Genomic DNA, 57,671 nt, shown 5'->3' with positions numbered 1-57,671 from the left:
CCGCGAGGAGGCGTCCGTCCGGGCTGAACCGTCGCTCGCCGTCACCGGGACCGAGTGTGACGGGTCTGGTGTGGCGGGCGACGTCGAAGGTGTGCACGGCGCCGAACGCGCCGGTCACCCGGAGCAGCCGTCCGTCGGCCGAGACCCGGGGGGCGGTGATCGACCCCGAGGGGGAGAACGCGGCGCTCTTCAGATGGGTGGCGTCGCCGGCGCGCCACAGGTGGATCGAGCCGGTGGACTCCACGCCGGCCAGGAACCGCCCGTCGGAGCTGAACGTCACCCGCTCGGCGGACGGGGTCAGCGCCGCGGTCCGCTCGTCGCCGCCGTCGACGTCGAACAGCCGGACGCCCGACCTGCCGGAGAGGGCGAGCGACCGCCCGTCGGGGCTGAACGTCCCCGAGCCGGCCGTCGCGGGCAGCCACGGCGCGGGGATCCGCTTCCCCCGGCGCAGATCCCACAGCTCGACGCGCCGCACACCCAGCGGGGCCCGCCACGAGATCGGGACCACGGTGGAGTGCTCCTCGGTGACGAAGAGCTCGCGCGCGGCGCGCGGGATGACCAGCGCCAGCCGGCCGGAGCGGTCGACCGCCACCACCGGTTCGGTGAGCACCACCACGGCGCGGTGGACGTCCCAGGTCTGGACGGCGTGGCCGGCGTCGATGATGAGCAGGTCGCCGCCGGGGCCGAACTCCAGCCGGTCGTAGCCGCCGGAGTCCACCTTGGGGCCGAAGGCCGGGCCGGGGGGCGCGGTCTCGCCGACCCGCCACAGCTGGGTGCCGCCCGTGCTCGCCACCGCCACGGTACGGCCGTCGGGGCTCACGGCAAGGCCGCGGACCGCACGCTCACCCGTCCAGCGGACGCGGGCGGTCTCCCGGTCGGCCTCGACGTCGTGGATCCGCAGCGTGCCGGATTCCCCCTCCGCCGGTCCCGGGGTGAAGACGGCCAGCCGGGTGCCGTCGGCGTTGAGCGCCTGGACCGACCCCTCGGTGTGGTTCGGGTCGGTGAAGACGTCCGTCGCGGGGTCGATCACCGAGTCGATGAGCTGGTCCCTGGCCTCGGGGACGGGGGCGATCCGCCAGGCGGCGACGCTCAGCCGCCGGGCGGTGGCGGGGTCGGCGACGCGCACCGCGGCGACGCGGTGCGCGACCACCCGGGCCATCGCCTCGTCGAGCTTGGCGTTGGCGAAGTCGGTCTGGGAGAGGGCGATCCCCGCGGCCGTGGTGGCGAGGACCACCAGGACCGCCAGGACGCCGGAGACGACGACCCTCCGGCGGGACTCCCGCTTGGCCTGCGCGGTGCTCCGCCGGAGGAAGTCGCGTTCCAGCGGGGTGAGGTCGTCGTGGTGCCCGGGCAGGTCGAGGAGTCTGCCCACGACCTCCAGACGTGCTCCGCGGTACAGCGTCCCGGGGTCGTGACCGTGCCGTTCCCAGGCTTCGGCGGCCTGGGTGAGCTGGCGTTGCGCGGTGAGGCGGTCGCGGTCTTCGTCGACCCAGCGGCGGAGCCGGGGCCAGGAGGCGATGAGGGCTTCGTGGGCGAGTTCCACGGTGTCGTGGTGGAGGGTGAGGAGCCTGGCCCCGGCGAGCAGCTCGATGATGCGGGAAGTGTCGGCGTCCCGCCCGGGGTCGAGCTCCGTGCGGGAGGCGGGTCGGCGGGTGTCGCCGGCCGCTCCGCCGGGGGTGATCAGCCGGAGCAGGATGCGGCGGGCCGCCTTGGCCTGCTCCGGCGTGAGCCGGCCGTACAGGATCTCCGCGGTGTGGCTGATCGCCCCGTGCACCCGCCCGATGTCCCGGTAGGTCTCCAGGGTCAGCAGCCTGCCCCGGCGGCGGCGCCAGGTCTCCCGGAGCGCGTGCGACATGAGCGGGAGCGCCCCCGGCTCGTCGGCGACGTCGGCGATGATCTCGGCGGTGAGGGTCCGCTCCACGGTGAGGCCCTCGGCCATGGCCGGCCGCAGGATCGCGTCCCGGAGCTCCTCCCGGTCCATCGGCCCGACCAGCAGGTTGGCGTCGCGGAGCGCCTCGGCGAGCTTGCGGTGTTCCGCGCACCGCCCGTAGAAATCCGCGCGGACCGCGAGGACCACCCGGATCCCGCTTTCGGGGGTGAGGAGCAGGTCGATGAAACGGGTCCGCTCATCCTGATCCGGGCAGAGGGTGAACACCTCCTCGAACTGGTCGACGATGACCAGAGGGCCTGAGCCGGGCTCCGCGGGGTGGAACAGCTCCGCGTGGCGCATCGGATGTTCCCCAGGGGTGATCACCTCGATCCGTCCGGGGGACCCGCCGGGCCGCGCCTTGCCCAGTGCCGCGGTGAGGCCGGCCCGGAGCAGGGAGGACTTGCCGCTGCCGGACGGGCCGAACACCGCGGCGAACCGCCGGGCCGTCAGCAGCTCCAGCAGCTCGCCGACGAGCCGGTCCCGTCCGAAGAAGAGGTGGGCGTCCTGGACGCCGTAGGAGGACAGGCCCGGGTACGGGCCCGCGGCCCCCTCGTCCTCCGGGAACTCCTGGGCGAGCTCGCGCTTGGCCCGATGCCAGCGCTCCTCCCAGTCGGCGGGGTCGCCTCCGCACACCTGCACGTAGGCGAGGACGACCTCCAGCGAGGCAAGCCGCTCACCGCCGGCGGCCTGGGAGAGGGTGGTGATCGAATACCCCGCGCGCCGGGCCATCGCGCGGTAGGTCAGCCCATCGGCCTCCTGGCGGAGTTTGCGCAGCTCGTAGGCGAGACGCTGTACAGGTCCCTCGGCCGGATCCACCGGGCTCTCACGACGACCCACCGCTATGGTGCTCCACTCGCGACGACGAGATAGCGCTCTTAGAGGCCCACAACCTACTTAGGTCAAGAAATTTCCGCAATTCATGTTAGAAGACTGTCCAATCGCGATTTGTCCCACCCGACAGGGCCGGATCACCTAGCCGTCCCGTCGGGCCCGGCCCGGGAAGCCGGGGCGTCGCGGGGACGCCCCGGCGGGTTCCGATCAGCAGGAGATCTTTGCCACCGGGCCGGTCACGGAGAACCTCCTCTTCGGGCCCGACCCCTCCTTGATCCACCCATGGGCGGCGACGCGATAGAAGTCCGTGCCCGATGCGCAGGCGACACCCTGGGGCAGGCGCTTGACGAACGGAGCACTCGACACACGCATGGGGACCCGGTAGACCACCCTCCAGCGGCCGTTGTCCAGCCGCTCAAGCCTGGCCCCAAGCCTTCCGGTCCTGGAGCCCGGATAGGCGGCGCACTTGGCGACGACGGTGGCCTTGACCCTGTTGCCGCTCCGCCGCGGGGTCGGGACCTCGATCGAGCCGCCCCGGCACGGCAGGGGTTTCACGACGGCCGAAGCAGCGGCGGGAACGGCCACCGGGGCGGTCGTCGGCCGGGCCGCTTCCGCGGTGGCGGGGAAGGTGAGCAGGGTCCCGATGAGGGCGGTCGCGCCGGCGACGACGGAAAGAATCTTGATGGTCTGCATTGACGGCTCCTGAGACGGGGAGGTTGTCATGGGGCCGGGGGCGCCGCCAAGGAGCCCCCGGTTGTTCATGTCCGTGGCACCGCACCGGTTCCGGTGCGCACCGCGACGTCGATCAGCAGGAGATACGTGTTGCCGCTTGGACCTGGAAGGTTCGCGACGGGCCGCGTCCCTCCTTGATCGCCCCCTTGACGGTGGCGGTGTAGAGGTGCCTGCCGGGCTTGCATGCGGCCTGCACCGTGAAGGTCTTCCGGACCGGCCGTGACGTTACCCGAAACGGCAGCGTCGGGATCCCGATGCGAGGCTGGAGTCCGAAGCCGATGTGGCCGCTCCGGGGCCCGGGGTATGCGGCGCAGTAGACCGTGGCGGAGGCCTTGACGGTTCTTCCGATCTTTACGGGCGGGTTGATCCGGACGAAGCCGCCACGGCACGGGATGGGCTTCCGGACGGCGGGCGCCGCCGCCGCGGTTTCCGTCTGGGCCGGGCCCGTGGTGGCGGGCGCGCCGACGGCGGGAGAGATCGGCAGGGTCCCGGTGAGGGCGGTCGCGGTTACGAGGGTGGTGAGTATTCCGGCGATTCGCATGGACGCTTCCTAAGGTGGGGAGGTCTGGACGGGAGCCGGGGTGTCCGGGGAGCGCCCCGGGTGTTCACGGTTCGCGGGTCAGCAGCCGACCCGGCGGACGACGGTGACGTTGAAGGGCTTCGCGGGGCGGGACCCCTCCTTGATCACGCCGCCGACCACCACCCGGCGGACCTGCTTACCGGGGCGGCAGCGCTGCTTCGCGGTGAAGGTCTTGGTGAACGCCCTGTTCGTGATCTGGACGGGGGCCGGTGGGACGCCGATGCCGGCGCCGCGCAGGTCCACGCGGATCTGTCCGCTCCGCCGCCCCGGGTAGGCGTCGCAGTGGACGGTCACCGTGGTACGCAGGTCGGCCCCGGCACGCTGGAACGTGACCCGGGTGTAGCCGCCCTTGCACGGGATGGGCTTGGACACGACCACCGGGGGAGGGGAGGCGGTCCGCGCCTCGTCCGGGGCCGCGGCGGCGGCCGGGGCGGCGAGCAGGGCTCCGGCGAGAATCGAGATCGCGGCGGCGAGCTTGTATGTCGTCTTCATTCGATGGCGTCCTTCGGTCGTAGGTGGGCCGGCCCCGGGCCGAAGGGGGAGAGGAATCCACCGCCCGGGGCCGTTCGCCATCAGGTGTATCGACGGGGTGATTGTTTGGCAGCCCCCCTGTGACCAGGCAAACAAACAACGCCACGGGGGTTCCGCCGACGTGCCGGTCCGGGGTTCCGGGGCTGCGCCGATCACTCGCCGGGGGATCGGCGGCAGCTGCGCGGGGGCAGTTCGGGGATGTGGCGGCGCCACTCGGCGGCGGAGAGGTCGCCGTCTCGGGCGCAGATCCGGGCGGCTACGGTCTCGGGGTCGACGGGGATCTCGTGGAGCGTCCCGTCCGGGGAGGAGATCAGCAGCGTCTTTCCGTGGAACGCCACCGCGGGGCGGGACTCGGTGGGCAGCTTGATCGGCGAACCGACCGGCCGGCGCCCGTACGGGTCCCAGATCCGGACGATCTCCTCGCCGTTCGCGACGGAGGCGAGCAGGCCGCCGTCGGGGGAGGCGACCAGCGCGCTGATCGACTCCGCATGCGCGTTCAACGACGGACCCAGGGATTCGCGCAGGTCGGGGCTCCAGAAGGAGAGCCGGCCCGCGCTGTCCCCGGTCACCGCCCGGTCGCCGGCGAACAGCACCGTCCCTCCGGCGCGGACGTCGGGCCCGTTCGGCAGGACGCGCCGGGTCACGGTGTCCACCGACACCCCTTGGAACCCGTCGCCCGCGTACAGCCGCCGGCCGTCGGGGCTGAAGGTGAGGACGTCCCCGCTCACCCCGGTGACGGTTCCGGTCCACGTCCGGCTGGGGACGTGCCACAGTTCCACCTCGGGGTCGACCGCCTGCGGGGCGTAGACGCCCAGCGCGGCGGTGGCCCCGTCGGGGGAGAACGCCAGGGCCCGCACCCCGGCGGCGTTCCGCGCCCGCACGCGGATGTCGCCGATCCGGGTCCCCGTCGCGATGTCCCAGAGGGAGACCGTCGGGGAGCCGGGGTGGGTGAGCGCCAGCGTGCGGCCGTCGGGGCCGAACACGGGATGGTACGGGCCCTGCGCCGGGAGACCGGGTTCGCCGGGTGGCTCGCCCGCCGCCAAGGGGGGGCCGAGCTGTCTGCGGGTGGCGACGTCGAAGACGCGTACCCGCCACGCCTTTTCGCGGTCGTCGCCCACCGCCAGGAGGCGGCCGTCCGGGCTGAACCGTCGTTCGCCGTCGCCCGGCCCGAGCACCGTCGGCCGGAGGTGCGCGGAGACGTCGAACGTGTTGACGGCGCCGAACGCGCCGTTCACCCGGAGCAGCCGCCCGTCGCCGGAGATCCGGGGGACCGGTGTCGACCGGGTCGAGGCGAACGGAAGCGACGTGAGCAGGGTCGCGTCGTCGGCCCGCCACAGGTGGACCAGGCCGGTGGAGACGGCTCCGGCGACGAATCGGCCGTCCGGGCTGAACGTCACCCGTTCGGCGGGTGGGAGCATCGGGGGAGTGAGCTCGTCGCCGGTACTCGCGTCGAACACCCGGATCCCGGTCTTGGTGGACAGGGCGAGGCGCTTTCCGTCCGGGCTGAACGTGCCGACGGTCGCGGTCTTGGGCAGCCAGGACGCTCGGATCGACCGGCCCTTGCGCAGGTCCCACAACTCGACCCGCCGGGTGCGCGCCGGTCCCCGCCGGGTGAGGGATCCGGCGGCGACGTCCGCGTCGGCGACCAGGGAGTCGTGCGCGACCGAGGGGATGACCAGGGCCAGCCGTCCGTCCGGGCTGATCGCGGCGACCGGCTCGGCGAGCAACGGGATGCCGCGGCGGACGTCCCAGGTCTCGACCACGCCGCCGGCGGCGATGGTGAGCAGGTCCGGATTCAGACCGAACTCCACCCGTTCGTACTCGCCGGGCAGCACCTCGGGGCCGAAGGCGGGGCCGGTGGGCTCTTGTCCGCCGACGCGCCACAGCCGGGTGCCGGTCGGGCCGGCCACCGCCACCGTCGCGCCGTCCGGGCTCACGGCCAGGGCGCTCACCCCGTCCTCGTTCGTCCAGCTCAGCCGGGCGATCGAGCCGCCGCCGCCGAGGTCGTGGATCCGCAGGGCGCCGGGTTCGCCCCCCGACCCCGGGGTGTAGACGACGAGCCGGGTGCCGTCCGCGTTGAGGGTCTGCACCGATCCCACCGCGTTGTGGGGGTCGGTGAACACGTCCGTCGCGGGGTCGATCATCGAGTCGATGAGCTGGTCCCTGGCCTCGGGGACGGGGGCGATCCGCCAGGCGGCGACGCTCAGCCGCCGGGCCGCGGCGGGATCGACGGCGCGCAGCGTGGCGGCGCGGGTCGAGGCCAGCCGGGCCGTCGCCTCGTCGAGCCTGGACTCGGCGAGGTCGGTCTGGGAGAAGGCGACCACCGCGGCGGTGGTGGAGACGACCAGCAGGATCACCAGCACGACGGCGAAGAACAGCTTGATCCGGGCCTCGCGCCGGGCGAGCGCCGTGCTCCGGTGCAGAAAACGGCGCTCCAGCGGGGTGAGGTCGTCGCGGTGTTCCGGGAGGTCGAGGAGCCTGCCCACGACCTCCAGTCGCGCTCCGCGGTACAGGGCCCCGGGGTCGTGGTCGTGCCGTTCCCAGGTCTCGGCGGCCTGGGTGAGCTGGCGTTGGGCGTTCAGCCGGTCGCGGTCTTCGTCGACCCAGCGGCGGAGCCGGGGCCAGGAGGCGATGAGGGCCTCGTGGGCGAGTTCCACGGTGTCGTGGTGGAGGGTGAGGAGCCTGGCCCCGGCGAGCAGTTCGATGACCCGCGCGGTGTCGGCGTCCCGGAGCGGGTCGAGTTCGGCCCGGGAGGCGGGTCGGCGGGTGTCCTCGGCCCGACGGCCGGGCATGATCAGCCGGAGCAGGATCCGCCGGGCGGTCCTGGCCTGCGCCGGCGTCAGCCGGCCGTACAGGATCTCCGCGGTGTGGCTGATCGCCCCGTGCACCCGGCCGATGCTCTCGTACACGGCCAGCGTCAGCATCTTGCCCCGGCGGCGGCGCCAGGTCTCCCGGAGCGCGTGCGACATGAGCGGGAGCGCCCCCGGCTCGTCGGCGACGTCGGCGATGATCGCCGAGGCCAGGGTCCGCTCCACGATCACGCCTTCGGCCAGGGCGGGCCGCACGATCGCCTCGCGGAGCTCCTCCCGGTCCATCGGCCCGACCAGCAGGTTGGCGTCGCGGAGCGCCTCGGCGAGCTCGCGGTGTTCGGCGCACCGCCCGAAGAAGTCGGCCCGTACGGCCAGCACCACCCGGGTTCGCGACCGCGGGGTGAGCATCAGGTCGATGAACTCGGTCCGCTCGGCTTGGTCCCGGCAGAGCGTGAACACCTCTTCGAACTGGTCGACGAGGATCACGACGTCGGTGTCGGACCCGCCGGGCCGGAAGCGGTCGGCGTTGCCCATCGGGTGCTCACCGGGCGTGAGCACCCGGATCTCGTCACCCGACTCCCGGCGGAGCGCCGTGGTGAGCCCGGCCCGCAGCAGGGAGGACTTGCCGCTGCCGGACGGGCCGAACACCGCGGCGAACCGCTGCCGTTTCAGCAGATCCAGCAGGTCGGCGACGAGCCGTTCCCGCCCGAAGAACCGGTCGGCGTCGCCTGAGTCGTAGGAGGAGAGGCCGAGATACGGCGCCGCGGCCTCCGCCCCTTCGTCCAGGTCGTCCGCGAGCTCCCGGTCGGCCAGGTGCCAGCGTTCCTCCCATTCGGCGAGGTCCCCGCCGCACGCCTGCACGTAGGCGAGGACGACCGGGAGTGAGGCCAGGCGCTCACCCCCGGCGGCCTGGGAGAGGGTGGTGACCGAGTACCCCGCCCGCCGGGCCATCGCGCGGTAGGTCAGCCCACCGGCCTCCTGGCGGAGTTTGCGCAGCTCGTAGGCGAGGCGTTGCACAGGCCCCTCGGCCGGGTCCACCGGGCTTTCCAGACGACCCACCGCTTGGGTGCCCCTTCGCCGACGAGAGACAGCGACGCTCTAGAGGCCCACAAACCTACTCAGATCATGAAATGTATGCAATTAGGGTGGGGAAAACCTGCTCCGACCTCCCGGCGGATCGGGGGACGCGGTCAGCAGGTGATCCGCTTGAGCGGGCTCACCCGGGAGAACGGCCGCTTCGCCCCCGAACCCTCCTTGATCCATCCTTCGGCGCGGGTCCGGTACTGCGAGGAGCCGCGGGCACAGGTCACCCGGAGCGGGAAGGTCTTGGTGTAAGCGCCCGAACCGAGGGACTGGCTTCCCCTGGTCGTGGGGATCCAGGCACCTCCGACCCGCCGCTCCAGCGTGGCCTTGATGTACCCGGTCCGGGTCAGAAGGGAGCGGGCGCAGCGGGCGGTCACCGAGGATTTGACCGTGTTGCCACTCCGCTGAGGCACCTCGATGCGGAGCCAGCCGCCGGCGCACGGCAGGCTGAACTGGGCGGCGGGCCGGTACGGCGAGGACGCGGCGACGGTGGGAGCGGTCCCGGCGGCGCTCGCCGGGGTGGTGATCAGGATGCCCGCGAGCGCGGTGGCGACGGCGACGAGGGCCTTGGGGGTGTTCACAGTGGCTCCTGGGGCTGGGGTACCGGGTGGGCTCGGGCGGACGTCACGGGGGACGTCCCCGCCTGCCGTACGCCGTCAGGTCTACCGACCCGGGGATTGTTTGGCAGCCCGATTCGGCGCGCCAAACAAAACGACGGGCTCGGTACGCCGGACGCCGGCCACGCGAGGCCCGGTCCCCGGGCGGTGATCCGGGAACCTATCCGGGTCACGAGGGGTCGGCAACACCGTTCAGGTTTTCGCTCGGGGGCTGACCGGGTTCCTCCCCGGCACAGAGCGTGAACCCGTAGGCGCGGGCGAAGGCCCGCATCGCCTTCTCGTCCTGATCCGGGTCCAGCGACGCCGCCACGATACGGTCGACCTCGGCCTGATTCCGGGCCGCCAGCGCGGCCTTGGCCTGCCGCGCGTAGCCGTCGATCCGCGCGGCGAGCCTCCCGGCGGGCGCTATGAAGCCGGTCTTCACCCGCTCCGCGTCCGCGGGGGGCGGCTCGATGGCTTGGATCCGGCGTGCGGCGGTCCCCATCGCCGAGGCGGCGCGTTCCAGCTCCGTCACCTGGTCCGCCGCGGACTCGACCGGATGCCGCTCCGGGTCGGTCTCCTGCCCCGCCGCCGCGCAGACCGCCTCCACCTCGGCGATGTACCGCCGTTTGCCGGCCTCGGCGTCCCCGCAGCCGGCGAGCGTGCCGACGAGCACGGCCCCCGCCAGGACGCCGGACAGGACATGTCTCCCACGTGAGTTCATCGGCTTCCTCTCCTTGGATGTCGGGACGGCCGGTCCGCCGGGGCCGCGCGCCGGTCTGCCGGGTGGACTCGGCGACGGGGGCCGGGGTGCCGCGCCGGACACCCCGGCCCCCGTCGTCACGGGTTCCCGGTCAGCAGCTGATCCGGCGGTTGGGCACCGTACGCTTGAAGTCGCGCCTGCGGTCCTCGACGATCCATCCCTTGGTCTGGTTGCGGTAGAGCTGGTTGCCGCCCGAGCACCGCCACGTCGGCTGGAGGGTCACCGTGAAGCCGCGGGCTCTGACGCTGTACGACTTCCTGGCCTTGTTGCGCCAGATCCCGACCCCTCGGTACTGGTCCAGGTTGACCTCGATGTAACCGACCCTGCTCCACGGAACGGTGTCGCAGTGGGCGATGGTGGAGACCTTGATGGAGGAGCCGGACCGCCACGGGGAGGCCATTCGGACGTAGCCGCCGCGGCACGGGATGGACTGGGGGGCGGCCGCGGACGCGGACTCCGCCTTGGCGGGCGCCGCGGCGGTACTTGCGGCGGCCGGGCCGGCGAGCAGGGTCACGCCGGTGAGCATCGCGACGGTTGCCGCGGCGATTCGCTGGGTAGTCATCACTGATGGTCCCTTCTTCGTGAAGGTGGATTTCCGACCCGGACCGCGGGGGCCACCGCGGTCCGGGGTGCGCCATCAGGTCTATCGACCGCCCGATTGTTTGCCAGCCCCCCGATGAGCGGGCAAACAATAAAGATTCGCGACCGGCTCGCCCGGGTGCCTGGCATCGCCGCGGCCTTCACCGAACGTCCGTACGGCGCCCGCGACCAAGGCCCCGGGACGGCATGGGCCCGGCGACCGAAAGTCCGTACGGCCTGCGGACGGTTCGACGGTGACGGGGAGGCGCCACCCCCGCTGTATGCCGCGGGGGTGGCGCCGTGCTCATCCGGCGCCGGCCCTTGCCCCGATGGGGCCGGCGCCGGATGAGCCGCTTTCGGGTGGCGGGGGGTGGGTCGCGAGGGAGGTGTTCCACCCCCCGGTGTCGCCGGATCGGCGGTGGGTGGCTTCTCGGTTCCGCCGGAGAAGCGCTGCGGGTCACCCGGCCACGCGAAAGGCTGTGGCCGGGTGCCGCACCGGGGTGCGGATCGGGGGGAGAGACCGCGCGGCCCGGGCCGCGGGTGGGGTGCGAGGGCGCGGTGCCCCGTCCTCGGATCGGCGGTGGGTGGCTTCTCGGTTCCGCCGGAGAAGCGCTGCGGGTCACCCGGCCACGCGAAAGGCTGTGGCCGGGTGCCGCACCGGGGTGCGGATCGGAGGGGGAGGCCGCGCGGTCTCGTCCGGGAGGTGGGGCGGCCGACGGGTGGCCGCCCCACCCCCGTGTCATCAGGTCAGCAGGTCAGGCGCTTCTCGGACTTGTGGGAGAACTCCTTCGGCCCGGCCAGACCTTCCTTGACGTACCCCTCGGTGTGGTTGCGGTAGAGCTGGTTGCCGCCCGAGCACCTCCAGGACGGGGTGAGGGTCGTCCTGATCGCGGCGTTGCGGATGGAGATCTTCTCGTTCGCCTTGTTGCGCCAGATGCCGAGGCCTCGGTACTGGTCCAGCCGGACGTCGACGTACCCGATCCGGTTGAGCGGAGCGGTGTCGCTCGCGCAGACGATCGTGGAGGAGGTGAGGATGTGCGGACCGGACCGCCACGGCTTGCGCAAGGTGACCGAGCCGCCCCGGCAGGGCAGGGTGGCCGCGGCCGTGTACTCCTGCTCGGACGGCGCCTCGACGGCGGGAGCCGTCGGGTCGGCCGGGTTCGCGGCGTTCGCCGATCCGGCGAACACCGTCCCCGCGAGAACCGCCGCCGCGGTGAGCGCGACTGCCTTGGTGATGCTCTTCACTGATGGTCCCCTTCTCAGGAAGGTCGAAGCGTGCCCCGGGCCGGAGCGAAAGCGTCCCGCCGGGGCCTTGCGACACCAGGTTTAGTCACCGCGGGATTGTTTGGCAGGCCCTGCCCGGCGACCAAACAATTCGGAGATCCCCAGGTGGGGGATACGGCGCTTCGAGATGGGACCGAAAAGCGGTCGCCGGGATGCGGCGACGCCACAGCCCGGCGACCGGCTCGTGGGGCGGGTCAGTCCAGCGCGGTGACGTAGGCGCGGACGAACCAGGTGCGGACTCTGCCCCAGTGGAGGTGGCCCGCCAGGGCCTTGTCGTCCTGCCGCCCGAGAACGACGTGGAGGTGGGGCTTGCCGTCCACGATCTCGCCGGTTCCGGAGAGTTCGAACGGTTCGCTGTAGTCGGTGAGGGTCTCCTCGGTCGCGTCGTGGGCGGGCATGTTGGAGATGCAGCACTCGTCCACGGAGCCGATCAGGGAGACGACGGCGCCGTGGAGAATCCCCAGTTTCTTGACCTCGTGTTCCAGGGTTTCCACGACCTCTTGGCCCGGTCGCACCTCGATGACGAACACGAATGCCTCCTCAGTAAGGGGCTTGCCCCGCGAGTATTGTTCCGATCGTGCGGAGGTTTTCCCGGCACGGTTCCAGGCGGAGGGCCTGGCTCAGGGTCTCCTTGACCGATGAGCCGCTGGTCTGTTGAAGCTCTCCCAGCATGACCGCCGAACACCACCGCGCGGCCACGTCGCGCGGGTTATGTATTTCCTTGGCGAATCGCTGGACGGCGGTTTCCGCTTCTTCCGCGGAAAGGCCGAGTCCGCGCTTCCCGATCGAGATGACGACCGCCCCCGCGTCCTGCCGGTCGAGGGTGAGGACGCGGGCCGCGACCGCGGTGATGTACAGGTGCCGGGTGTCGGGGTCGCGGCGGAGGGCGGAGATGACGTCGTCCGCGTGGTCCTGCATGGGCAGTTTGGCGATGATGCCGGCGCTGTTGACCCGGAGCAGGGCGCTCGACCCTTCCCCCATCCACCGGGTCAGGTAGCGGACGGACGCCTTGTCCCTGGCGGCGAGGCCCCCGATGGCGAGGTCCATGTGGTGGCTCGTCTGCAGCTCGGTGAGCGGCCCCGGGTCGCCGGCGACGACGCCGCCGAAGATGCCCCGGGCCGTTTCGATCTCCGTCGGGGTCGGAACGAGAAGTGCGGTGGCGCTCAGTGTGAGGAAATCTCGGCGTCTCACGTAACGAAACCCAAGCTGATCATCGGTCTGCACTCCGAAAAGCGTGCGAAGAGCGGCCCGGTAGTCCTTACCGGGCCAGGTGATTTGACCACGTTCTAACCGAGATAGGTAGTGAGCGTCAAAAGGTGGCTTATACCCGGTCGCGGCATAAACGAGCTCGCGAACCTGGAGTGCGACCTGATCCTGCGTCCACTGGTGATGATCTCTGAGCAGGCGCAACCGATCATTGACCATGGTCCGACCATTTCGAGGGGAAGTCAGAATCCGACCAATACAGGCTAGGCATTTGCCCAGCGATTTGCCCAGTCTTCTGGTCTTACATCGGATTGCTTCCTCCTCCAAGCTTTTTGCCATGAAGATGGGACAGACGATGTCGGCACCGATGGAAGAGGCGCAGGTCAGCCCCCATATCGCGGAGCGGCATCACCGGGAGCTCACCGTGGTCAGGGATCTGCTCCGCCTCCGCGGTTACCATTGCGTGATCTCTCATCTCATCCGGATGAAGCTGTACGAAAACCGGGTGGAACCGGCCACCTGGCACGTGCCGGAGCTCGCCGTCTTCCAGGCCAGGGCCAAGGTCGCCTCGGTCACCGTGGGGCGCCGCTCGGGCTCCTGCTATCTGGTGAACGTGCCGGGCGTCGGCATAGAGCTGCAGATGTGCAAGATCAATCAACCGTCGCGCGTGGTCGACATGGTGGCCTCCGCCGAGCCGATTCCGGCCTGAGGCCGTACCGGATGCCCGGACGTGCCGTGCGGCGGGATGCCCAGGACATCGCGGCGCGCGGCCGGGCCTCGGAGTCGCCGCGGGGCGGGGGGCCGCCGTCGCGGCGGCGATGAGTCCGAGGTCGCCTTCTTGATCGCGTGGGGTCGTCCGGCCGGTGGGGGCCGGTGCCCCACGCGATCAAGTCGCGTCTTGCGGAAACTTTCTGCAAGGGTTTCCACCAGGGTCGTCTGCCTGTTATGTTCCCCGTGGCGATTTCTAAGCAGACAAATCACGATTTTTCATGTGATCGGGGGACTAGTGTGACGGAGCTCATCCAGGCCGCCCTGCCTGCGAGCGGATCGGCGGAGGCTCCCGCCACAACTCAGGCCCCCGAGACGGAGCGGACCACCCCGTGGTGGCGTGACGCCGTCATCTACCAGGTGTACATCCGCAGTTTCGCCGACGGCGACGGGGACGGGCTCGGCGACCTGCACGGTGTCCGCAGCCGGCTCGGGTACCTCGCCGACCTCGGCGTCGACGCCGTCTGGATCACCCCGTTCTACCCCTCGCCCATGGCCGACGGCGGCTACGACGTCGCCGACTACCGGGACGTGGACCCCCGCTTCGGGACGCTCGGCGACGCGGCCGCGTTGATCGGCGACGCGCACCGCGCCGGGCTCCGGGTCATCGTGGACGTCGTGCCCAACCACACCTCCCACCGGCACACCTGGTTCGAGCAGGCGGTACGGGCGCGGCCCGGCGGCGCCGAACGCGACCGCTACATCTTCCGGCCCGGCGTCGGCGACGCCCCGCCCAACGACTGGGAGTCGGTCTTCGGCGGGCCCGCCTGGACCCGGGCCGGCGACGGGGAGTGGTACCTGCATCTGTTCGCCCCCGAGCAGCCCGACCTGAACTGGGAACACCCCGAGGTCCACGCCGAGTTCGACGACGTCCTGCGCTTCTGGCTGGACCTCGGGGTGGACGGCTTCCGGATCGACGTGGCGCACGGCATGGTCAAGGCGGCCGGGCTGCCCGACGTCGGACACCGGGACCAGGTCAGGATGCTGGCGCACACCGTCCTGCCCTACTTCGACCAGGACGGGGTGCACGAGATCCATCGCCGCTGGCGGACCCTGCTCGACTCCTACCCGGGGGAGCGGATCGGGGTGGCCGAGGCCTGGGCGCCCACCCCCGAACGGCTCGCCCGGTACGTCCGTCCGGACGAACTCCACCAGGCGTTCAACTTCCACTATCTGTCCGCCGAGTGGGACGCCCGCGCACTCCGCGAGGTCGTCGACGACTCCCTGGCCACCGCCGCCTCGGTGGGGGCGCCCACCACCTGGGTGCTCTCCAACCACGACGTCAAACGCCATGTGACCAGGTACGGCGACGGTGAGGTGGGCCTGCGCCGGGCCAGGGCGGCCGCGCTGCTCACCCTGGCGCTCCCCGGCTCGGTCTACCTCTACCAGGGGGAGGAGCTGGGCCTGCCCGAGGTGCTGGACCTGCCCGAGGAGGTGCTTGACGACCCCCAGCGGTTCCGTGAGCCCGGGGGCGGGCGGGACGGCTGCCGGGTACCGATCCCCTGGTCGGCGCAGGGCCCCGGTTTCGGGTTCTCGCCGCCCGGGTCGCGGGCGCCCTGGCTCCCCATTCCCGCGGGCTGGGGTCCGCTGAGCGTGGAGTCCCAGCAGGCCGACCCCGATTCGACGCTCGCCCTGCACCGCGCCGCGCTCGCGATCCGCGCCGGGCATCCGGCCCTCGGCGACGGGACGCTGCGCTGGCACGCCTCACCCGAGCACACCCTGGTCTTCTCCCGGGAGCCGGGCTTTTGGTGCACGGTCAACACCGGCGCGGAACCGGTCGAGCTCACCGTCCCCGGCCGGCTGCTGCTGGCGAGCGCGCCCCCGGCCGCAGGCGACGGTTCGGTGCTGCTGCCGCCGGACTCCGCCGCGTGGTGGGCGGCCGGATAGCCTGTGGCCGTGGGTTCCGCTCGTCTCTCCGACATCGCCGCGCGGGCCGGGGTCAGCGAGGCCACGGTGAGCCGCGTCCTCAACGGCAAGTCCTCGGTCGCCGACGCCACCCGCCGGGCCGTGCTCGACGCCGTGGACGGTCTCGGCTACGCACGGCCTTCGCGGCTCCGTCGGCGGGCGCACGGGCTGATCGGCCTGATCATCCCCGAGTTGGACAATCCGATCTTCCCGGTCTTCGCCCAGGCGATCGAGCGGGCGCTCGTCCCGCACCGGTGCACGCCGCTGCTGTGCACCCAGACTCCCGGCGGCGCCTCCGAGGACGCCTGCGTCGAGATGCTGGTGGAGCAGGGGGTGAGCGGGATCGTCGTCGTCTCGGGACGGCACGCGGACGTCACGGCCGACGCCTCGGGCTACGCCCGGCTCGTCGGCAGGGGTGTGCCGCTCGTCCTGCTCGACGGCTGCGCCCCGGCCGTCGGCGCGCCGTGCCTGTCGACCGACGACAGGCTCGCCGCCCGGCAGGCGGTGACCCATCTGGTGGAGCTCGGCCATGAGCGGATCGGGTTCGCCGCCGGGCCGGAGCGGTTCGTCCCCGTGATCAGAAAGGGCGAGGGGTTCCGGCGGGCCACGGCGGAGCTGCTGGGGTCGGCCGGCCCGGTCCGCCACTCCCTGTTCACCGTGGAGGGCGGCCGGCAGGCGGCGGGCGCCCTGCTCGACCTCGGCTGCACCGGGATCGTGTGCGCGAGCGACCTGATGGCCCTCGGCGCGATCGCCGCGGTACGGGATCGCGGCCTGGTCGTACCCGGGGACGTCTCGGTCGTCGGCTTCGACGACTCACCGCTGGTCGCCTTCGTCGATCCCCCGCTCACCACGGTCCGCAAGCCGGTACGGGCGATGGCCCGGGCCGTGGCCGACACCCTGGTGGGCCTGATCGGCGGCGAGCCGATGCGCCACGGCGAACTGCTCTTCCAGCCGGAACTGATCGTCCGCTCCTCGACGGCCGCGGCCCCGGACGGACGCGGCGGGACGTCGTTCGGCGCTTGACGGGCCCTTCCGGGCGGGGGAGGGCCACCCCCGGGTACCGGGAGTGGCCCTTGATCAGCCGACTAGCGGCCTTGGATGGCCTTGACGTTGTTGCCGAAGGTCCAGTTCCGTGACCCGTCCCAGTTGATGGACCAGGTCATCAGACCCTTGAGCTGGCCGCTGAAGCTGTTCCACGCCTGGGTCACCTGGGGCGGCGGCATGTAGCCGCCCCCGGCGCCGGGCTGGGCGGGCAGACCCGGGACCTGCTTGTCATAGGGAACCCGGATCGTGGTGCCCTGGATGACCAGGCCGTTGTTGAGGCACGTGGTCTGGGCGACGAAGCCCTGCACCGTGCCCGCCTGGTAGGTGTCGCCGGTGCAGCCGTACATGCTGCCGTTGTAGTACTGCATGTTCAGCCACCACAGCCGCCCGTTGTCGGCGTACTTCTTGATGATCGGGAGATAGGCGCCCCAGATCGAGCCGTAGACGATGCTGCCGCCGGTGACGTACGCCGTCTCCGGGGCCATGGTGAGGCCGAAGCCGGCGGGCATCTGGGCGAGCACGCCGTCGATGATCCGGATCAGGTTGGCCTGGGACGGCGACAGCTGGTTGATGTTCCCGCTGCCGGTGAGCCCGGTCTCGATGTCGATGTCGATGCCGTCGAAGTTGTACCGCTTGAGGATCGGGACGACGGTGGCGACGAAGCGGTCGGCGACGGCGCTGGAGCTGAGGTCGATCCCGGCGGTGGCCCCGCCGATGGACATCAGGATCGTCAGGCCGGCCGCCTTGGCCTCGCACATCTCGGCCGGGGTGGCGACCTTGACGGTTCTGTCCATGCCGTCCTCCCACAGCACGGTGCCGTCGGAGAGGATGACGGGGAACGCCGCGTTGATCACGTTGTAGCCGTGGTCCCGGATTCGCCGGTCGGTGATCGGGGTCCAGCCGAACGGCGGGTGCACCCCGTTCGAGGCGCCGTCCCAGTTCTCCCAGTAGCCGTGCAGGACCTTACCCGCCGGCCGTGGCTTCAGGGGGCAGGTCGCCTCGGTCGGGGACGGCGAGGGGGAGACCGTGTCGGTGATCGTGGGGTCGGGGTCGGGCGGGGTGCCGGGGCCGTCGAAGTTGACGTCGTCGGCGTGGTAGGTGCCCTGCCCGTACCAGCCGTGCAGGTAGACCTCGGCCCTGGTCTGGCTCGCCGAGGTGGTGAAGTTGACGGTGAGCTGGGAGTACGCCGACGTGGAGGTGGTCCAGCGGAACGCGCCGCCGGTCACGCCGAGGTGGACGTAGCTCCCGCGGACCCAGGCGGTCAGCGTGTAGTTGCTGTTCGGCTGCACGGCCACCGACTGGACGCACTTGGCGGTGTCGGAGCCGCTCGTCGCTCCGGCGAGCGCCCTGGTGCCGGAGCGGACGGGGGTGGAGACCACCGAGCCCAGCCCGCCCGAGCAGGTCCAGGGGGAGAGCACCCCGGTCTCGAATCCGGGGTTGGCCAGGAGGTTGGCCGCGTGGGCCGAGGATTGGGCGATCAGTACGCCGAAGGTCGCCAGCAGTAACGCGACCACTGGCGCGAGCAAGGGAAATGTTCGCTTCATGGGGGGTCGACCCTTCTGTCGCCCTGACCGGGGACGGTCGTCGGGCATTGACGGCGCGGTATGGGGTGTCACACCGCGATATGGGGCTCGCGAACAACAGGACGATCGAATTATCTTTGACGAATTCGGTCAATGTCTATGTCGGGCTTCATTCCTGCACGTCAGTGGCCGAATCCCCTCATATCCACTGTTTGCCGGTAGGGATGGCGATCGCCATGAGCGGCCTCGGATCGGGTGGGGAATTTCACCGATCGCCCCAGTTCTCGGGGTTCTTATGGGAATGGGCCAGATATTTGAAATCCACTTCGATTTCTTGGCGACTTCGCCTATCCGGTTGGGGATTGTGTCGCCCTTAGCGGCCCGGCCGTACGGCGACGGTGTGCCCTACCCGCCTTCGGCGCGACGGCGTGCGGCGGCCGTACCGGATCCCGGTCTTGAACCAAACGGCCGGCTGGTGGAGAGCCGGCCGTACCGGAGCCGTGGTCAGGCTTCGAGCTCCGGGGCGAGGAGGGACCGCTCATCCGGTTTGTGGATGAGGACGCGGTCGATGTACGAACGGGTGGCCTTCTCCAGGCCGATGTCGGTGCCCGCGGCCTCGGACTGGAACCAGCGGTGGTCGAGGATCTCGTGGAAGAGCTGGGCCGGCTCCAGTTTGCCGCGGAGCGGAGGCGGCACCGCCTGCACGGTCGGCTGGAAGACCTCGGCGAGCCAGCGGTGGGCGACGATCTCCTCGTTCTCGTGCCGGAGCCGGTTCGCCGCGCGGTAGGCGTCCAGCTCGTTGAGGAGCCGGCGGGCCTGGTTCTCCTCGACGTCGAGCCCGGTGAGCCGGAGCAGCCGCCGCTGGTGGTGCCCGGCGTCGACGACCTTGGGCCGGACCAGCAGCCGCCCGGTGCCCACCTTGCGCCGGATGAGCATCTCGGCGACGTCGAAGCCGAGGTCGTTGAGGCGCCGGATCCGCGCGTCGATCTGATGCCATTCGAGCTCGTCGACGACGTCGGCCTGGGTGAGCTCGGCCCAGAGGGCGTGGTAGCGGCGGCAGATCTCCTCGGCGGTCTCCATCGGGTCGACCGAGGGGTGCAGGAGCTCCCCGGCCTGCAGGTCGAGGAGCTCGCCGAAGATGTTGACGTGCGCCACGTCGATGTCGTGGGCCCGCTGCCCCTCGCTGATGAGGGGGTGGAGCTCCCCGGTCTCGGCGTCGACCAGGTAGGCGGCGAAGGCGCCGGCGTCCCGGCGGAAGAGGGTGTTGGAGAGCGAGCAGTCCCCCCAGTAGAAACCGGCGAGGTGCAGGCGGACCAGCAGGACGGCGAGCGCGTCGAGCAGCCGGGTCATCGTGTCGGGGCGGAGCGTGCCGGAGAAGACCGCGCGGTAGGGCAGGGAGAACTGCAGGTGCTCGGTGATGAGCGCCGAGTCCAGCGGTTCGCCGGAGGCGTCGGTCCGTCCGGTGACGACGGCGACGGCCTCGACCGCGGGCACGTCGTGGCGGCTCAGGTCGCGCAGCATCCGGTACTCGTGCCGGGCGAGGCGCTCGCCCACCTCCTTGATCGCGTAAATCCGGCCGGAGATCCGGGCGAAGCGCACGACGTGCCGGGAGATGCCCCGGGGAAGGGGGACGAGCCGGTTCTCCGGCCACTCCTCAAGCGGGACTTCCCAGGGCAGCTGAAGGAGGGCGTGGTCACCGGGGGCTCCGGTCATCTGCAGCGGCACGGCGACTCCTGAGGGTGTCCGATCCGGCTGCCGAGAATATCGGGATAGTCGGTGATGTGTGGAATGCCGGGCTGTCAGCGCTTCGGGGGGTCGACCCGCTGTCCGTCCTCACCGAAGAGGAGCAGCCGCGACATGTCCAGGGTGACCTGGACGTCCTGTCCCGGGCTCCACATCTGCCGGGATCCGAGCCGGACGAAGAGGTCGGCCCGCCGGTGCGAGCCCGAGTGCGACGGCGGGGAAACGGGGTCCGGCGGGGCGGCGGGCGTCGGGGTCAGGCGGGAGAAGAGCTTGCGGATCTGCTTGCCCGCGCCGCCGGAGCCGTTCTGCGCCGGGCGGACGAAGCGCTGCTGGGGCTCGGGTACGGCGGCCGCGGGCATCCCCGCGTCCACGTACGCCATCCACTCGTGACCGTGGTACTCCAGGGTCCGCACCCGGCCGGAGAAGATCGGGCCGTGCACCGGGCCCCCGGTGACCGGCTGGAGCCCGTCCGGCCTGATCCCCACGATGATCGGCCGCCCGTGGTGCTGGGAGAGGACGTACGCGCGGGGATCGCTCCAGGGAATCATGATCTTGTGGCTGCCGAAGTCGAGCTCGATGTGCGCGTTCTGCGGCGTCCGCACCACGGCGGAGAGCAGGTTGAGCTGCTGGGAGCTGAGGAACGCGGCCACGAACGCGGTGGCCGGGTCGTTGTACACCTGGGTGGGGGTGCCGACGTCCTGCAGCGTTCCGTTGTTCATGATGGCGATCCGGTCGGCGAGCGTGAGCGCCTCGACCTGGTCGTGCGTGACGTAGATCGTGGTCACCTCAAGCGAGCGGACCAGCGCGGCGATCTCCATCCGCAGCTCGGTCCGCATCCCGGCGTCGAGGTTGGACAGCGGCTCGTCCATGAGGAACAGCGACGGCTCGCGCACGATCGCCCGGCCCATCGCCACCCGCTGCCGCTGGCCGCCCGACAACGTGTTGGGGAGCCGGTCCAGCGTCTCGTGGATGCCGAGCGCGCGGGCCATCTCGCCGACCCGGTTGCGGATCCCGGTCGGTTCGTGCCCGGCGATCTCCAGGGGGAAGGCGATGTTCTTGCGCACCGAGCGGTGCGGGTAGAGCGCACCGCTCTGGAACACCATCGCCACGTCCCGGTCGCGGGGCGGGATGTCGTTGGCGACCCGGCCGCCGAGCCGGAGTTCGCCCGAGGTGATCTCCTCGAGCCCGGCGATCATCCGCAGGAGGGTCGACTTGCCGCACCCCGACGGCCCGAGGAGCACGAGCAGTTCGCCGTCTCCAGCCCGCAGGCTCAGTCGGTCGACGGCCAGGTGTCCGCCCGGGTAGATCTTGGTCACGTTGTCGAGGACGACCGTGCTCATTCTTCGCTCACCGCCCGCTTACTTGCATCGCCGTGTGTCGTCCCCTAGTCGATTGTCCCGCCTTTCCACACGGAATGGGTAGGACATTCAGGCCGATTCACAACAAGTGAATTAGTCATGTAGTACATCGTGATTAGCCATTCCTTGTCCAGGGTTGCCCTAGCACTGGGAATGTTCGACGTATATGAGTCAATTTCCGTAAAGAAAACGTGTGAAGAATCTCTGTGCCGTTCGGTGGAACGAATTTCCCGGGAACCGGGTCCTTGCTGGTCAGCGCGGTCCGCGGGACATCGTGGCGCCCCGGTGTGCGGGTGCCGTCCTCCCGTTCGCAGAGGTTACCCGGGTGGGGCACTCGATGACCATGGCGGCCGACGGCCGTGCTGTATCCGTGATGTCCCGGCTCCACTAAAGCGACACTCCAGTCAAATTGATCTTCAGAGGGTTTGACCCGGCCGAGTGGAACGGCGTGATATACCGCCGGGGGCGGGCAGGGCCGCTCCGAAAGATTGTCCGAGGCGGATGCCGGCCGGTACGGGGGCCGTTAGCGTGTGCCCCATGGAAGCCGTGGTCGCGGTGCTCATCATCGCCGTGCTCGCCGGGGTTCCGGCCGTCGTCCTCTGGCGGGTCCTGCGCGGCCATCGGGATCTGGGCAGCCCGGCCGACCGGGCGACCTTCGAGACCCTGCACACCGCCTCGCTCGCCGCCCAGCACCTGCGGGCCGGACTCACCGAGCAGGGGGCGCAGCGGGCGGCCGGGCATCTGCGGGTCCTGCTCGGCTCCACCGCGCTCGCCGTCACCGACGGGGAACGCCTGCTCGCCTGGGACGGGGCCGGCGAACACCACGCCCCGGTCGCGGTGGAGCACGCCGCGCAGACCATGGCGGGCGGGCGGACCCAGGTCCTCGCCGACCTCTGCGACGACCCCTCCTGCCAGGTCGGATACGCGGTCGTCGTCCCCCTCACCACCGAGAGCCGGGTCGTCGGCACCCTCGCCGCGTACGGAACCCACGCCTCCGCAGCCCTGGTCCGGGCCGCACGGGAGGTCGCGAGCTGGGTCGACTCCCAGCTGGAGCTGGCCGAACTCGACCGGTCCCGCACGTTGCTGATGGAAGCCGAGGTACGGGCGCTGCGGGCACAGATCTCTCCGCACTTCATCTACAACTCGCTGACCACGATCGCCTCGTTTGTCCGTACCGACCCGGAACGCGCCCGGGAACTCCTCCTGGAATTCGCCGACTTCACGCGCTATTCGTTCCGTAAACACGGACATTTCACGACACTTGCCGAAGAACTTCGCTCCATCGACCATTATCTCGTGCTGGAGCGCGCCCGTTTCGGCGACCAGCTCCAGGTCACCCTGCGCATCGCCCCCGAGGTCCTCGCGGTCGCCGTACCGTTCCTCTGTCTCCAGCCGCTCGTGGAGAACGGCGTCCGGCACGGCTTGGAGGACAAATCAGGCACGGGGCGGATCTCCATCCTCGCCGAGGACGCCGGCTCGGACTGTCTGATCAGCGTCGAGGACGACGGCGTCGGCATGGACCCCGAACGACTCCGCCGGGTCCTGGCCGGAATCGACCTGCCCGGCGCCGGCATCGGCCTGGCCAACGTCGACGAACGCCTCCGCCAGGTCTACGGCGACGAGTACGGGCTCGTCGTGGAGACCGCCCTCGGCGCCGGCACCAAGGTCAGCATGCGCGTCCCCAAATACCGCCCCGGCATCACCGCTTCCTGAATTTGCGTAAGTCGCATAGATCTTTGCGCCTTACGTAAGCCTCTCAACGACCCTCGCTTGTTGTGCTGAGCGACGACTTGGATGCAGAACGGCGTTCCCGGGTCGGGTCAGAAGGCGAGGAGGTCGGCGAGGCGGAGGTCGTGCAGGTCCGGGTCGTCGGGGGAGGGGAGCCGGGTGGCGGCGATCTCTTCCAGGGACGGCATCTCGTGGCCGGTCGCGCCTTCGGTCTTCAGGGCGTCCAGCTCGGTGGCGACGGCCTTCGCCAGGCGTTTGCGGTCCACCGGTGTGAGGTCGGGGGAGTTGAGGATCAGCACGATCGCGCTGTTCCGGTGGTCGTGGAACCGCTCCCACGATTGGTAGACCGCCTCCTCCTGTGCCCGGTCCAGCAGCGCCTTCAGCTCCGGGGAACGCCAGTCGTCGCGGTCGGCGCGGCACTCCACCCGCAGCACCAGATAGTCGACCCCGGTCATCGGTTCCCCGCCCGCGAGCAGCCGACCCCCTTCGATCGAGAGCGGACCAGGTGGCTGCGGAGCCTTCAGCACCACCAGATGCCCGGAACGTACCGGGTTGCCCCCGCCCCCGGCCGAGACCATCGTCCAATCCACCCCGAGCAGCGGCTGGTCACCGGTGGCTTCCAGCACGATGTCCAGCGCCTCGGACACCTTCCCGGCGATCCCCGCCGCCGTACTCAACGGCGAGCCGACCAGTCCGGCCAGCCGGGTGGCGACGATCAACGCCGAGCTGAGCGGCCCCCGGCTCGTCGCCTGGTACAGCACCGCCTGCAGAGTCACCGTCCCCCCGTTGAACGGCAGCAGCGGGGTGAGCGGCTCGTCCAGCCGGACCCCTGCCGCACTCAGCACCGGCCTGCTCGCCCGGGTGAACGTCGACGGCTCGGCGCCCAGGAAGTTCAACCTCACCCCACCGTGCAACGCCGGATAGTGGTCGTTCCCCCAGGTCCGCGCATCGGCAAGGAATCCTTCCGCCAGGAAAACCCGAAGATATCCCTCGTACGGCGCCAGCGGCTCACTCCCCGCCTCCGGCAGGAACTCCACATGCACATGCTCGGCCTGCGCGTGAAACCAGCTGCTGACCCGCTGCCACATCGGAGTCTCCTCGGGGTCGGGAACCGCGTGATCGTTGTGGTGTGTGACCGCCGGTGGGTGCGTACACGACAACGATCATCGTGGATTCCGGGCGGCGGTGTGGTCAGAACGACCTGCTTTGGCGTGAGTGGGATGCGGTACGGACTTAGGTCGGGGTTTGGGGTCGGCGGGGTCGGGGATCGCGTGATCGTTGTGGTGTGTGACCGCCGGTGGGTGCGTACACGACAACGATCATCGTGGATTCCGGGCGGCGGCGTGGTCAGCCGAATACGGCGTAGGGAGCCAGCGGAGCTGTACGGATATCGCGGATTGCGGCAAGACCGGCGGCTGATCGATCAGTAGTCCAAGCCAATGGTGCGCGAGCGGGTTCCGAGGGGGAAGTGTGAGGTGGTTCTGAGGAGAAGGAGCACGTCATAGGCGTTGGTGTCGGTGCCACCGAGATCGGTCGTAGCGTTTTCGATCAGGGTTCGCACCATGGCCTGGGTGCGGAGCAGGCGATTGGGGCGGGGTGCTCGGCGCTCGGCGACGGCGTGCCGGTAGACGAGTAGGGCCGCCTTCACACCGAGCCGGTCGGGCAGCGGGGGGATGACGATGACCGCGCCCGCGCCGTACTCCATGAGATTCCGGGCGAAGCCGATGAACCCGGCGCGTTGTTCGTCCAGACGCTGGGGTGGGCCGTCGACGGGCTGCGCCTGGAGGATGATCAACGCCTGACGCTGTGGCTCCAACTCCCGTGCGCTGACCAGCTCGTTCATTCTGGCCTTGGAACCCGACCCGGTCTCCAGGTCGACGCGGAGCCGCCAGCCCGCCGACGTGTTGACCGGTGTGGCGATGAGGTGTGCGGCACGCCAACGTGGCGGGCCCAGCGTCGTGAAGTCGATGTGGGTGGACGTGATCCGTTCGCGGGTCGGCTCGTCCGACCGTCGCCGGAGCGGCCAGATCGAAGGCCAGATCCCGCCGTGGAGCGGGTGGCCTCGGTCCTGGGTGTCGCGGAAGACACCGGGCGCCCAGGGAACGTCTTTGTGGTCGTTGAGCGCACTCAGCCAGATCTCCCAGGGCTGTCCCTCCTGGTCTGGGGGTAGCCGAAGCCGGACCGTCCGGACGGCGGGAACCTCGGCAGGCAGGCGACCGGCGGCCTGTAGGTCGCCAAGTGTGGACTCGGCCAGAAACCGTGGCGACATGCGCAGACGTGAGACGAGGAAACGCACCAGCCTCGTCGACGCAGCCCGGAGAGGTGACATCGTCTCGTCGAGCGGTGACGGCAGCGGTGGCAGCAGTCGGGCCAGCCGACCGGACCAGTCAGGGCCCCATTCCGAGGCGCCACCCCGGCTCGCGAAGACCAGCGACACCTGGCTGCTCGTATGGCGGTGCACCTCGACCGTCACGGCGCGGGTGAACCTCGCCAGGATACGGCTCCAGATCGGGGAGTGGACCAGGAGGTAGCCGCCGGGAACAGCGCCGGCGAGCAGCGCGATCCACGTGAGATACCAGCTCGGGCCGATGCCGACGGATTCGCCGTCGGTGGAGACCTCGGTGGTGGTCAGAGGTCCCACCGTGAGGAGCAGCACTGTGCTGGCGAGCGCGATCCCGAGAGCCAAACCGGTGAGGCACCACGCGATGACCCGAGGGCTGAAGAGGCCACGGATCCAGTTGGCGATGATTCGGAGGTCACTCGGGGAGTCATCTCTCACCTGGTTTCCCGTGGACCTACCGACCGGGGGACCGAAGTCCACCGCAGGGCTGCTGAAACGGGTTTCCCCGATGGGCGGACGGGAGTCGAAGGGCCATTCGAACCCGCCGGTCACCGTCTCCCTTGGTGGGCCTGGCTGATCCGCCGGAGTGGCAGGAGGATGCCGGATCTCTGATCGTGGCTGTGGGCTCCCTGACTCCACGGTCGGGTTTCCGACCGGTGGGCGGGCTTGGGGCCTCCGGTCGCTGCGGGAAGGTATGGTTCCCGACTCAGCGGATGGGAACCGCCACGTGGTCGCGTACGGATCGTGTTGGCTGATGGGGATCCCCGGCGATACCGCTGAACCGGCATTGGAGGAGCCCTCTCGATGCTCGGCCTTCACGGTCGACCACGTGTCGGCCCTCAGTTCGGGTGAAAGATCGCCCTCGATGACCTGCAGGGGGTCATGGATCAGCCCCCTGAGCTTTGCGGCACGCTCTTGCCAACCTGATCCGTCGGGGAACGTCGCGTCGTCGGCATACCGGGAGTACTGAACGAGCCGGGATGCGGCGAGCTGGGAAGAGCCCCCCGGACGGCTGATTCGCATGGCGATCAGTCCGGAGAGGATTCCGGCCTGAAGCTCGGACGTCCGGTCCTGTGCCTGCTTCAGCAGGGGAATCGCCTCGTTCAGCATTCGCAGGGCCCGGAACAGGTGGCGAAGCATGTCGGCGTCCGCTCGATCCAGCAATTCTCTGCCTTGGCCACCGGGAGTGCCGTCTCGCAACGGGTTCGGGCCTGGACGGAACGGGTTCCACTGCAGGGCGATGGCGTCGAGGGAGCGGGCTGCTTCAAGGTTCGGTCCCTCGGACGAGAGGACGAAACCGCGTGGGATCGCGTGGTCTCCGGTGTCCAGCTCAAGAAGCTCCGCTACAAGTTCGGCTGTGAGCTCGGCTGGAATTCCCGGCTCAGGGGAGACCGGGGGTAGCCAGAGGGTCTCCAGGAGCGATGCGGAATCCTGGCAACGCCACCAGCCGCTCCAGCTCCCCGCCTCCTCAGGTGATTCGGGTCGATCCCCTTTGACAAGGGTGAGTGCGAGCCAGGCTTCGGCGCGGACCATCGGTGTCCCGGTGGTGGCGAGCGACCTCGCTTCGGGGAAGAGAGCGAGGTTTCGTTCCCGGCGGCAGAGCCGAAGGAGCGCGAGCTGGCACTGCTCCACCGTGGTCGGGTCGTCTCCGGCGGCCACGGCCTCCTCGATCCGGCGGGTCAGCAGGTCTGCGGCGCGCTGGGGGTTTCCGGCGAGGTGCCATGCTTCCGCGAGTTCGACGACCAGCGGCCGGATCCATTGGGACAACCAGGTCGCCGACCCCCGGTCGAGTGGATGACGATCGGCTTGTTCCACCCGGCGTAGCTCCTCAGCGGACACCGCTTGATGGCCTTTGTCGACGCGGAGTCGCAGGGAGTGGAGCAGTGGCGTTTGCGCTGAGGCGCCGGGCTCACCTGGCGCTGGAAACAGAATGGGAGCGAACTCGGGGGTCGGTGTTCCCGACACCAGGGAGACGAACAGCTGCGTCGTCTGCGAGCGGCTGATGAACGGCCGGGAGGGTCGCCAATCCGCCCACTTTGTCGAGGGGAGGTCGATCAACGAGAGCTTCGCGGCGTCGTCGGCGAGTTTCGCGGCCTCCATGTGGTCCCCGTGCTGGAGTGCGGCTATCGATCGCTGTGTCAGCACCGTGATCGTCATGTCGTCGAGGTCGGACCGCCAGAGGCGGATCTCCTCGTCCTCGCCGGTGGTGGCGAGCCAGGTGGCGTCGGGAGCGATGGCGATCACGTCGATGGGGTTGTGGTGTCCGCTGAGGGTGGCTTTGGAGGCACCGCTGGGGAACCAGAGGCGGGCCGCCTGGTCCTTGTGGCTCGTGGCGAGCCAGGTGCCGTCGGGTGAGATGGCGAGTTTGTGGACCCGTACGGGGAGGGTGGTTCTCAGCGTGCCGTCGCTCTCCCAGAGTCGCGCGGTACGGTCGGGGCCGGTGGTGGCGAGCCAGGTGCCGTCGGGGGCGATGGCGATCCCGGTGACCCGGCCGCTTTCGAGGACGGCTCGGGGGCTGCCGTCGCTGTTCCAGAGGCGGGTGAGGTTGTCCTCGCCGGTGACGGCCAGCCAGGTGCCGTCGGGGGCGACCGCGCCTCTTTTGAGGCGTCCGAGGAAGGTCGTCCGTAATCTGCCGCTGTTCTCGTAGAGGCGGACGGTGAGTTCGTCGGAGGTGGCGAGCCAGCTTCCGTCGGGTGAGATGACGACTCTCCGCAGCCACCTGTCGTGACCGGCGAGCGTGGCTCGCGCGGTACCGTCCGCGTTCCACAGGTGGACGGTGGTCTCGTCGCCGGTGGCCAGCCAGGTTCCGTCCGGGGCGATGGCGATCTTCTTGACCGGCCCGGTGTGGTGGGTGACCACCTGCCTGAGGCTCCCGTCCGAACCGAACAGCCGGACCTCTCCCTGGTTGTCGGTGGTGGCGAGCCAGGTGGAGTCCGGGGCAATGGCGATCTTGATGATCTGCCCGGAAGAACCTTGGAGGGTGGCACCCCGGCTCCCGTCGCCGAGCCAGAGCCGAACGTTCCGGCCGTCGGTGGTGGCGAGCCAGCCGCCGTCGGGGGCGATGGCGAGCCTGGTGATGGGTTCCTCTTGGCTGAGTGCGGCCCGATGACTGCCGTCGATGTTCCAGAGGTGGGTGACGCGCCGCATACCGGTGGCGGCGAGCCACGTGGAGTCCGGGGCGACGGCGATTCTTTCGATGCCGCGTGTTTGATGTCTGAGGAGAAGGCCGCTTGGCTGACGGGAGGTCGGCCTGGAGATCCCCTCGGTTCTCCGCCGTCGTTCCAGGAGGGTGGCCAACGCCTCTTCGGGGAGCCGCCGCCCGTCGCCGTGGGAGATCCAGCCGTCGACCGCCGCCACGATCGACCCGGCGGGCGCCGCACCGCGTGCCACGATCTCCACCAGGTGCTCGTCAAGGGGGACATCCTCGCCTGCGGCCGCCCGGCCGAGGAACGCCCGGTCGGCGAGGGCCGTCGCCTCCACCGGATCGGGGTGGCGGGAGGCGTGCCGAGCCACCTCCTGCCAGACCTGGAGAACCCCGGCGGCTTCGGTGTGGATCCGCGCGGCGGCCTGCGTGGCGAGGATCGCCGCCAGGATCGAGTGCGTCTGCGATCCCGAGTCCGTGGCCTGCGAAGCCGAGTCGGCCTCGGGGGCCGGAAGTGATTCGTCGTCAACGCCGGCCTGGGGAGTGACGTGAAACAGAGGTATCTCCGGCCCCGTCCGCGCGGCGAAATCACGGTGGTGTTCCCCGGGTGGGGCCGAATCAGCCGGGCCGGCGCCGGCCGTCCCCTCCGGGTGTGCCTGCCCTGAGGCAGGTCCTACAGCTGGGGCGGCGGGGAGGTGCGAAGCCGAGGGTTCCCGTTCGGCCGGTGCGGTGTTCGCGGGGCCGGGTGCGCGCTGTTGTTCTTCGGCGGCGGCCCGTACGGCGATGTGTGCGGCCCAGGCCCAGGCGTCTTCGGCGATGATCCGCTCTTCCAGGCGTTTCCAGAAGGTTCCGGCTGTTTCGACGGGGAGGAGTCGGACGGCGGTGACGACGGTCGCGGTCGGCACGTCGCGGAGCATGCGGGTGCCGTCGATCACTTGGACGGCGTCTTCGCCGAGCAGGGCCGGGTTGAGGGGGAAGCGGTCGGGGTCGGCGCGGGTGAAGGCGCGGAGCCGGGTACCGAGGTTTTCGTCGAGTTCGATGACGCGGGGCCGGCCGTCCGTACGCAGTTCGACGACTCTGACCCATTCCTGGGTGGCGAGGCCGTCGAAGACGTGGTCGGGGTCGAGCCGGAGGCGTCTCAAAGCGGGCGCGATGAGGTTCCGGTCGAACCGGCCGAGTTCGGCGGCGACGGCGAGGGAGCGGGTGAGCTGCGGGTCGTCGAGCCGGGCGACGATCCGGCGTTCGATGTAGGGGTCGCGGGGCGCGTTCCGGAGCGCGTCCGGGTCGAGGTCGGGTTCGCTGAGCGCCCATTCGGTGTAGGCGGCGAGTTCGAACGGGTTGTGGAGTTCGCCGTCCCGGGACCGGTCGAGGAGCGCGGGCCGGAGTGCGGGGGTGGGCGCCCGCGCGGTCAGGTAGTCGTGGGCTTCCTCGGCGGTGAAGCCGCCGAAGGGGACGACCCGCAGGTACGGCCGGGGGCGCAGCAGCGGCCCGGCGGAGTCGCCCGGGTCGGAGGTGGGGACGAGACGGCGGCGTCCCGCGAACACGACTCTGAGTGAAGGCACCAGCTCGTGCAGCGTTTCCAGGATGTGGAACGTCTTGTCGATCGCCGGGGCGTCCGCGCCGACCGGGTAGAGCTTGGCCAGTTCCTCACAGGTGTCCAGGACCAGTGTGACCGGCGGGGGTAGCGCGCTGACGAAACGGGCGAAGCCCGCGATCATCTCATAGGTGAGTGAACCGATCCGGTCGGTCAGGTGCTCGGCGCGGGACAGTTCTTCGTGGAGGTGGTCGACGGTGTCGGTGAAACGGAGATAGCTGTGCTCCATACTCCGGGTCGTCCCGAAGCCCAGGAGCTCTTCGGCGAGGGCGAGCAGCATCTCGCCGGGCCGCTCGTCCGGGTAGCGGGGGTCCATGTGGTCGAAGTCGATCCGGGCCACCGGGAACGGGGCGAGCCCGCGCTCCCGGGCGTAGGCACCGGAGGAGAGGTGCCGGACGACCATCGTCTTGCCCGCGCCGCCGCCACCGAGCAGATGAAGCGCCCATCTGTTCGATGATGGCGCCGTCGTCGGCTGCGGGGTGTGGATGAAATCCGAGGATTCTCCGGGGATCCCCACGCGGATCACGGGAAACAGCTCGTTCAGGGCGCGCCGCGCCGTCGCGCGGGGCAGGTAGTGCCGCAGGAACCGGGCGTCCTCGGCTTCGCGCATCGCCCGGTTGACCCGCCACTGGGCCCGGCGGGCGGCCGAGGGCAGCGGCCCCCGGAGGACGTCGCCGAGCATCCTGGCCACCGCGACCTGTCTCGCCGCCTCGGGGATCCGGCCCGACTCGATGAGCGGGGTGACCGCTTTGAGGAGGCTCGCCCCCGACTGGTCACTGAGATGGACGTTGACCGCGTGGCGCCAGTTCGCCAGGTCGGGTTGCGCTTTGGCCCGCCGATACATGTCCAGCAGCGTGGTGTTCACGGTGTGCGGGTGCGCCGTGAGCCGGATGAACTCCCCGATCTCGGTGCGCATCGAGGTGTGCACCCAGAACGAGGTGTCCTCCTCGCCGTCCGGGGTGAGGATCGGGCTGGTCTCCACCAGTTCGCCGTCGACGAGACGGCGGAGCAGATCGGGAAGGTCGCCGGGGGCGGTGAGTTCGAAGTGGCGGGCGAGCGCCGTCGTCCACTCGGGCAGGAGGACGAGCCGGATCAGCGTCTCCAGGGGGAATCCGCTGAACAGCCTGGTCCTTCTGACGCGCGCACGCAGCTCCAGCTCGGCGTCGAGGTCGAGGCGTGAGTTCATCGGCGTCACCCCGTGACCTGGGTGGCGGCGAGCCGGGACCGGCGCGAGCCCCGGTCCTTGTGCTGCGCGTGATGCCCTCGGCTCATGTCGTGCTGTTCCCGGCTGTGCGGTCCGACACCCTTACTGTCCAAGGTTGTGCTCCCCAGGCCTGCGCTGTCCAGAGGTGTCCTGCCCTAGACCGTGGCGTTTCGCATAGAGACGCCAGGCCGCCTCGTCGTCGTGGAGCAGGATGTCCCTGTTGTCGACGAGGAGTTCGACCAGGTCGTAGAGCTTGGTGAGGACGTGGCCGGGGTGGCCGCCGACCCGTTTGCGGATGTGGTTGCGGAAGATGTCGAGTTCGTAGCCCGGGCGGAGCCAGTAGGCGTTCCGGTAGCGGGGTTTTGTGTGCCAGGCGTGCAGCAGGATCCACTGGTAGCCGAGGGTTGCCTCGTCGTCGGAGAGCGGTTCGAAGGACACCTGCCGGAACCAGTCTTTTCCCGCGTGCTCCTCCTGGTAGGCGTGGAGCGGTGTGGCTTGCAGGAGCGCGGCGGTGGCGATGAGCGGAGCGGGCCGCTCAGGGGTGCCGAGGCCGTTGGGGGTGACGAGGTCGAGCAGGCCCGGGTTCCGCTCGGTCCAGCCGAGGGCGCCGTGCCAGAGGTGGAGCCCTTCAGCGAGGACGACGGCCTGGGTGTGCGGGCCGAACGGCTTGCCCAGCTGCTCTTCGGCGGCCTGCGCCAGCCGTACGAGGTCCTCGGCGAGCGGGTCCTGCACATCGATCTGGGTGAGAGTGGTTTCGGATCCCCCGAACTCTGCGACGGCTTGTTTGAGTCCCTGCCACACGCTCGCGGCGGGCGGTCTGCCGAGGCGGAGTTCCCGATTCACGGTGCGGGGTGGTTCGGGGGGCAGTCCCAGCCGTTGCGCAGTGATGATCATGGTGGTGAGGAGCTTGGCGACGACCTGGCGTAGGTTCTGCGGCGCGTTGCCTTCGTTGTACGGCGCGAGCAGCAGCGGCAGATGCCCGCGCTGGAGCAGACGGTATCCGATTTCACGAAGCAGCCGGGTGCTCCCCAGCTTGGCGAAGTCACTGCCGGTCGTCGCGGCCAGAAAGCCGATCCCACCTCTTGGCCCGGCGAGCTCGTCCACCGTTTCGAAGATCTGTAGTCGCCCGATGTAGACGGGGGCCTGCAGCAGGTCGAGCTGTTTGGCCTTCTCCCGGAGTGCCTGCGCGTGGGAGGGGTCGACGGTCCGGAACGCGGGTGGGACGGCCTCGGCGGCGAAGAGCGTGGGCATCGCCCAGTAGAGGCCGGTGGCCGGGTCGACCTGGGTGGGCAGCGCGGCGCGGCGGGCGTGTGCCACCGCTTCGGCGACCGCGTCCCCGGTGAGCAGGGCGCCGAGGAACCTCCGGGAGAACAGCCGGCAGGTGTGCTCGCCGATCTCCCCGGCCATCGCGGCGACGAAGGAGACTCCGCTGTCGATCAGGTGCTCGGCGAGGGAGGCCGTGCGGTCCGGGCCGCCCGTCGTCACGGTGTCGCCGGTGCGGCCGGAGGCGGCGGTCCCGCTGTGGCAGACGCTGAGCAGCACCGCGACCGGGGTACGCGTCCCCGAGGTGATCGCGCGGGCGAGCTGGTTCCCGCTGACCGTCTCGCCGCCCAGCCTGATCCAGGTCTGGTCGTCGTCGTCGAGTTCGCCGTGGGCGACGAGATGGATCAGGTCGGGCATGAACGCCTCGCATACCTCCCGCAGTTGGTGAAGGTTGACGCCTGGGGCGATCCGGGTGGCGGCCAGGCCCTGCGACTCGCATTCGCGGAGCAGCCCGAGGAACATCGCGCCGGGCCGGATCGCCGGATCGGTGACGTCGCTTCCGGTGGCGAAGAGCACCCGGGGCGTCCGCACGATGGTCTGCGGCGGCTCCGCCCGTCCGGTGACGATCCGGGTGACCGCGACCAGGCACTCCGGCTGGGCGATCAGCGGCCGCCCGTCCAGGTGCATCGCCTCCCAGGCGAGCCGCCGCACCGGGCCGTGCAGCTTGAGGGCGATCTCCACCCCTTTGGCGGCCGATACGGCCGGGAGCGTGACGATCTTCTCCCAGACCGGGCCGAGCAGTGCCCGGAACAGTGTGTTGCCGTACTCCCGCACATCCTCAATCTCCCCGCCTCCCGAAAAATCCCCTATGTCGGGAAGAGTCAGCGGGTACGGCTCCGCAAGCGGTTCCTCCGTATGGGTCACCAGAACCCGCCGGAGCTCATCCAGGGTGACCAGCACCCGAGGTGGGTTCACCGGCCACCCGCCAAGGGTTTCCCGAGTCCGGTACGGGCTGCGCCGTCGGCTGAGCCCTGGGCTCGCTCGTCGCGGCTCATGAGCGGGTCGCCGGGGGTGGGCCGAGGCGGGAGCCGCGCCGGGAAACCGCCATGTGGCCGTACCGGACATGACGAACACCTGGAGGCCGACTCCGTTCGCACCTGCTTCGGCACCGGAGGCGGGGTCATCGCAGGCCGGCCAGGAGGCGGGCGGTGAGGGATTCGGCGACGCGGGTGATCTCGGGCCGGGCGGGGGCCGCGCCGAGGGTGCGTTCGGGGCCGCAGGCGGCGAGGTTGTCGAGCAGGCCGCGGTGGACGCGGCGCCGGGTCGGCTCGTCCACGGGGCCGGTGGCGGCGCCGACCCCGGCGGCGATCAGCACCCGGGCGGCCGACGCGTCCTTCAGGCCGCTGGGGAAGGCCAGGCCGCCGGTGAGGCGGCGGGTCCACTTCTCGCCGCGTCCGCCGGGGGAGAACCACTCGGGGGCGAGGCCGCTGAGCTCGCGCAGCGACGTGGGGCCGACCCGGGCGGACTCGACGCGCAGGTCGAGGAGGGCGCGGGCGGCGGCGGGCACCGCGTCCAGGTGGCGGGCGAGGCCGGGTACGCCGCGCGCCCGGTCGAGCCCGGGGACGGGGACGGCGACGTCGATCCCGGCGGCGCGGACGAGTTCGGCGAGCAGGGCCAGGCGGACGACGGGCGGCGGATACGGGCCGGGGCGGTACGGCGGAGTGAACAGGGCGGAGTCGCCGGCGTGCTCCAGTTCCTCGATGATCCAGGCGGCGGCGGGGCCGGTCATCAGCACCGAGTAGGCGTCGGCGAAGGCTTCGGCGGCCCACGCCCGCCACATCTCGTCCCCGGTGGTTCGGGCCAAGGCTTCGCGAGTGGCGGCGCGGAGCCCGGGGTCGAGGTCGCCGTGCAGGTGGTGGCCGGTCTCGTGGGCGGCGACCACCAGCCACCAGCCTTCCTGCGCCGACCATTCGGGGAGGCAGACCAGGGGGATCGGCAGGCTCCGGGTGAGTTCGGCGACGGTCGAGTCGGCGGGGCCGCGGAGCTGGGCGGGGACGGCCTCGCGGGAGGTGGAGTAGGCGTCGAAGCGGGGTTCGACGTAGGGGAGGGGACCGCCGGGCGGGGTACGGCGGAGCCGGGTGAAGGGCTCGTGCCAGCAGCTGAGCACGATCTGGTCGGCCGCGGCGAGGACGTCGCCGAGGGCGGGGTCCTTCCGCTGGTCGTATTTGTCGGTGTACCAGGTGAAAAGGTGCCGTACGGTCCGCAGGCCGGCGTCGAGGCGGCGGCACCGCTCGTAGGCGTCTCCCGAACCGGTGATCGACGCCGCGCCGTCGTAGGCCTCGCCGAGGCCGCGCAGCATCTCCCCGACGACCCCCTCCAATAGCGTGAACTGCGCACCAAACCGCGAAAAGTCCGGATTTATCCGAGCGGTGGCGAACCAGTCGTCGATGTGGTGCCTGAGCAGCGACATCGTCGTCCGGGAACGCGCTACTCGCCGATGAACGCGGTCACTGGGCACGGTAAGGAAGATATGTCGACACCCGTGGGCAGGTGTACGGAGTCGACGCAGTTGTAACTCCGCCGTTGCATTCAGCCGCGGCATTCATCGGTTTTCGCTGTTGACTTCAATTTTCCGGTTGCGCCAGGCTCAAGGGAATCGACGGGCGGAACCGAAGGGGAGCAGTGGCCGGACTACGCGTTCTCGCGGTCGACGACGAGCAGCCAGCCCTCGACGACCTCGCCTACCTGCTCCGGGCCGACCCCCGCGTGGCCGACGTGGGGCTCGCCCGCGACGGGGAGGGCGCGCTCAAACTCGTCGACCGGGCCCTCGCCGAGGGGCGCCCCATCGACGCCGTCTTCCTCGACATCCACATGCGCGGCCTGGACGGAGTCGTCCTCGGCCGCCTGCTGACCCGGTTCGCCCAGCCGCCGCGGATCGTCTTCGTCACCGCCTACGAGGGGCACGCCGTCGACGCCTTCGAGATCAAGGCGGAGGACTACCTGCTCAAGCCGGTACGGCCGGAGCGGCTGGCCGAGGCGATCCGCCGGGTCGCGGGCGGGCGGGGAGCCGCCGACGGGCCCGCCCCGCCTGAGGCCTCCGGAGGATCCCCGGGCACGATCCCGGTGGAACTCGCCGGGGTCACCCGTTTCGTCCAGGTGGCCGACGTCTGGTACGTGGAGGCCCAGGGGGACTACGCCCGGCTGCACACCGCGACCGGGAGCCACCTGGTCCGGATCCCCCTGGCGGCGCTGGAGGAGCGCTGGTCGGGGGCGGGGTTCGTCCGGGTGCACCGCAGCCACCTGGTGGCGCTCCGGTACATCGACGAGCTGCGGATCGACTCGGGCCGGTGCACGGTCACCGTCGCCGGGATCGAGATCCCGGTGAGCCGCCGGCACACCCGGGAGCTGCGCGACCTGCTGGTACGGCGGGCGCGGCGCGGCCGGGACGGCGTGGCCGGGGAGGCCCGGTGAAGCGGCGGGTGACGGTGACCGGCCCGCGCCGGAGCGCCGCGGCGCGGCCGAGGTACCCGGCGACGCTGGAGATCGACGAGCAGACCCGGCTGGGCGAGGTCTACATGCGCTCGCTGATCCGATCGCAGCTCCGGCTGGCCGTCTCGGTCTGTACGGTGACCGGGTGCGTGATCGGCGGGCTTCCCCTCCTGTTCCTGGTCTTCCCCGTGCTGCGCGGGCTCGACGTGCTCGGCATCCCGTTCGCCTGGCTCATCCTGGCCGGGCTGATCTATCCGGCGTTCGTGGTGTGCGCCTGGTGGTACGTCCGGCAGGCCGAGCGCGCCGAACGGGACTTCGCCGAGCTGGTCGAGCGCTGACCCGCTGACGCCGTGTCCCTCGCCACCGACCTCCAGGCCGCGCGGATCGACCCGGTGTACGGGCTCGGCGGGGTCGCCCTCGTGGTCGCCGCCACCGTGCTCATCGGGGTGTTCGGCCTGCGCCTGTCCCGGACCACCTCAGACTTCTACGTCGCCTCCCGGACCGTCTCCCCGCTGCTCAACGCCTCGGCGATCGGCGGGGAGTACCTCTCCGCCGCCTCGTTCCTCGGGATCGCGGGGCTCATCCTCGCCTACGGCGCCGACATGCTCTGGCTTCCCGTCGGCTGGACCGGCGGCTACCTGGTGCTGCTCGTGCTGATCTCGGCGCCGCTGCGCCGCTCCGGCGCGTACACGCTCCCCGACTTCGCCGAGACCAGGCTGGAGTCGACGACCGTACGGCGGATCGCCAGCGTCCTGGTGATCCTCATCGGCTGGCTCTACCTCATGCCCCAGATGCAGAGCGCGGGACTGGTGCTCCGGACCGTGGTCGACGTGCCGGCCTGGGTCGGCGGGGTGCTCGTCGCGGTCGTCGTCGCGGTCAACGTGCTCTCCGGCGGGATGCGGAGCATCACCTTCGTCCAGGCGTTCCAGTACTGGCTCAAGCTCACCGCGCTCGCCGTCCCGGTGATCTTCCTCGTCCTCGCCTGGCGGCACGACGGGGCGCCGCGGGTCGTCGACCCGGCGTGGGTGCTGCCGCTGGCGAGCGGCCGGGACCACCCGGTCTACGCGACCTACTCGCTGATCCTGGCCACCTTCCTCGGCACGATGGGCCTGCCCCACGTACTCGTCCGCTTCTACACCAACCCCGACGGCCGCGCGGCACGCCGGACCACGCTCGCCGTGCTCGCCCTGCTCGGCGCCTTCTACCTGATGCCCGCGGTGTACGGGGCGCTCGGCCGCATCTACGCGCCCGACCTGGTCGCCCAGGGCCGTACCGACACCGTCGTCCTCACCCTGCCCGGCACCCTGGTCGGCGGGACCCTCGGCGATCTGCTCACCGCGCTGGTCACCGGCGGGGCGTTCGCCGCGTTCCTGTCGACCTCGTCCGGGTTGACCGTCTCGGTGGCCGGGGTGATCGGGCAGGACGTGCTCGGGGGCGGGGTGCGGGCGTTCCGGATCGCCACGCTCTGCGCGGTGCTCGTGCCGCTCGGCCTGGCGCTCGCGGCGCGGTCGCTCGCGGTGGCCGACGTGGTCGGGCTGGCCTTCGCGGTCGCCGCCTCCTCGTTCTGCCCGCTGCTGGTGCTCGGCATCTGGTGGCGGCGGCTCACCGACGTGGGCGCGATCGCCGGGCTGCTGGTCGGCGGCGGGCTGGCCTGCGCGGCGGTCGCGGTGACGATCATCGGCGGTCCGTTCGGCGGCCTGGTCGGCGCACTGCTGGCCCAGCCGGCCGCGTGGACGGTGCCGATCGCCTTCACGGTGATGGTGGCGGTGTCGCTGTGCACCCCGCGGCGGATCCCGGCGGGCGCCGCGCGGACGATGGTCCGGCTGCACGCGCCGGAGTCGCTCGACGTCAACCGGGGCGACTGGCGGCCCAATGGCGGCGGGAACCGTTCGTCGCACTGAACAGACCACTCACCGCAGGTCGTACCCAATCGGTCGCTTGGGCGGGACGCCTGGGCGCTCGCCGGGGGACAACCCCTCCCAGGGGGACACCAGGCCTCCCTACCGTGAGGGTGATCGGCGTCACAACGAACAGGTGGGAGGTCCGGTGACCACCAGCGACCGCGAGACCGCGGTTTACGAGCAGATCCAGCAAAGTGCCGAGTTCCAGAAACTGAAGCGGAGGTTCAGGTCGTTCGCCTTCCCGATGACGGTCGCCTTCCTCACCTGGTACCTCCTGTACGTCGTCCTGTCCGGCTGGGCCCGCGGCTTCATGGGCGTCGAGCTCTTCGGCAACGTCAACGTGGCCCTGGTGTTCGGCCTGCTCCAGTTCGCCTCGACCTTCCTCATCGCCTGGTGGTACTCGCGGTACGCCGAGCGGCGGCTCGACCCGCTCGCCACCGCCCTCCTCGCCGACGCCGAGCTCGCGGAGAAGAAGGCCGGGCTTGCCGAGGAGAAGCAGGAGGAGCCGCGATGAGCCTGGCCGTCATCCTGTTCCTGCTGTTCGTCGCGGGCACCCTCGCCATCACCGTCTGGGCCAGCCGTAACACCAAGAACGCCGCCGACTACTACGCGGGCGGACGCTCCTTCACCGGTGTCCAGAACGGCCTGGCCATCGGCGGCGACTACATGTCGGCCGCCTCGTTCCTCGGGATCGCCGGCATCATCGCCCTCTCCGGCTACGACGGCTTCCTGTACAGCATCGGATTCCTCGTCGCCTGGCTGGTGGCGCTCCTGCTCGTCGCCGAGCTGATGCGCAACTCCGGCAAGTACACCATGGCCGACGTGCTGGCCTTCCGGATGAGCCCGCGCCCGGTGCGCACCGCGGCGGGCGTCTCCACCATCACCGTCTCCATCTTCTACCTGCTCGCCCAGATGGTCGGGGCCGGCGCCCTGGTCGCGCTGCTGTTCGGCTTCACCGGTGACTTCGCCAAGGGCGCCACGATCGTCCTGGTCGGCGCACTGATGATCGTCTACGTGGTGGTCGGCGGGATGAAGGGCACCACCTGGGTCCAGATCGTCAAGGCCGTCCTGCTCATGGGCGGCGCCACCCTAGTCACGCTGCTGGTGCTCACCAGATTCGGGTTCAACCTCTCGGCCCTGCTCGGCGACGCGGCGGCGCAGAGCGGAAAGGGTCAGGCGTTCCTCGAACCCGGGCAGAAGTACGGCACCGAGGCGCAGGGACTCGCGGGCAAGATCGACCTGGTCAGCCTGGGGCTCGCCCTGGTCCTCGGCACGGCGGGGCTGCCGCACATCCTCATCCGCTTCTACACCGTGCCGACCGCCAAGGACGCCCGGAAGTCGGTCATCTGGGGCATCGGCATCATCGGCGTCTTCTACCTGCTGACCCTGGTCCTCGGTTTCGGCGCCGCCGCGCTCGTCGGCGGCAAGGCGATCGCGGCCCAGAACGCGGCCGGGAACACCGCCGCACCCCAGCTCGCCGAGACCGTCGGCCGGCTGATCTTCGGTGAGGTCGGCGGGACGATCCTGCTCGCGATCATCGCCGCGGTGGCCTTCGCCACGATCCTCGCGGTCGTCGCCGGGCTCACCCTCGCCTCCTCGTCCTCCTTCGCGCACGACCTGTACGCGCACGTGTTCAAGCGCGGCCGGGTCACCGAGAAGGAGGAGATCAACGTCGCCCGGATCTCCGCCTTCGTCATCGGCGCGGTCGCGATCGTGCTCGGCATCTTCGCGCAGAAGCTCAACGTGGCGTTCCTGGTGGCGCTCGCCTTCGCGGTGGCCGCCTCGGGGAACCTGCCGGCCATCCTGTTCAGCCTGTTCTGGCGGCGGTTCAACACCGCGGGCGCGGTCAGCGCGATCTATGGGGGCCTGGTCTCCGCCGTGGCGCTGGTGATCTTCTCCCCGGTGGTCTCCGGCACCCCGACGGCGCTCTTCCCCGGCGCCGACTTCGCCTGGTTCCCGCTGCAGAACCCCGGCATCGTCTCGATCCCGCTCGGCTTCCTCGCCGGCTGGCTCGGCACCGTCCTCAGCAGGGAGTCCAACGCGGCCAAGTTCGCCGAGATCGAGGTCCGCTCCCTCACCGGCGCGGGCGCCGAGGCGGCAAGCCCGCACTGACCCCTTCGAAATCCCTCGGTCCGGTCACCCCACCCTGGACCTGAGGGGCTGGTACGGCTCCCGCCCACACTCCCAGGCGGGAGCCGTACCCATGGCGGCGCGAGCTCGTACCGGCTTGAGGACTCGCTTAGGCGGAGGCGGCGTTGAGGAGGACCAGTTCGGCTTCGGAGAGGGTGAGTTCGGCCGAGTCGAGCAGCGCCGACACCTGCTCGACGCTGCGGGCGCTCGCGATCGGGGCGGCCACGGTGGGCTGGGCGGCAAGCCAGGCGAGGGCGATCGCGGCGACCTCCACGTCACGGGCCTCGGCGATCTCGTCCAGCGCCTCCAGGACGGCGAGGGCACGCTCGCTCTCCAGATACGGGGCGGCACCCGCGGCCCGCGCGCTCTCCACCACGGAGCCCGTACGGTACTTCCCGGTCAGAAAGCCGCGGGCCAGACCGTAGTAGGGGATGCTGGACAGCCCGTTGTCGGCGACGACCTTGGCGAGCGGCCCCTCGTACAGCTCCCGCTCGACCAGGTTGTAGTGCTGCTGCAGGGCGATGTAGGAGGCCAGGCCCTCGCGGCGGGAGATCTGCAGCGACTCGGCCAGCCGCTCGGGGCCGAAGTTGGAGGCGCCGATGTAGCGGACCTTGCCCTCGCGGATCAGTGTGTCGAACGCCTCGAGCGTCTCCCCGATGGGGGTCTCCGGGTCGTCGTAGTGGGCCCAGTACAGGTCGATGTGGTCGGTGCCGAGCCGTCGCAGCGAGTCCTCGCAGGCCATCCTGATGTTCGGCCCGGACAGGCCCTTGCGGCCGGGGAGCCCGCCCACCTTCGTCGCGAGTACGACGTCGTCCCGGGTGCCGCGGCTGGCCATCCAGGCACCGATGATCGTCTCCGACTCGCCGCCGGAGTGACCGGGGATCCAGGCCGAGTAGGAGTCCGCGGTGTCGAGGAAGTCGCCTCCGCCGCCGGTGAAGGCGTCGAGCACCTCGAACGCCTGCCGCTGGTCGGCGGTCCAGCCGAAGATGTTGGTGCCTAGGCACAGCGGGAAGACGGAGAGCTCGGAGTTCCCGATCATGTTCATGGGATCAGGCTAATCGTTGACCGGCACCCCGCGGTCGAGGCACCCCGTACCGGCCGATACCGGGGCGCGACGTGGTGTGCCGCCGACGCGAGGCCGGCACACCACAGCGGTCACGCGGGCCGGTTCACCAGTGGGAGGCCAGGGGGAGGAGCCGGGCCGTGGTCCGGATGATCTCCTGGACCTCCGCCGGGGTGAAGTCCGTCTCCGGATGCCTTCTGATCCACCGTCCGAGCGTCATGGCGCGGACGAGGGTCACCCCGTCCACGGTGAGCGTGCCACCGCGGGGGAGTTCGCCGCCGTGCACCACGATGACGGGGTCGGCCTGGACCTGGTGGCCGAGCTTGTCGGAGAGCATCTCGGCGAAGGCCTCCGACGCGGTGCGGAGCTCGGCGGTGAGCTGCGGCGCGGTCCGTTCGCCGATGAAGAGCTTTCCGCCGTAGGCGGCGAGCGTGGTGTCCAGCGCGTACGCCCGGCTCTGCAGGGTCCAGATCCCGTTGCGGCCGATAACGATGTGGTCGATCTGCGGGTGGCCGGGGACCTTCACCCGGTGGAGCACGGTGTAGCCCCTCCGCCGCCGCAGGTTGCGCCGCAAGATCTTGGTGGTCTCCTGCGGGCCTTGGGTGCCGGTCCGCCAGACGCGGGACCGGTAGCGGCCGGACCAGTGGTAACCGAGATCGGCCAAGCCGGCGAGCACTCCGAGGACCAAGCCGACCCTGAAGTCCCACACGAGTGTGCCGATCACCAGTCCCGCGCCCGCGATCGCCCCGCGTACCCGGAGCCGTTGCTTGCGCCCGGCGTCCCAGAAGGCGTCCTCCATCGCCTGAGGACTTTGCCCGTGGAGAGCTGTGTCCCGTTTTACGTAAATTGAGCGACCATGCATTGACTTGCTCCGACTTCTCTAGACATTCCTGAGAATGACTACACGAGAGGTAAATGCAAGTCACTTTTTGGGTACACCCCGATTCGCTGATATTCACGGCACCGGCCAACCGCGCCCCGATCGCCGGTGACAGTCCGGAATCACCTTGTGGCGCGGTTCCCGCACCTCGACGCCGGAGGTCTGCCGGCCCGTCCCGCGAAGAAGATCCCCAGGCCGGTGGCGGCATGGCGGCCGTCCTGGGCGCACCGCCCCCGGCGACCACGCGTCGGCCGTACCGGACTCCACCCGGGAGCCGGTACGGCCGGGGCGGCCGATCAGACCAGCGCGCCCACCGCGGACTCGGCGGCGGCCAGCACCTCGCGCTCCTGGACGAGGTCGACGGCGGCCTGGATGGCGGGGGCGAGGAAGTGGTCCGGCCCCGGCCCGGGGACCGAGCGGCGCAGCAGCGCGACCACGGCGCCGGTGCCGGGCGCGGGGGTGTGCGGGGCCCGCAGGTCCAGCGCCCGGGCCGCCGAGAGGATCTCGATCGCCAGGACCCGGGCGAGCCCGTCCACGCTCCGCCGGAGTTTGCGCCCGGCCGACCAGCCCATCGAGACGTGGTCCTCCTGCATCGCCGAGCTGGGGATGGAGTCCACCGAGGCCGGTACGGCGAGCCGCTTGAGCTCGGAGACGATCGCCGCCGAGGTGTACTGCGCGATCATGTGGCCGGAGTCCACGCCCGGGTCGTCGGCGAGGAACGGGGGGAGCCCGTGGGACCGGGCGACGTCCATCAGGCGGTCGGTGCGCCGCTCGGAGATCGACGCCGTGTCCGCGATCGCGACGGCCAGGAAGTCCAGCACGTAGCCGACCGGCGCCCCGTGGAAGTTGCCGTTGGAGACGACCCGCCCGTCGTCCAGCACGACGGGGTTGTCGATGGCGGAGGCGAGCTCCCGCCCGGCGACGGTGACCGCGTGGTCGAGGGTGTCGCGCGCCGCCCCGGCGACCTGGGGTGAGCAGCGCAGCGAGTAGGCGTCCTGGACGCGGGTGCACGAGCCGTCCCGGTGCGAGGCCATGATGCCGGATCCGGCGAGCAGGGCCCGCAGGTTGGCCGCGGAGGCGATCTGCCCGGGGTGCGGCCGCAGCTCCTGGAGCTCGGCCGCGAAGACCTGGTCGGTGCCGAGCAGCGACTCCACGCTCATCGCCGCCGCGACGTCGGCCGTGCGGAGCAGGGCGGCCAGGTCGTGGCAGGCGAGGATGAGCATGCCGAGCATGCCGTCGGTGCCGTTGATGAGGGCGAGCCCCTCCTTCTCGGCGAGTTCGACCGGCTCGATCCCCGCCGCGCGCATCGCCTTCCCGGCGTCCTGCAGCTCACCGGCGGAGTCCCGGACCAGGCCCTCGCCCATGAGGCAGAGGGCGACGTGGGAGAGCGGGGCGAGGTCGCCCGAGCAGCCGAGGCTGCCGTACTCGTGCACCACGGGGGTCAGGCCCGTGTTGAGCAGCCCGGTGAGGGTGCGGGCCGTCTCGATCCGCACCCCGGTACGGCCGGTGGCCAGGGTGCGCAGCCGCAGCAGCATCATGGCGCGGACGACCTCGCGCTCGACTTCGGGTCCGGAGCCGGCGGCGTGCGACCGGATGAGGGAGCGCTGCAGCTGTGCCCGCAGGGCCGGCGGGATGTGCCGGTTGGCCAGGGCGCCGAAGCCGGTGGAGATGCCGTAGGCGGGTTCGGGGGCGCCGGCGAGCGCCTCCACCCGCTCCCGGCCCAGCGCGACGGCGTCGAGGGCCTGGGCGGTCAGCTCGACCGAGGCGCCGTCTCGTGCGACGGCGACGACGCCCGCGAAGGTCAGAGGGTGGGGACCTACCGCGACGGAGTGCATGATGTGTGATTCCTCGTCTGGACGGGTGTGCCCGCGTTGGGGGATGGCGCGAGATCCCCATTCTGGCCGACGGCGGGGAGCGCGCCGACACCGACGTCCCTTCCCCGTGCACGGCGAGGAATGTGAGATCCGCTCGCAGTTTCCAACCGGCCGGTGACAGCTTTGCCGGAACATAGGCTCGTTCGCCGGTGCGTACCCGGCGGTCTGCGGTTCCATGCTCTCGCCGTACCCGAAGGAGAGTACGGGCAACTACCGGGAGTACACATGCAAGCGACACTGGACGAACTCCGCGCCACCGAGTACGCATATCTGGACAACGAAGGACATGTCTATCTGGACTACGCCGGCGCCGGGATACCCGCCGACATCCAGATCCGCGAGCACGCCGACCTGCTGCGCGGACGCTGCTTCGGCAACCCGCACTCGGAGAACCCCACCTCCAAGGCGGCGACCGATCAGGTGGCCTCCGTCCGCCGGGCGGTGCTGTCCTTCTTCAACGCCGACCCCGACGAGTACGCGGTCGTCTTCACCGCGGGCGCCACCGCGGCCTGCCGCCTGGTCGGCGAGGCGTACCCGTTCCGGCGGCTCATCCTCACCGTCGACAACCACAACTCGGTGAACGGCCTGGGCGTCTTCGCCCGGACCGGGAAGGCCAGGATCGACCGGGTGCCCGTGGACCGGCACGAACTGCGCACCTCGCCCGAGGACGTGGCCCGCGCGCTCCGGCGGGGCCGGCGGGGCCTGTTCGCCTACCCGGCGCAGAGCAACTTCTCGGGGGTCCGGCACCCGCTCGACTGGGTCGACCTCGCCCACGAGTACGGCCACGACGTCCTCCTCGACGCCGCCGCCTACGTCCCCACCAGCCCCCTGGACCTCAGCGTCGTCAAACCCGACTACATGCCGGTCAGCTGGTACAAGGTCTTCGGCTACCCGACCGGGACCGGATGCCTGATCGCCCGCTGGGACGCCCTGCGGAAGCTGCGCCGCCCGTGGTTCTCCGGCGGGACCGTGTGGGGGGTCAGCGTGGCCGGAGGGTGGCACCGGCTTACGAGCGACGAGACCGCGTTCGAGGACGGCACCATCGACTTCCTCTCCATCCCGGCGATCGGCCGCGGCCTGGACTGGATCCAGGGGATCGGCATGCGCGAGATCAACCTGCGGGTGACCCGGCTCACCGGCTACCTGCTCACCCGGCTGAAGGAGCTGCGGCACGGCGACGGTTCCCCCATGGTCCGCTTCTACGGGCCCGCGCACGCGGACCGGCGGGGGGGAACCGTCACCGTGAACTTCCTCGACCGCAGGGGCGGGATCGTCGATGAGCGGGCGGTCGCCAGGGACGCCGCGGCGCAGGGCATCTCCCTGCGGACCGGCTGCTTCTGCAACCCCGGGGCGTCCGAGGCGGCCTTCGGCCTCACCCGCGGCGCGCTGCGCGCGGCGATGCGCCAGGACGTGCACGACGTGGAGACCTACCTCGACCGGATCCGGATGCCGAGCGGCGGGGCCGTGCGCGTCTCCCTCGGCGTCGCCTCGAACGTCTCCGACGTGGAGGAGTTCATCCGCTTCGCCGAGGAGACCTACCGCGACACGGTCCCCGCGACCGACGGGCTCGCCCGGAGGCTACGCTGCTGACCGGCGGGCCACCGTGAACCGGGTGATCAGCAGGAGGCCCACCGTGAACAGGCCGAGCAGCGCCCAGTCCACGACGAGCGGCCGCGCGAAGCTGTCGCCGTACGACATCAGCAGCGGCGGGCCGAGCGGCGAGGCACCCTCCGCCCAGAGCCGCTCCACCTGCGCGGAGTGGCCGAGTGCCTCGAAGGCCCACCGGTTCGACAGCGCCAGGCTCATCACCTGGCCCCCCGTCGCCATCAGCGGCACCGGCAGGATCGCGCCGACGAAGAGCACCTGCGGGAAGCAGGCCATCGGCAGCGCCAGCGCCGCCTGCGAGGGGTCGGACACCGAGGCCGAGACGAGCAGCCCGAGCGCGAGCGCCGCGGCGCTCGACAGCACCAGTGTGGTGAACAGCTCGGCGTACATGACGGCGTCGCCATCCGGCAGCCGGTCGAGTGCGCCGAGCACCGCGAGCATCGCCGCGTCCACGACGAGCAGGAGGGGGAGGAGCACGGTGACCTTGGCCAGGACGTACGGCCCGGCCTTGAGCCCGACGAAACGCTCCCGCCGCAGCACCGGGAGTTCGGTGCAGATCTGCAGCAACCCGTAGGTGAGCCCGAAGAAGAACCCGCCGAAGGCGATCCAGAACAGGATCTGGACGGTCGCGCTCGGGCTGGGATCGGCCGGATCGAACGCGCCGGGCCGGAAGAGGAGGGCGAACATCCCCAGCACCATCAGCGGCGACCCCGCGAGGATCGCGAGGGTGAGCCGGTTCCTGCGGAGGATGTCGAGGTTGCGGCGGCTGAGCAGCGCCCACTGCCGGAAAACCCCGGGGTGACGCCCCGCCGGCGGCGGAGCCTGCGGCCGCCGCCCGTCGCAGGCCCGCTCGGTGCAGGGGACGGCGTCCGCGGTCCGGTCCCCGTCCGGCACCGCGCCGCCCAGCCGCAGGTACACCTCCTCCATGGAGAACACCCCGAAATGGGCACAGACCTCCTCCGGGGGCCCGGCATAGGCCAGGCGGCCCGCGTTGAGCACGATCACCGTGTCGCAGTGCCGGACGTCGGACGGGCTGTGCGACGTCAGCACGACCGTGGCGCCCCCGTCCGCCAGGTCGCGCAGGGTGCCCATCAGCTCGGCCGCCGTCGCGGGGTCGAGCCCGGAGGTCGGTTCGTCCAGGAAGAAGGCCCGCGGCCGGGTGAGCAGCTCGGTGCCGATACTCGCCCGCTTGCGCTCGCCCCCGCTGAGCGCACCGATCCGGGTGCCGGCGCAACGTTCCAGGTCCAGTTCGGCCAAGACCTTGGCGACCACCGGCTCGATCTCGGTGCCCACCGGAAGCCGGAGCCGCGCCGCGTAGGCGAGGGTCCGCGCGAGCGGCAGTTCCCGGTGGACGATGTCGTCCTGCGGGACGTACCCCACCGAGGCCCCCGCGGCGATCGGCCCTCCGTCGTGCCGGACCTCCCCCTCACTCGGGGTCGTGAACCCGGCCATGAGACTCAGCAGTGTCGTCTTGCCCGCCCCGCTCAGCCCGACGATCACCACCACCTGACCCGGCCGCACCGAGAGCGTCACCCCGTCGAGCACCCGCCGCCCCCCGGCGGCCCGGCTCACCTCCGTCACCTCGATCCGGACCCCGCCCGGCGACCAGGCCCCCGGGCCCGCGTCCGCCGGCGCGGGCGCCTGTGTTGTCGTGTGTGTCATGCCACCCTTTCGCTTGTCACGTGGAAACGACGAACCGTTACCGTACGTGACAACGCCCCGCCCGGGGCGGGAATACCTCAAGACGGGTACGGGACCTGCGGCGGTCAGGCGAAGGAGAGGGAGAGGGCGAAGTCGCCGGCCGGGTCGGTGTACCAGGCGGCGGGGGTGAAGGAGGCCCGGCGGAGCTCGTCCTCCAGGCCCGCTCTGCGGAACTTCGCACTGATCTCGGTGCGCATCTCCTCACCCTCGGCGAAGGACACGGCCAGGTCGAGGTCTTCCACGCCGACCGTCATGTCGCGCATGGCGCGCAGGCGCATCTCGATCCACTCGTTCTCCTCGTCCCAGATCGCCACGTGCTCGAACGCCTCGGGTTCGAAGCCGGCCCGCAACTCCCGGTTGAGCACCCGGAGCACGTTGCGGTTGAACTCGGCGGTCACCCCGGCCGCGTCGTCGTAGGCGGCGACGAGCCTGCGGGGATCCTTGACCAGGTCGGCTCCGAGGAGGAAGCCGTCGCCGGGGGCCATCGTGGCCCGGAGCCCGGCGAGGAAGGCGGCCCGGGCGGCGGGGGTGAGGTTTCCGATCGTGCCGCCGAGGAACGCGACCAGCCGTCTGCCCGTCGCCTCCCCCGGCGGCACCCCGACGAGGGACTTCAGGTGGACTTCGAAATCAGCACAAACCGCATAAACCGACAAATCCTGATAAGTCGCAATCAACCGGTGCGCAGCCGAGGTGAGCGTCCCGGCGTCCACATCCACCGGCACATAGGTGCGCAAGGTCCCCGCCGTACTCAGCTCCGACAGCAGCCACTCGGTCTTGTCGCTGGTACCCGAGCCCAGCTCCACCAAGGTCTCGGCCCCGGTCGCCGCGGCGACCTCCGCCCCCCGGGCCCGCAGGATCGCCAGCTCCCGCCGGGTCGGATAGTACTCGGGCAGCTGTGTGATCTTGGTGAACAGCGCGCTGCCCTCGGCGTCGTAGAACCACTTCGGCGGCAGCCACTTGTGCTCGGCGGTGAACGCCGTCCGCGCGTCGGCGGCGAGGGCGTCCCGCAGATAACCCTGATCAAGATGGTTCACCAGCGTGAATGCACTCATGAGAGCTCCTGGATGTCGATTCCGTGACGGGTGGCGAGGACGAGCCTGTGATCGGGGACGGCTTCCCACCCCGGCCCCTCCTCCAGCGGCTCGCTCGCGAGCAGCACGCCGTCCCCGCCCGGGACGCCGTCGCCCCGGCGGATCCACAGCGTCTCCGCCCACACGCTCGCCACGACCGCCGTACCGTCGCTGACCAGCAGATTGAGCCGGGCCTGGCGATCGGCGGCCCCGGCCGTGCGAACGACCTCGGCCACGGCCTCGGCGAGCCCGGCCCCGGCGTCGACCCGGGCGAAGACCGCGGCGGCGAGCCAGGCCGAGTCACAGCGGCTCTCCGGCTCACCGGGCTCCACCAGCGGGCGCACCGCCTCCACCGCGACCCGGCCGTTGTGGCTGACCAGCCAGCCACCCCGGGTGAACGGCGCCGTCGCCGACTCCTCGACCGGCATGCCGGCGCTCGCCGTGCGGACCGCGGCGACCAGGCAGCCCGCCGTCGTCACCTCGGCCAGGGCGCGGATGTTGTCGTCGCTCCAGATCGGCACCGCCCGCCGATAGCGCACGGGCCGGTCCCGGCCGGGCAGGTACCAGCCGACCCCGAACCCGTCGGCGTTGACCACGCCGTACCGCTGCATCCGCGGCCGATACGACTGGGACTCCAGGCCGTACTCCGGCTCGTAGATCAAGGAGTTCAGGGTCCGGGGCGGACCCAGCCAGGCGAGGTGACGGCACACCCCGCCTCACGCCTCCCCGGGCGAGGCCGACCTGGCGCACCGGAACCCCGAGAAGATCTGCCGTCTGATCGGGTAGTCCCAGTTGCGGAAGGTGGTACGGATCGCGGTCGGATGCGTCGCCCACGAGCCGCCGCGGAGCACCCGGTAGTCCCGCCCGAAGAAGACCTCGCTGTACTCCCGGTACGGAAAGCTCGAAAACCCCGGATATCCGGTGAAGAACGAGGACGTCCACTCCCAGACGTCACCGATCATCTGCTCCACCCCGTACGGGCTCACCCCGGCCGGGAACGCCCCCACCGGGCTCGGACCGGCGCGGCGCTGGGCCAGGTTCGCCAGCTCCGCCGCCGGCGGGGCGTCCCCCCACGGATGGCGGCGGGCGCGGTCGGCTCCGGCGTCCCATCCGCACGCCTTCTCCCACTCCGCCTCCGTGGGCAGCCGCCGGCCCGCCCAGCGGGCGTAGGCGTCCGCCTCGTACCAGCAGACGTGCTGGACGGGCTCGGCCGGCGGAAGCGCCTCGACCCGGCCGAACCGGGTCCGCAGCCACCCCGAGGAGTCCCGGCTCCAGAACAGCGGCGCGAAGGCGCCCGTACCCATCCGCCACTCCCAGCCTTCAGGCGTCCACCAGCGGGGGTCGCCGTACCCGCCGGACTCGATGAACTCCAGGTAGCGCCCGTTGGTCACCGGATAGCGGTCGATCCAGTAGGCGGGGAGGTCGACGCGGTGCACGGGCCGTTCGTTGTCGTACGCCCACGGGTGCTCGTCCGTCCCCATCAGGAAGGGCCCGGCGGGCACGTGGACCTCGGCGGCGGCGTCCACCACCGGTGCGGGCGGGTGGGGGACCTCAGGGAGCAGGCCGGATTCGCCGGAGAGCTGGAGGGTGGCGAGCATCGTCTCGTCGTGCTGGTGCTCGTGCTGGATGACCAGCCCGAAGACGAAGCCGTCCCGGCGGAGCGGGTCGGGGGCGGACAGGTCGGCCGCGTCCAGCACGTCCAGGACCCGGCCGCGTACCCCCGAGATGTAGCGTCGGGCCTCCGCGGGCCCGAGGATCGGCAGGCTGGGACGGTCCTTGCGGGGTGTCTTGAACGCGTCGTAGAGGTCGTCGATCTCGGGGCGGAGCGGGGTGATCCCGCCGACCTCGCGCAGGACCCAGAGCTCCTCGTAGTTCCCGACGTGGGCGAGGTCCCACACCAGCGGCGACATGATCGGCGAATGCTGACATGTCAGGAAATTGTCGTCGGCGTCGGTGTACGTGAGCGAGCGGCGCCGAACCCCCGCCAACTCGGTCGCGATGCGCTCCTTGAGATCGTCCGTCATGCCCGTACCTCCTCCTGGTCGAGGTCGATCAGGTCGAGAAAGTCCACGGCCGGGGGACGCCCCGGATCGATGTAGGTCTCGGCGAAGTCCGACACCGCGGCGACGAGCCGGCGGTCCGCGCCCAGCCCGGGCAGCGCCTCCAGCGCGGCGCGGAAACAGGTGCGCGCCGCCCGGCGGAGCAGGGGATCGGCGATCGAGCGGCGGGCCGCCGTCCGCCACGCCCCCGCCAGCGGTTCCGCCGCCGCCATCGCCGCCTCGGCCGCCCGGTCGTCGCAGATCAGCGCGTACGTCACCGCGGCGCAGACCGGCCAGTTCCACGGCTGCTGCGCGTCCAGGTAGCGGATCTCCAGCCAGCCGCGCGGCCGTACCGGCGGGAAGACCGTCGTCGCGTGGTAGGCGAGGTCGTCCGGGGTGGGCGGCCGGTCCAGCCCGGCGCCGTCGCGCAGCCAGTCGCCGAACGTGGCCCCGTTGGAAACCGGGCGGAAGACCTCGCCCGGGCCGTCGGCGCACTCCCGGACCAGCATGAGCCGGGCGTCCAGCAGATAGCGGGCCCACGCCTCGACCGGGTCCGTCAAGGGCACCGGGTCGGTCCGGGTCCGGTCGAGCCCGGCCCAGACCGCCTGGCGGGCCGACATCCACCCGGACGGCCGCCCGGTGAGCACCGCCGAGTTGGCGAACGACGCGAGCAGCACCGGGCCGAGCCGGTGCGCCCGCTCCCAGGCGGTCCCGCAGCTCGGGCCGAAATCCAGGTTCACCTGGACCGACGCGGTCGAGCACATCATGAGCGGGCCGAACGGCGAGCCGAGGAAGCGGGCCATCGCGTCGTACCGGGGCCCCGTCACCTGACGGCTGGGCGTCCGGATCGGGTCGATCCCCGACCCGACCAGCACCAGGCCGGCGTCGGCGAGCGCACACCGCACCGAACCCAGGTCCCGCGCCAGGTCGAGCAGACACGGCAGCAGCGCCGCGGTGGGCGAGGAGAGCTCCAGCTGCCCGCCCGGCTCGAAGGTGACCCGGCTGGTGAGCGGCACCCCGGCGAGCGCGGAACGGACCCGTTCGATGGGGACGGCCTCCCGCGGCGCGGCCGGGTCGTACACCAGCCACTCCAGTTCGACGCCGACCCGATCGGCCCCGGACGGGCGAAAACACCCGCCCGCGTAGACCACCACGTCGTCCTCGGTCATGGCGCTGCGCTCACCCACGGCCTCTACAGACCTATGAGCCGGGCAAGCGTTACAGGCTTCGCGGGAAAATATGGGATCTCTTGACCGCCGGCGGCGCGGCGGCGGTCACCGGGGGGGCGTGTGGAACGCGTCCAGCAGCCGCCGGCGGGCCGCGTCGGAGAGCCGGTCGACGGGGATCCGGCCCAGCGCGGCGACGGTGTCCCTGATCTGGCGCAGGTAACGCTCACACCCGCGGCACCGGGTCACGTGCTCCTCGAAACGCCTGCGGGCCGAGGCGTCGAGCGCGTCTTCCAGATAGGCGGTGACAAGTTCCACAAAGTCCACACAGTTCATAAACCTGCCTCTTCAGCACCGGTGAAGTACTCCTCCAGGCGGCGGCGCACACCGGCTCTGGCCCGGTGCAGCAGGACACGCTGATTGGCCAGGGAGATCTCCAGGATCGCGCACACCTCGGCAGAACTGTAGCCGTGTACGTCACGCAGGGTGATGACAAGCCGCTGGCGGGAGGGGAGCTCCTCCAGGGCCTTGCTGATCCGGTCCCGTGCCTCCGCGGCGACCAGCTCGTTCTCCGGGGACGGCCAGAGGCCGGGGTGGGCGCGCCAATGCCCGGGCGCGCGCTCGTCCGGGCCGCGGAATCGGGCCGGGTCGACGGTCGGGCCCTCGTCGGGGGGTTCGGTGAGCACGCCGGGCCACGGCACGATCCGGCTTTCCCGGCGTCCCCGGTTCTTGGCGGTGTTCGCCAGGATCCGGAAGACCCAGGTCTTCAAGGAGGAGCGTCCCTCAAAGGAGTCGATGCCCCGGACCACCGACAGCCAGCTCTCCTGGACGACCTCCTCGGCCGATTCACGGGTCGAGACGTGCGCGCGGGCGACCCGCAGCATGCCGGGCGACCACAGGTCGAGCAGCCGGGCGAACATCGACTCGTCGCCTTCGCGCAGCCGTGCCACCACCGCCTCGTCGGCGGGCAGCGTGTCCGAATCCAAGATTGCCTCCTAGGCCGTGTCCCTGAGATCTCTCGTCCGCTCCCGACACCCCGCCGGTCCACCGTCCGTCAAGTCGGACATGCCACGCACCCCTTTCGCTCGCCGCGTCGCCGTACCCCACTACGAGAGATCAACCGGACAACGGCCGTTCTAACGTGGAATAGCAGGCAAATGTCGTGCATGCCCCGGTCCACCGGCCGCCAATCGGGTTGACAGTGTTCTTGTGACGATGTGGCCTCCTCTTGTCATCCCGCGGCGTACGGATGGCAGCCTGCGGGCAGATCAGTCTCAGAGACCCGCACGGATCGAGATCGGCAAGGAGCCCGCGTGAGACCTGATCGACGGCATGTCGTCCCCACCGCCGGAGTACGGCCCACGGCTGTGCTTCCCCTCTGCATCGCCTTGGTCCTGACCGGTACGGCCTGCGGCTGGGGAAACACCGAGGCGGCCCCCGCCGTCACCGTGACCACGACCGAGACCCGGACGCTCCCGGCCGAGTCCGTTCCGCCGACCGAGCCCGCCGCCCCGAGCGCCCCGCCCCGCAAACCGGTCGACCCCGACCCCAAGGCGCGGATCACGGTGATCCCGAACGTGGTGGGGCTCAACCACCAGACCGCCCAGGACCGGCTCCAGGCCGCGGGCTTCTACAACCTGCGCGAGGAGGACGCCACCGGTCAGGGTCGCCTGCTGGTCTTCGACCGGAACTGGGTGGTGGTGTCGCAGACGCCCAGGGGCGGCACAAGGCACCGGCTCGACGCCAAGATCGTGCTCCGCTCGAAGAAGAAGACCGACGGGTAACGGACCCGGGGGCCCACCGTGAAGATCGGGTGGCCGCGCACACGGTGCGCCGTCCGGCCTTCGCGTCCCCGCCGTCACCCTGCCCACCGTTCGACCACCGCCCCCGCGTCACGCCATAGTGCGGCCCCAGTAAACCGGGCGCCACCGACAAAAACGCCGTCCGGGGGATCGGGACCCGTCGATCCCGCCCGGATGCCGTTCGGCGGATCCGCACCGGCGACCGTGGTTGGCCGGGAGACCGCAGGGTTCGGGAAATCATGTATCTCCGGGTGGAGTCCGGCACCCTGGCCTAGGCTTTATGTGGCAGTCCACCCCCATTATTGGTAAAAGGACAGAATGCCTGCGGAAATAGCCCCGCTGCGGAAAGGCGATCCCCTCCAACTCGGTGTTTATCGGCTCGTCGGCCTATTGGGCGAAGGCGGGCAGGGAACCGTGTACCTGGGACAGACGCCCTCCGGGCAACAGGTTGCGATCAAGACATTGCATGCCCGGCTCCGGGATGACGCGGAGAGCCGCCGCCGGTTCCTTGGGGAGGTGGCAGCCGCCCGCAGCGTGGGGACGTTCGGAACCGCGCAGGTGCTGGAGGTCGACTTCTACGGGGAGCAGCCCTTCATCGTCAGCGAGTACATTCGCGGGGAGTCGCTGCAGCAGCTGATCAACCGGGAGGGCCCACGTGACGCCGGGGGGCTGCGGCGGCTCATGCTGGCCACCGCAGCTGCACTCCAGGCCATCCACCAGGCCGGAATCGTGCATCGGGACTTCAAACCCAGCAACATCCTGCTGGCGGCGGACGGGCCGCGGGTCGTCGACTTCGGCATCGCCCGCGCCCTCGAAGGCACGACCATGCTGTCCAGCGCCGTCGTCGGCACACCGCCCTACATGTCCCCGGAACAGGTCTCAGGCGCGAAAGTCGGCCCGGAATCCGATGTGTTCTCCTGGGGCGTGGCGATGGTGTTCGCGGCGACCGGTCAGCCCGCCTTCGGTCAGGACAGCATCCCCGCGGTCTTCAACCGCATCCTGACCCGGGAACCCTCGCTCGACGGGGTGCCGGACGACCTGCGTGCCCTGCTGCGGTCGTGCCTGGCCAAAGACCCGAACGACCGCCCGACCGCAAGCGAGCTGCTCCAGCGGATGCTCGGGCACGCCCCTCAGTCCGCGCCACGTTCCGCCGGACGTGCCACTCGGCCCGCGCCGCAGCCCGCCGGGGAAACCGTCGCCCGCACCGGCGGTCCCTTCGGGCTGGCGCTTGCGGCTCAGGTCATCGCTGCCCTGGTCACGTTCATCCTGGAGGAGGAGAACGGCCTGCTGTTCGGGATCGGCGTGATCGCTTGGATCCTCGGGGGAGGCTTCGCCGCGCTGGCGTTGCGCAACCTGGCGAAGCGGAGGCGAGCATGAGCATCACCTATCCCGTCCTGCTGATCCTGGCGATCTATTTCATCGTGTTGTTCGGCATCCCCAGGTCCCGGGCCTTCTTCTCCCGGCACCGCCTGCTGACCTCCCTGCTCCCATTGCCGATCGCCGCTCTCGTGCTCGTGGCCTTCGACCAATGGGAGAGGATCGAACCCGATACGATCGTTGTCGCCCTGCTCGCCTACGTGAACGGTCTGGTCGCCTTCGCCCTTGTGGTGGGAATCCAGGATCTACGCCGTGCGCGCCGTGATCGGGGATCCGGCTGACGCCCACGTGAACCCCGCGTCGGCCGTACCGGCCGCTGATGTGGGCGCGGGACACCGCCTTCACTTGCCGCGTTCGGCCGTACCGGACGTTGATCTGGATCGTCTTGTACGGCGGCGGCTCGGCGTCGCGCCGGCCGTACCGGCCTCTGGGTGTGGACCGCGGTACGTCGGGGCGGCGCCCGAGTCCGGCCAAGACGCGATGCCGAGGCCGCGTACGCCGTACCGGACGCAACGGGCGTCGTGCTCACGCGGTGGACGTGCCCCGGGAGGTAGGCGAGCGCCGCCGACGACCCTGCGATGGGTGTCCGCGGCCTGCGGCGGGCCCAGTTGACGGAAGACGGCGGCGACCTGTGGGCAAAAGGGACGGGGCCGTCCGGTGGGACGGCCCCGTCGGGTGGCGGGCGTACGGGTCAGCTGGGACCGGTGTACGTGCGCGCGGTGTCGGGGGCGGCGCCCTTGGCGGTGGCGGTCGCCGCGGCGGTCCGCGGCGGGATGGAACGGGTGTCGAACGCGTAGACGCCGACGGTGTTGGCGATCGCGTCGGAGTTCACGTCGAGCGCGGTCATGCTGATGTTGTTGATGTTGTCGCAGGCCGCGTGGTAGCAGGGGTCGAAGGGGGCCCCGGCGGTGCCGCCGAAGAGCGCGGCCTCCTCGGCGGTCTTGAGGACCTCGGCGCCGGTGAAGATGCCGCCAGCCGGGATGCCCGCCTCGATGAACGCGCCGTAGTCGGAGCGCCCGTCGAAGTCGGTGCCGTTGGTGGGCAGGCTACGTGAGTTGTAGAAGCTCTTCAGCAGCTGCTCGATCTGCGCCGATCCGGGCGGGCCCGCGGGGGCGCCGACACCGTCGGAGTTGTCGCCGTCGTAGAGCTTGTAGGCGTAGTTCGGCGAGGCCACCATGTCGAAGTTGAGGTAGAGCTTGATCTTGTCCCGTTGGGCCTGAGTCAGCTCCGCCACGTACTGGTTGGAGCCGAGCAGGCCGATCTCCTCGGCCGCCCAGAAGGCGAAACGGACCTTGTTCCGCACCGGGAAGTGGCGCATCTGCAGCGCGACCTCCAGGACCGCGGCGCTGCCCGAGCCGTTGTCGTTGATGCCCGCGCCCTCGTGGACCCCGTCCAGGTGCGCGCCGACCATCACCACGTTGTCGCTCCGGCCCCAGCGGGACTCGGCGATGACGTTCTGGTCCTTGCCCAGATCCAGGACGGTGTCGGTCTTCACCCGCACGACGGTGCCCGGCGCGCTCGCCAGGTCGATCCCGGTGGCGGTGTTGGCGAAGACGATCGGGAAGCCGTACCGCCACTCACCCATGTCGAACTGGTAGGCGTCGGTCCGGCCGGGCTGCCCCTCGTTGAAGAGGATCACCGCGGCGGCCCCGGCGTCCCGGGCGTTGCCGAGCTTCTGCACGTACGGGCAGGTGCCGCGCTGGATCAGCGCGATCCGGCCGGGGACGAAGGACGCGAAGTCGCTCGCCTCGCAGCCGCTGGTCGAGGACGGGGTCGGCGACGGCGGAAGGACCAGGTCGACGCCCTGCACCTGAGCGGTGACGTCGCCGGAGCCGGAGGGGATCGTGGTGACGAAGTCCGCGGTGTGGGTGTAGGACTTGGCCACGGGGGAGACCTGCTGGAGCGTCGACGGGGTCGTCTCCGTCCAGCTCTTCACGAAGTCGACGTCGGTGAAGCTGACCTTGTATCCGGCTTTGCGGAGCTTGTTCGCGACGTAGTCGCGCGAGGCGACGTAGCCGCTCGTCCCGGCGGCGCGGTTGCCCCCGTTGGCGTCGGCGATGGCCTGGAAGGCGTCGAGGTGCTTCTTGACCTTGGACCCCTTGACCGACTTCACCAGGAGCTTGGCGAAGACGTCACCGTGTGTGGCGTTGGCCGGAACGGCTGAGGCGAGCGGAAGGGCCAAGGCGGCCATCACGGTGGTGACGCATACCCCGGCCCGTCGGAGATTGACGCGCATGAAGCTCCTCTACTGAGAAGGTTTACGTAGGTGTCCCCGAAACAACCTAGATCGGAAACTAGCGGCAATCCTTCAATAGGAAAAGAGTGGACATATAGCTAAATCAGCACAAGGGTGCCTCGGGCCGTCGGGCAACCTGTGCTGAACACGGCGGTTGTCGCTGCGTGATTGTTCAATTCAATGCCGTGAGCTTTGCCGCCTCCCGGGCCCGGCCGCAAAACGAGCGGCCCGGCCCCAAGGGCCGGACCGCTCCAGGTCGTGCCGTCGCTTCGGCACCGCGTCAGTTCAACACGGCGAACCGCGCCTCGATGTCGACTTGAACGTTGGTGACGTTGCGGATCTCGATGAAGTACTTCAGCAGTCCGGCGGCCTGCCGGTCCACCTGGACCTTCCACTCGATCTGGGCGTCGCCGTCGACCATCGGCCAGGTCGGCACGACCATCCAGACGACGCGCCAGGCCTCCGGCCAGCTATGGGTGAACCAGCGTCGCGTCGCTCCCGCGGGCACCGAACCACGAAATTGCACGCCAAGCCACATGGCTCGTCCTCTCTCAGCTCGGGGCGGTGGGCGCACCGCCCGCGTCTTCGGATTCGGCTTCCGCCGCGGTGACGTCGAAGGCCACGGCGGCGGAGTCACCCCTTGGGGCGCCGCCCCCGTCCACCAGGTCGTCCGCCGTCGCGAGCGGGGAGTAGGCGGCGTCGCCCGCCACCGCGGGGGCCGGGCCGCCGTTCAGGAGCCCGGCGTCCGAGGCCGCGGAACCGGCCCCGAATCGGGCTTCGTCAGCGGGTACGTATCTCAT

Annotated in this window: 44 protein-coding genes (1 of these 44 running past the window's edge); 13 read left to right on the top strand and 31 right to left on the bottom strand. The window is 70.8% G+C overall.

The annotated features are described in order from the left end of the window. The 11 genes from RUR_RS02785 to RUR_RS02735 form a co-directional block, all read right to left on the bottom strand. On the bottom strand, positions 1–2,767 hold the 5' portion of the coding sequence (locus tag RUR_RS02785) for an nSTAND1 domain-containing NTPase (protein ID WP_283133245.1). Its footprint begins 944 nt before the window's first position; 2,767 of the gene's 3,711 nt are visible here — the first part of the coding sequence; the start codon lies at positions 2,765–2,767; its stop codon lies beyond the left edge, outside the window. Positions 2,768–2,968: 201 nt separating this feature from the next. Continuing rightward, the gene (locus RUR_RS02780; protein ID WP_283133244.1) at positions 2,969–3,454 is read right to left on the bottom strand and encodes a hypothetical protein; all 486 of its coding nucleotides are present in this window, start codon (positions 3,452–3,454) and stop codon (positions 2,969–2,971) included. Between the two features lie 112 nt (positions 3,455–3,566). Then, positions 3,567–4,034, bottom strand: coding sequence for a hypothetical protein (locus tag RUR_RS02775; protein ID WP_283133243.1), 468 nt, complete (start codon positions 4,032–4,034; stop codon positions 3,567–3,569). A 78-nt stretch (positions 4,035–4,112) separates the two neighbouring features. Further along, a complete protein-coding gene (locus RUR_RS02770) occupies positions 4,113–4,565 on the bottom strand; it encodes a hypothetical protein (protein ID WP_283133242.1) in 453 nt (150 codons plus the stop codon). A 191-nt stretch (positions 4,566–4,756) separates the two neighbouring features. Beyond that, positions 4,757–8,473 carry an nSTAND1 domain-containing NTPase gene (locus RUR_RS02765; protein WP_283133241.1) on the bottom strand — a complete coding sequence of 1,239 codons (3,717 nt, stop codon included), beginning with the start codon at positions 8,471–8,473 and terminating at the stop codon, positions 4,757–4,759. Positions 8,474–8,604: 131 nt separating this feature from the next. After that, on the bottom strand, positions 8,605–9,078 hold the full coding sequence (locus RUR_RS02760; RefSeq protein ID WP_283133240.1) for a hypothetical protein: 474 nt from the start codon (positions 9,076–9,078) through the stop codon (positions 8,605–8,607). Positions 9,079–9,283: 205 nt separating this feature from the next. Beyond that, positions 9,284–9,817, bottom strand: coding sequence for a hypothetical protein (locus tag RUR_RS02755; protein WP_283133239.1), 534 nt, complete (start codon positions 9,815–9,817; stop codon positions 9,284–9,286). Positions 9,818–9,947: 130 nt separating this feature from the next. Further along, on the bottom strand, positions 9,948–10,418 hold the full coding sequence (locus tag RUR_RS02750) for a hypothetical protein (protein WP_283133238.1): 471 nt from the start codon (positions 10,416–10,418) through the stop codon (positions 9,948–9,950). Between the two features lie 764 nt (positions 10,419–11,182). Further along, positions 11,183–11,680 (bottom strand): hypothetical protein, encoded by a 498-nt coding sequence (locus RUR_RS02745; protein ID WP_283133237.1) that lies wholly within the window; start codon positions 11,678–11,680, stop codon positions 11,183–11,185. Positions 11,681–11,913: 233 nt separating this feature from the next. After that, positions 11,914–12,249 carry a PPC domain-containing DNA-binding protein gene (locus RUR_RS02740; protein ID WP_283133236.1) on the bottom strand — a complete coding sequence of 112 codons (336 nt, stop codon included), beginning with the start codon at positions 12,247–12,249 and terminating at the stop codon, positions 11,914–11,916. Positions 12,250–12,259: 10 nt separating this feature from the next. Beyond that, entirely contained in the window at positions 12,260–12,910 is a 651-nt protein-coding gene (locus RUR_RS02735; protein WP_283133235.1) for a hypothetical protein, read from the bottom strand. 352 nt (positions 12,911–13,262) lie between these two features. Here RUR_RS02735 and RUR_RS02730 point away from each other — a divergent pair, with 352 nt between their 5' ends. The 3 genes from RUR_RS02730 to RUR_RS02720 all read left to right on the top strand — a co-directional run bounded on the left by RUR_RS02730 (position 13,263) and on the right by RUR_RS02720 (position 16,621). Further along, positions 13,263–13,634 (top strand): hypothetical protein, encoded by a 372-nt coding sequence (locus tag RUR_RS02730; RefSeq protein WP_283133234.1) that lies wholly within the window; start codon positions 13,263–13,265, stop codon positions 13,632–13,634. Between the two features lie 299 nt (positions 13,635–13,933). Beyond that, positions 13,934–15,580: a glycoside hydrolase family 13 protein gene (locus tag RUR_RS02725; RefSeq protein WP_428846913.1), complete on the top strand. Its 1,647-nt coding sequence runs from the start codon at positions 13,934–13,936 to the stop codon at positions 15,578–15,580. 9 nt (positions 15,581–15,589) lie between these two features. Continuing rightward, positions 15,590–16,621: a LacI family DNA-binding transcriptional regulator gene (locus RUR_RS02720; RefSeq protein WP_283133233.1), complete on the top strand. Its 1,032-nt coding sequence runs from the start codon at positions 15,590–15,592 to the stop codon at positions 16,619–16,621. Between the two features lie 62 nt (positions 16,622–16,683). Here the strand turns inward: RUR_RS02720 and RUR_RS02715 are convergent, their stop codons facing one another. The 3 genes from RUR_RS02715 to RUR_RS02705 all read right to left on the bottom strand — a co-directional run bounded on the left by RUR_RS02715 (position 16,684) and on the right by RUR_RS02705 (position 21,248). Next, positions 16,684–18,156 (bottom strand): glycosyl hydrolase family 18 protein, encoded by a 1,473-nt coding sequence (locus RUR_RS02715; RefSeq protein ID WP_283133232.1) that lies wholly within the window; start codon positions 18,154–18,156, stop codon positions 16,684–16,686. 513 nt (positions 18,157–18,669) lie between these two features. Then, complete coding sequence (locus tag RUR_RS02710) at positions 18,670–19,890, bottom strand: DUF4032 domain-containing protein (RefSeq protein WP_283133231.1); 1,221 nt, start codon at positions 19,888–19,890, stop codon at positions 18,670–18,672. Positions 19,891–19,964: 74 nt separating this feature from the next. Then, positions 19,965–21,248, bottom strand: a complete 1,284-nt coding sequence (locus tag RUR_RS02705) for an ABC transporter ATP-binding protein (RefSeq protein WP_283133230.1) — start codon at positions 21,246–21,248, stop codon at positions 19,965–19,967. Between the two features lie 555 nt (positions 21,249–21,803). On the opposite strand from RUR_RS02705, the gene RUR_RS02700 reads away from it, so the two are divergent. After that, positions 21,804–22,979, top strand: a complete 1,176-nt coding sequence (locus RUR_RS02700) for a sensor histidine kinase (RefSeq protein ID WP_283133229.1) — start codon at positions 21,804–21,806, stop codon at positions 22,977–22,979. Between the two features lie 107 nt (positions 22,980–23,086). Here RUR_RS02700 and RUR_RS02695 read toward each other — a convergent pair whose 3' ends face one another. From RUR_RS02695 to RUR_RS02680, 4 genes are all read right to left on the bottom strand, one after another. Beyond that, positions 23,087–24,082 carry a hypothetical protein gene (locus RUR_RS02695; protein ID WP_283133228.1) on the bottom strand — a complete coding sequence of 332 codons (996 nt, stop codon included), beginning with the start codon at positions 24,080–24,082 and terminating at the stop codon, positions 23,087–23,089. A gap of 335 nt (positions 24,083–24,417) precedes the next feature. Continuing rightward, positions 24,418–31,257 carry a hypothetical protein gene (locus RUR_RS02690; RefSeq protein ID WP_283133227.1) on the bottom strand — a complete coding sequence of 2,280 codons (6,840 nt, stop codon included), beginning with the start codon at positions 31,255–31,257 and terminating at the stop codon, positions 24,418–24,420. Positions 31,258–31,377: 120 nt separating this feature from the next. Continuing rightward, a complete protein-coding gene (locus RUR_RS02685; RefSeq protein ID WP_283133226.1) occupies positions 31,378–33,513 on the bottom strand; it encodes a CHAT domain-containing protein in 2,136 nt (711 codons plus the stop codon). 205 nt (positions 33,514–33,718) lie between these two features. Continuing rightward, positions 33,719–35,008, bottom strand: a complete 1,290-nt coding sequence (locus RUR_RS02680) for a hypothetical protein (RefSeq protein WP_283133225.1) — start codon at positions 35,006–35,008, stop codon at positions 33,719–33,721. 212 nt (positions 35,009–35,220) lie between these two features. Here RUR_RS02680 and RUR_RS02675 point away from each other — a divergent pair, with 212 nt between their 5' ends. From RUR_RS02675 to RUR_RS02655, 5 genes are all read left to right on the top strand, one after another. Further along, entirely contained in the window at positions 35,221–36,009 is a 789-nt protein-coding gene (locus tag RUR_RS02675) for a LytR/AlgR family response regulator transcription factor (protein ID WP_283133224.1), read from the top strand. Continuing rightward, positions 36,006–36,365, top strand: a complete 360-nt coding sequence (locus RUR_RS02670) for a hypothetical protein (RefSeq protein ID WP_283133223.1) — start codon at positions 36,006–36,008, stop codon at positions 36,363–36,365. Before RUR_RS02675 ends, RUR_RS02670 begins: the two co-directional genes overlap by 4 nt. 12 nt (positions 36,366–36,377) lie before the next feature. After that, positions 36,378–37,928, top strand: coding sequence for a sodium/solute symporter (locus tag RUR_RS02665; RefSeq protein ID WP_428846912.1), 1,551 nt, complete (start codon positions 36,378–36,380; stop codon positions 37,926–37,928). Positions 37,929–38,073: 145 nt separating this feature from the next. Beyond that, positions 38,074–38,442, top strand: coding sequence for a DUF485 domain-containing protein (locus RUR_RS02660; RefSeq protein ID WP_283133222.1), 369 nt, complete (start codon positions 38,074–38,076; stop codon positions 38,440–38,442). Further along, complete coding sequence (locus RUR_RS02655) at positions 38,439–40,040, top strand: solute symporter family protein (RefSeq protein WP_283133221.1); 1,602 nt, start codon at positions 38,439–38,441, stop codon at positions 40,038–40,040. The genes RUR_RS02660 and RUR_RS02655 overlap by 4 nt, the downstream gene beginning before the upstream one ends. A gap of 127 nt (positions 40,041–40,167) precedes the next feature. On the opposite strand, the gene RUR_RS02650 is transcribed toward RUR_RS02655, so the two are convergent. The 3 genes from RUR_RS02650 to hutH all read right to left on the bottom strand — a co-directional run bounded on the left by RUR_RS02650 (position 40,168) and on the right by hutH (position 43,836). Then, on the bottom strand, positions 40,168–41,103 hold the full coding sequence (locus RUR_RS02650; RefSeq protein WP_283133220.1) for an aldo/keto reductase: 936 nt from the start codon (positions 41,101–41,103) through the stop codon (positions 40,168–40,170). A gap of 124 nt (positions 41,104–41,227) precedes the next feature. Further along, entirely contained in the window at positions 41,228–41,920 is a 693-nt protein-coding gene (locus RUR_RS02645) for a nuclease-related domain-containing protein (protein ID WP_283133219.1), read from the bottom strand. 377 nt (positions 41,921–42,297) lie between these two features. Beyond that, positions 42,298–43,836 carry a histidine ammonia-lyase gene (gene hutH, locus RUR_RS02640; protein ID WP_283133218.1) on the bottom strand — a complete coding sequence of 513 codons (1,539 nt, stop codon included), beginning with the start codon at positions 43,834–43,836 and terminating at the stop codon, positions 42,298–42,300. A gap of 264 nt (positions 43,837–44,100) precedes the next feature. Between hutH and RUR_RS02635 the strand changes: the two genes are divergently transcribed. Next, positions 44,101–45,465, top strand: a complete 1,365-nt coding sequence (locus tag RUR_RS02635) for an aminotransferase class V-fold PLP-dependent enzyme (protein ID WP_283133217.1) — start codon at positions 44,101–44,103, stop codon at positions 45,463–45,465. On the opposite strand, the gene RUR_RS02630 is transcribed toward RUR_RS02635, so the two are convergent. The 7 genes from RUR_RS02630 to RUR_RS02600 all read right to left on the bottom strand — a co-directional run bounded on the left by RUR_RS02630 (position 45,454) and on the right by RUR_RS02600 (position 52,442). Next, positions 45,454–47,142 (bottom strand): ABC transporter ATP-binding protein, encoded by a 1,689-nt coding sequence (locus tag RUR_RS02630; protein WP_283133216.1) that lies wholly within the window; start codon positions 47,140–47,142, stop codon positions 45,454–45,456. The genes RUR_RS02635 and RUR_RS02630 overlap by 12 nt on opposite strands. A gap of 104 nt (positions 47,143–47,246) precedes the next feature. Next, positions 47,247–48,233: an L-histidine N(alpha)-methyltransferase gene (egtD, locus tag RUR_RS02625; RefSeq protein ID WP_283133215.1), complete on the bottom strand. Its 987-nt coding sequence runs from the start codon at positions 48,231–48,233 to the stop codon at positions 47,247–47,249. Further along, positions 48,230–48,961 (bottom strand): ergothioneine biosynthesis protein EgtC, encoded by a 732-nt coding sequence (gene egtC / locus RUR_RS02620; RefSeq protein ID WP_283133214.1) that lies wholly within the window; start codon positions 48,959–48,961, stop codon positions 48,230–48,232. Before egtC ends, egtD begins: the two co-directional genes overlap by 4 nt. A gap of 6 nt (positions 48,962–48,967) precedes the next feature. Continuing rightward, positions 48,968–50,275 carry an ergothioneine biosynthesis protein EgtB gene (gene egtB, locus RUR_RS02615; RefSeq protein ID WP_283133213.1) on the bottom strand — a complete coding sequence of 436 codons (1,308 nt, stop codon included), beginning with the start codon at positions 50,273–50,275 and terminating at the stop codon, positions 48,968–48,970. Further along, entirely contained in the window at positions 50,272–51,477 is a 1,206-nt protein-coding gene (gene egtA / locus RUR_RS02610; RefSeq protein ID WP_346349008.1) for an ergothioneine biosynthesis glutamate--cysteine ligase EgtA, read from the bottom strand. The genes egtB and egtA overlap by 4 nt, the downstream gene beginning before the upstream one ends. An 87-nt stretch (positions 51,478–51,564) precedes the next feature. After that, positions 51,565–51,792, bottom strand: coding sequence for an anti-sigma factor family protein (locus tag RUR_RS02605; protein WP_283133212.1), 228 nt, complete (start codon positions 51,790–51,792; stop codon positions 51,565–51,567). Further along, positions 51,789–52,442 (bottom strand): RNA polymerase sigma factor, encoded by a 654-nt coding sequence (locus RUR_RS02600; protein ID WP_283133211.1) that lies wholly within the window; start codon positions 52,440–52,442, stop codon positions 51,789–51,791. The genes RUR_RS02605 and RUR_RS02600 overlap by 4 nt, the downstream gene beginning before the upstream one ends. A gap of 327 nt (positions 52,443–52,769) precedes the next feature. Here RUR_RS02600 and RUR_RS02595 point away from each other — a divergent pair, with 327 nt between their 5' ends. The 3 genes from RUR_RS02595 (at position 52,770) to RUR_RS02585 (ending at position 54,916) form a co-directional block, all read left to right on the top strand. Then, on the top strand, positions 52,770–53,240 hold the full coding sequence (locus tag RUR_RS02595) for a PASTA domain-containing protein (RefSeq protein ID WP_283133210.1): 471 nt from the start codon (positions 52,770–52,772) through the stop codon (positions 53,238–53,240). Positions 53,241–53,576: 336 nt separating this feature from the next. After that, positions 53,577–54,635 (top strand): serine/threonine-protein kinase, encoded by a 1,059-nt coding sequence (locus RUR_RS02590; RefSeq protein ID WP_283133209.1) that lies wholly within the window; start codon positions 53,577–53,579, stop codon positions 54,633–54,635. After that, a complete protein-coding gene (locus RUR_RS02585) occupies positions 54,632–54,916 on the top strand; it encodes a hypothetical protein (RefSeq protein ID WP_283133208.1) in 285 nt (94 codons plus the stop codon). The genes RUR_RS02590 and RUR_RS02585 overlap by 4 nt, the downstream gene beginning before the upstream one ends. A 410-nt stretch (positions 54,917–55,326) precedes the next feature. Here the strand turns inward: RUR_RS02585 and RUR_RS02580 are convergent, their stop codons facing one another. The 3 genes from RUR_RS02580 to RUR_RS02570 all read right to left on the bottom strand — a co-directional run bounded on the left by RUR_RS02580 (position 55,327) and on the right by RUR_RS02570 (position 57,671). Then, entirely contained in the window at positions 55,327–56,871 is a 1,545-nt protein-coding gene (locus RUR_RS02580; protein ID WP_283133207.1) for a M28 family metallopeptidase, read from the bottom strand. A gap of 280 nt (positions 56,872–57,151) precedes the next feature. Next, entirely contained in the window at positions 57,152–57,379 is a 228-nt protein-coding gene (locus tag RUR_RS02575; RefSeq protein ID WP_283133206.1) for a hypothetical protein, read from the bottom strand. 43 nt (positions 57,380–57,422) lie between these two features. Continuing rightward, complete coding sequence (locus RUR_RS02570) at positions 57,423–57,671, bottom strand: hypothetical protein (protein WP_283133205.1); 249 nt, start codon at positions 57,669–57,671, stop codon at positions 57,423–57,425.

This window comes from Rhizohabitans arisaemae (assembly GCF_025996515.1).
Lineage (GTDB): Bacteria > Actinomycetota > Actinomycetes > Streptosporangiales > Streptosporangiaceae > Rhizohabitans > Rhizohabitans arisaemae.
This window is presented reverse-complemented; position numbering and strand designations above follow the sequence as displayed.

Bases quoted from the DNA above. Each gene is read 5' to 3' on its own strand.
- RUR_RS02780 (WP_283133244.1), bottom strand. From the start codon at position 3,454: ATGCAGACCATCAAGATTCTTTCCGTCGTCGCCGGCGCGACCGCCCTC.
- RUR_RS02775 (WP_283133243.1), bottom strand. From the start codon at position 4,034: ATGCGAATCGCCGGAATACTCACCACCCTCGTAACCGCGACCGCCCTC.
- RUR_RS02770 (WP_283133242.1), bottom strand. From the start codon at position 4,565: ATGAAGACGACATACAAGCTCGCCGCCGCGATCTCGATTCTCGCCGGA.
- RUR_RS02755 (WP_283133239.1), bottom strand. From the start codon at position 9,817: ATGAACTCACGTGGGAGACATGTCCTGTCCGGCGTCCTGGCGGGGGCC.
- RUR_RS02750 (WP_283133238.1), bottom strand. From the start codon at position 10,418: ATGACTACCCAGCGAATCGCCGCGGCAACCGTCGCGATGCTCACCGGC.
- RUR_RS02730 (WP_283133234.1), top strand. From the start codon at position 13,263: ATGAAGATGGGACAGACGATGTCGGCACCGATGGAAGAGGCGCAGGTC.
- RUR_RS02705 (WP_283133230.1), bottom strand. From the start codon at position 21,248: ATGAGCACGGTCGTCCTCGACAACGTGACCAAGATCTACCCGGGCGGA.
- RUR_RS02700 (WP_283133229.1), top strand. From the start codon at position 21,804: ATGGAAGCCGTGGTCGCGGTGCTCATCATCGCCGTGCTCGCCGGGGTT.
- RUR_RS02695 (WP_283133228.1), bottom strand. From the start codon at position 24,082: ATGTGGCAGCGGGTCAGCAGCTGGTTTCACGCGCAGGCCGAGCATGTG.
- RUR_RS02690 (WP_283133227.1), bottom strand. From the start codon at position 31,257: ATGAACTCACGCCTCGACCTCGACGCCGAGCTGGAGCTGCGTGCGCGC.
- RUR_RS02680 (WP_283133225.1), bottom strand. From the start codon at position 35,008: ATGTCGCTGCTCAGGCACCACATCGACGACTGGTTCGCCACCGCTCGG.
- RUR_RS02655 (WP_283133221.1), top strand. From the start codon at position 38,439: ATGAGCCTGGCCGTCATCCTGTTCCTGCTGTTCGTCGCGGGCACCCTC.
- RUR_RS02650 (WP_283133220.1), bottom strand. From the start codon at position 41,103: ATGAACATGATCGGGAACTCCGAGCTCTCCGTCTTCCCGCTGTGCCTA.
- RUR_RS02645 (WP_283133219.1), bottom strand. From the start codon at position 41,920: ATGGAGGACGCCTTCTGGGACGCCGGGCGCAAGCAACGGCTCCGGGTA.
- hutH (WP_283133218.1), bottom strand. From the start codon at position 43,836: ATGCACTCCGTCGCGGTAGGTCCCCACCCTCTGACCTTCGCGGGCGTC.
- RUR_RS02635 (WP_283133217.1), top strand. From the start codon at position 44,101: ATGCAAGCGACACTGGACGAACTCCGCGCCACCGAGTACGCATATCTG.
- RUR_RS02630 (WP_283133216.1), bottom strand. From the start codon at position 47,142: ATGACACACACGACAACACAGGCGCCCGCGCCGGCGGACGCGGGCCCG.
- egtD (WP_283133215.1), bottom strand. From the start codon at position 48,233: ATGAGTGCATTCACGCTGGTGAACCATCTTGATCAGGGTTATCTGCGG.
- egtB (WP_283133213.1), bottom strand. From the start codon at position 50,275: ATGACGGACGATCTCAAGGAGCGCATCGCGACCGAGTTGGCGGGGGTT.
- RUR_RS02605 (WP_283133212.1), bottom strand. From the start codon at position 51,792: ATGAACTGTGTGGACTTTGTGGAACTTGTCACCGCCTATCTGGAAGAC.
- RUR_RS02590 (WP_283133209.1), top strand. From the start codon at position 53,577: ATGCCTGCGGAAATAGCCCCGCTGCGGAAAGGCGATCCCCTCCAACTC.
- RUR_RS02585 (WP_283133208.1), top strand. From the start codon at position 54,632: ATGAGCATCACCTATCCCGTCCTGCTGATCCTGGCGATCTATTTCATC.
- RUR_RS02580 (WP_283133207.1), bottom strand. From the start codon at position 56,871: ATGCGCGTCAATCTCCGACGGGCCGGGGTATGCGTCACCACCGTGATG.
- RUR_RS02570 (WP_283133205.1), bottom strand. From the start codon at position 57,671: ATGAGATACGTACCCGCTGACGAAGCCCGATTCGGGGCCGGTTCCGCG.